The organism is Bradyrhizobium sp. LB8.2 (assembly GCF_040548035.1).
Lineage (GTDB): Bacteria > Pseudomonadota > Alphaproteobacteria > Rhizobiales > Xanthobacteraceae > Bradyrhizobium.
The window spans coordinates 1-56,225 of sequence record NZ_JBEPQV010000040.1; the positions used below are offsets into that span (position 1 = coordinate 1).

Annotated in this window: 52 protein-coding genes and 1 pseudogene (1 of these 53 running past the window's edge); 24 read left to right on the forward strand and 29 right to left on the reverse strand. The window is 63.7% G+C overall.

Annotation, left to right across the window (positions count from 1 at the left end):
• The first annotated feature begins 121 nt into the window (after positions 1-121).
• Positions 122-625 carry a GFA family protein gene (locus ABIB06_RS33940; protein WP_354052305.1) on the forward strand — a complete coding sequence of 168 codons (504 nt, stop codon included), beginning with the start codon at positions 122-124 and terminating at the stop codon, positions 623-625.
• A gap of 253 nt (positions 626-878) precedes the next feature.
• Complete coding sequence (locus tag ABIB06_RS33945) at positions 879-2,540, forward strand: thiamine pyrophosphate-binding protein (protein WP_354052303.1); 1,662 nt, start codon at positions 879-881, stop codon at positions 2,538-2,540.
• A 116-nt stretch (positions 2,541-2,656) separates the two neighbouring features.
• Here the strand turns inward: ABIB06_RS33945 and ABIB06_RS33950 are convergent, their stop codons facing one another.
• Positions 2,657-4,036 carry an LLM class flavin-dependent oxidoreductase gene (locus ABIB06_RS33950; RefSeq protein ID WP_354052301.1) on the reverse strand — a complete coding sequence of 460 codons (1,380 nt, stop codon included), beginning with the start codon at positions 4,034-4,036 and terminating at the stop codon, positions 2,657-2,659.
• Between the two features lie 241 nt (positions 4,037-4,277).
• Between ABIB06_RS33950 and ABIB06_RS33955 the strand changes: the two genes are divergently transcribed.
• The 6 genes from ABIB06_RS33955 (at position 4,278) to ABIB06_RS33980 (ending at position 9,946) form a co-directional block, all read left to right on the forward strand.
• The gene (locus ABIB06_RS33955; protein WP_354052299.1) at positions 4,278-5,687 is read left to right on the forward strand and encodes a M20 family metallopeptidase; all 1,410 of its coding nucleotides are present in this window, start codon (positions 4,278-4,280) and stop codon (positions 5,685-5,687) included.
• A gap of 98 nt (positions 5,688-5,785) precedes the next feature.
• Positions 5,786-6,697 carry an amino acid ABC transporter substrate-binding protein gene (locus ABIB06_RS33960; protein WP_247339742.1) on the forward strand — a complete coding sequence of 304 codons (912 nt, stop codon included), beginning with the start codon at positions 5,786-5,788 and terminating at the stop codon, positions 6,695-6,697.
• A gap of 129 nt (positions 6,698-6,826) precedes the next feature.
• Entirely contained in the window at positions 6,827-7,558 is a 732-nt protein-coding gene (locus ABIB06_RS33965) for an amino acid ABC transporter permease (protein WP_247339743.1), read from the forward strand.
• 4 nt (positions 7,559-7,562) lie between these two features.
• On the forward strand, positions 7,563-8,255 hold the full coding sequence (locus ABIB06_RS33970; protein ID WP_247339744.1) for an amino acid ABC transporter permease: 693 nt from the start codon (positions 7,563-7,565) through the stop codon (positions 8,253-8,255).
• A gap of 12 nt (positions 8,256-8,267) precedes the next feature.
• Entirely contained in the window at positions 8,268-8,999 is a 732-nt protein-coding gene (locus ABIB06_RS33975) for an amino acid ABC transporter ATP-binding protein (RefSeq protein ID WP_247339745.1), read from the forward strand.
• Positions 9,000-9,085: 86 nt separating this feature from the next.
• Complete coding sequence (locus tag ABIB06_RS33980; protein ID WP_354052296.1) at positions 9,086-9,946, forward strand: D-amino-acid transaminase; 861 nt, start codon at positions 9,086-9,088, stop codon at positions 9,944-9,946.
• Positions 9,947-10,080: 134 nt separating this feature from the next.
• On the opposite strand, the gene ABIB06_RS33985 is transcribed toward ABIB06_RS33980, so the two are convergent.
• The 3 genes from ABIB06_RS33985 to ABIB06_RS33995 all read right to left on the reverse strand — a co-directional run bounded on the left by ABIB06_RS33985 (position 10,081) and on the right by ABIB06_RS33995 (position 13,485).
• Complete coding sequence (locus ABIB06_RS33985; protein WP_354052295.1) at positions 10,081-10,542, reverse strand: carboxymuconolactone decarboxylase family protein; 462 nt, start codon at positions 10,540-10,542, stop codon at positions 10,081-10,083.
• A gap of 29 nt (positions 10,543-10,571) precedes the next feature.
• Positions 10,572-12,188: an MDR family MFS transporter gene (locus ABIB06_RS33990; RefSeq protein WP_354052294.1), complete on the reverse strand. Its 1,617-nt coding sequence runs from the start codon at positions 12,186-12,188 to the stop codon at positions 10,572-10,574.
• Between the two features lie 115 nt (positions 12,189-12,303).
• Complete coding sequence (locus tag ABIB06_RS33995) at positions 12,304-13,485, reverse strand: HlyD family secretion protein (protein WP_354052293.1); 1,182 nt, start codon at positions 13,483-13,485, stop codon at positions 12,304-12,306.
• A 270-nt stretch (positions 13,486-13,755) separates the two neighbouring features.
• On the opposite strand from ABIB06_RS33995, the gene ABIB06_RS34000 reads away from it, so the two are divergent.
• A complete protein-coding gene (locus tag ABIB06_RS34000; RefSeq protein ID WP_247339755.1) occupies positions 13,756-14,667 on the forward strand; it encodes a LysR family transcriptional regulator in 912 nt (303 codons plus the stop codon).
• On the opposite strand, the gene iaaH is transcribed toward ABIB06_RS34000, so the two are convergent.
• A complete protein-coding gene (gene iaaH, locus ABIB06_RS34005) occupies positions 14,662-16,083 on the reverse strand; it encodes an indoleacetamide hydrolase (protein WP_354069928.1) in 1,422 nt (473 codons plus the stop codon). The genes ABIB06_RS34000 and iaaH overlap by 6 nt on opposite strands.
• A gap of 75 nt (positions 16,084-16,158) precedes the next feature.
• Positions 16,159-19,608 (reverse strand): indolepyruvate ferredoxin oxidoreductase family protein, encoded by a 3,450-nt coding sequence (locus ABIB06_RS34010; protein ID WP_354069931.1) that lies wholly within the window; start codon positions 19,606-19,608, stop codon positions 16,159-16,161.
• 153 nt (positions 19,609-19,761) lie between these two features.
• On the opposite strand from ABIB06_RS34010, the gene ABIB06_RS34015 reads away from it, so the two are divergent.
• Positions 19,762-20,217, forward strand: a complete 456-nt coding sequence (locus ABIB06_RS34015; RefSeq protein WP_247339761.1) for an Lrp/AsnC family transcriptional regulator — start codon at positions 19,762-19,764, stop codon at positions 20,215-20,217.
• A gap of 7 nt (positions 20,218-20,224) precedes the next feature.
• Here ABIB06_RS34015 and ABIB06_RS34020 read toward each other — a convergent pair whose 3' ends face one another.
• The 3 genes from ABIB06_RS34020 to ABIB06_RS34030 form a co-directional block, all read right to left on the reverse strand.
• Positions 20,225-21,046, reverse strand: a complete 822-nt coding sequence (locus ABIB06_RS34020; RefSeq protein ID WP_354069933.1) for a DUF8737 domain-containing protein — start codon at positions 21,044-21,046, stop codon at positions 20,225-20,227.
• Complete coding sequence (locus tag ABIB06_RS34025) at positions 21,043-21,570, reverse strand: DUF8737 domain-containing protein (RefSeq protein ID WP_354052285.1); 528 nt, start codon at positions 21,568-21,570, stop codon at positions 21,043-21,045. Before ABIB06_RS34025 ends, ABIB06_RS34020 begins: the two co-directional genes overlap by 4 nt.
• Positions 21,571-21,646: 76 nt before the next feature.
• Positions 21,647-21,985 carry a hypothetical protein gene (locus ABIB06_RS34030; RefSeq protein ID WP_354052283.1) on the reverse strand — a complete coding sequence of 113 codons (339 nt, stop codon included), beginning with the start codon at positions 21,983-21,985 and terminating at the stop codon, positions 21,647-21,649.
• A gap of 189 nt (positions 21,986-22,174) precedes the next feature.
• Between ABIB06_RS34030 and ABIB06_RS34035 the strand changes: the two genes are divergently transcribed.
• Positions 22,175-23,095, forward strand: coding sequence for a LysR family transcriptional regulator (locus ABIB06_RS34035; RefSeq protein ID WP_247446234.1), 921 nt, complete (start codon positions 22,175-22,177; stop codon positions 23,093-23,095).
• A gap of 97 nt (positions 23,096-23,192) precedes the next feature.
• On the opposite strand, the gene ABIB06_RS34040 is transcribed toward ABIB06_RS34035, so the two are convergent.
• From ABIB06_RS34040 to ABIB06_RS34050, 3 genes are read right to left on the reverse strand one after another with little or no spacing between them, the layout of a single operon-like run.
• Complete coding sequence (locus tag ABIB06_RS34040) at positions 23,193-23,978, reverse strand: fumarylacetoacetate hydrolase family protein (RefSeq protein ID WP_354052281.1); 786 nt, start codon at positions 23,976-23,978, stop codon at positions 23,193-23,195.
• 15 nt (positions 23,979-23,993) lie between these two features.
• The gene (locus ABIB06_RS34045) at positions 23,994-25,361 is read right to left on the reverse strand and encodes an LLM class flavin-dependent oxidoreductase (RefSeq protein ID WP_354052279.1); all 1,368 of its coding nucleotides are present in this window, start codon (positions 25,359-25,361) and stop codon (positions 23,994-23,996) included.
• A gap of 22 nt (positions 25,362-25,383) precedes the next feature.
• Positions 25,384-26,436, reverse strand: a complete 1,053-nt coding sequence (locus tag ABIB06_RS34050) for an Ldh family oxidoreductase (protein ID WP_354052277.1) — start codon at positions 26,434-26,436, stop codon at positions 25,384-25,386.
• Between the two features lie 295 nt (positions 26,437-26,731).
• Between ABIB06_RS34050 and ABIB06_RS34055 the strand changes: the two genes are divergently transcribed.
• A complete protein-coding gene (locus ABIB06_RS34055) occupies positions 26,732-30,847 on the forward strand; it encodes a bifunctional diguanylate cyclase/phosphodiesterase (protein WP_354052275.1) in 4,116 nt (1,371 codons plus the stop codon).
• Here ABIB06_RS34055 and ABIB06_RS34060 read toward each other — a convergent pair.
• From ABIB06_RS34060 to ABIB06_RS34075, 4 genes are all read right to left on the reverse strand, one after another.
• On the reverse strand, positions 30,821-31,162 hold the full coding sequence (locus tag ABIB06_RS34060) for a hypothetical protein (RefSeq protein WP_247339773.1): 342 nt from the start codon (positions 31,160-31,162) through the stop codon (positions 30,821-30,823). The two genes, ABIB06_RS34055 and ABIB06_RS34060, sit on opposite strands and share 27 nt — an antisense overlap.
• A 75-nt stretch (positions 31,163-31,237) precedes the next feature.
• Positions 31,238-32,044 carry a WecB/TagA/CpsF family glycosyltransferase gene (locus ABIB06_RS34065; protein ID WP_354052273.1) on the reverse strand — a complete coding sequence of 269 codons (807 nt, stop codon included), beginning with the start codon at positions 32,042-32,044 and terminating at the stop codon, positions 31,238-31,240.
• Complete coding sequence (locus ABIB06_RS34070) at positions 32,037-34,412, reverse strand: exopolysaccharide transport family protein (protein ID WP_354069935.1); 2,376 nt, start codon at positions 34,410-34,412, stop codon at positions 32,037-32,039. The genes ABIB06_RS34065 and ABIB06_RS34070 overlap by 8 nt, the downstream gene beginning before the upstream one ends.
• A 291-nt stretch (positions 34,413-34,703) precedes the next feature.
• A complete protein-coding gene (locus tag ABIB06_RS34075; RefSeq protein ID WP_354052270.1) occupies positions 34,704-35,504 on the reverse strand; it encodes a class I SAM-dependent methyltransferase in 801 nt (266 codons plus the stop codon).
• Between the two features lie 397 nt (positions 35,505-35,901).
• On the opposite strand from ABIB06_RS34075, the gene ABIB06_RS34080 reads away from it, so the two are divergent.
• Positions 35,902-36,930, forward strand: a complete 1,029-nt coding sequence (locus tag ABIB06_RS34080; RefSeq protein WP_354052268.1) for a glycosyltransferase family 2 protein — start codon at positions 35,902-35,904, stop codon at positions 36,928-36,930.
• A 16-nt stretch (positions 36,931-36,946) separates the two neighbouring features.
• Here ABIB06_RS34080 and ABIB06_RS34085 read toward each other — a convergent pair whose 3' ends face one another.
• Positions 36,947-37,933, reverse strand: a complete 987-nt coding sequence (locus ABIB06_RS34085; protein WP_354052266.1) for a glycosyltransferase — start codon at positions 37,931-37,933, stop codon at positions 36,947-36,949.
• Between the two features lie 247 nt (positions 37,934-38,180).
• Here ABIB06_RS34085 and ABIB06_RS34090 point away from each other — a divergent pair, with 247 nt between their 5' ends.
• The 3 genes from ABIB06_RS34090 (at position 38,181) to ABIB06_RS34100 (ending at position 41,904) form a co-directional block, all read left to right on the forward strand.
• Positions 38,181-39,248 carry a glycosyltransferase gene (locus tag ABIB06_RS34090; protein WP_354052265.1) on the forward strand — a complete coding sequence of 356 codons (1,068 nt, stop codon included), beginning with the start codon at positions 38,181-38,183 and terminating at the stop codon, positions 39,246-39,248.
• A 39-nt stretch (positions 39,249-39,287) separates the two neighbouring features.
• Entirely contained in the window at positions 39,288-40,640 is a 1,353-nt protein-coding gene (locus ABIB06_RS34095; RefSeq protein WP_354052263.1) for an O-antigen ligase family protein, read from the forward strand.
• A gap of 118 nt (positions 40,641-40,758) precedes the next feature.
• Positions 40,759-41,904 (forward strand): GNAT family N-acetyltransferase, encoded by a 1,146-nt coding sequence (locus ABIB06_RS34100; protein ID WP_354052262.1) that lies wholly within the window; start codon positions 40,759-40,761, stop codon positions 41,902-41,904.
• 27 nt (positions 41,905-41,931) lie between these two features.
• Here ABIB06_RS34100 and wrbA read toward each other — a convergent pair whose 3' ends face one another.
• The 3 genes from wrbA to ABIB06_RS34115 are packed head-to-tail and all read right to left on the reverse strand — an operon-like array spanning position 41,932 to position 44,065.
• Complete coding sequence (gene wrbA / locus ABIB06_RS34105; protein WP_354052260.1) at positions 41,932-42,531, reverse strand: NAD(P)H:quinone oxidoreductase; 600 nt, start codon at positions 42,529-42,531, stop codon at positions 41,932-41,934.
• Positions 42,532-42,579: 48 nt separating this feature from the next.
• A complete protein-coding gene (locus ABIB06_RS34110) occupies positions 42,580-43,278 on the reverse strand; it encodes a pirin family protein (RefSeq protein WP_354052259.1) in 699 nt (232 codons plus the stop codon).
• A 34-nt stretch (positions 43,279-43,312) separates the two neighbouring features.
• Entirely contained in the window at positions 43,313-44,065 is a 753-nt protein-coding gene (locus ABIB06_RS34115; RefSeq protein WP_354052257.1) for an SDR family NAD(P)-dependent oxidoreductase, read from the reverse strand.
• Positions 44,066-44,181: 116 nt separating this feature from the next.
• Here ABIB06_RS34115 and ABIB06_RS34120 point away from each other — a divergent pair, with 116 nt between their 5' ends.
• Entirely contained in the window at positions 44,182-45,117 is a 936-nt protein-coding gene (locus ABIB06_RS34120; protein ID WP_354052255.1) for a LysR family transcriptional regulator, read from the forward strand.
• Positions 45,118-45,173: 56 nt separating this feature from the next.
• On the opposite strand, the gene ABIB06_RS34125 is transcribed toward ABIB06_RS34120, so the two are convergent.
• Positions 45,174-45,431 carry a hypothetical protein gene (locus tag ABIB06_RS34125; protein ID WP_354052253.1) on the reverse strand — a complete coding sequence of 86 codons (258 nt, stop codon included), beginning with the start codon at positions 45,429-45,431 and terminating at the stop codon, positions 45,174-45,176.
• 156 nt (positions 45,432-45,587) lie between these two features.
• On the opposite strand from ABIB06_RS34125, the gene ABIB06_RS34130 reads away from it, so the two are divergent.
• Together ABIB06_RS34130 and ABIB06_RS34135 are read left to right on the forward strand one after the other, a co-directional pair.
• On the forward strand, positions 45,588-46,571 hold the full coding sequence (locus ABIB06_RS34130; RefSeq protein WP_354052251.1) for a tripartite tricarboxylate transporter substrate binding protein: 984 nt from the start codon (positions 45,588-45,590) through the stop codon (positions 46,569-46,571).
• A gap of 95 nt (positions 46,572-46,666) precedes the next feature.
• Entirely contained in the window at positions 46,667-47,023 is a 357-nt protein-coding gene (locus ABIB06_RS34135) for a hypothetical protein (RefSeq protein WP_354052249.1), read from the forward strand.
• A gap of 57 nt (positions 47,024-47,080) precedes the next feature.
• Here ABIB06_RS34135 and ABIB06_RS34140 read toward each other — a convergent pair whose 3' ends face one another.
• The 4 genes from ABIB06_RS34140 to ABIB06_RS34155 form a co-directional block, all read right to left on the reverse strand.
• Positions 47,081-47,920, reverse strand: coding sequence for an adenylate/guanylate cyclase domain-containing protein (locus ABIB06_RS34140; RefSeq protein WP_354052247.1), 840 nt, complete (start codon positions 47,918-47,920; stop codon positions 47,081-47,083).
• A 55-nt stretch (positions 47,921-47,975) separates the two neighbouring features.
• Positions 47,976-48,443, reverse strand: coding sequence for a YbaK/EbsC family protein (locus ABIB06_RS34145; protein WP_247339806.1), 468 nt, complete (start codon positions 48,441-48,443; stop codon positions 47,976-47,978).
• The gene (locus tag ABIB06_RS34150; protein ID WP_354052245.1) at positions 48,440-49,213 is read right to left on the reverse strand and encodes a haloacid dehalogenase type II; all 774 of its coding nucleotides are present in this window, start codon (positions 49,211-49,213) and stop codon (positions 48,440-48,442) included. The genes ABIB06_RS34145 and ABIB06_RS34150 overlap by 4 nt, the downstream gene beginning before the upstream one ends.
• Positions 49,214-49,517: 304 nt before the next feature.
• Entirely contained in the window at positions 49,518-50,402 is an 885-nt protein-coding gene (locus ABIB06_RS34155; protein ID WP_354052243.1) for an amidohydrolase family protein, read from the reverse strand.
• Between the two features lie 310 nt (positions 50,403-50,712).
• On the opposite strand from ABIB06_RS34155, the gene ykgO reads away from it, so the two are divergent.
• From ykgO to ABIB06_RS34170, 3 genes are all read left to right on the forward strand, one after another.
• Positions 50,713-50,838 (forward strand): type B 50S ribosomal protein L36, encoded by a 126-nt coding sequence (gene ykgO, locus ABIB06_RS34160; protein ID WP_006611362.1) that lies wholly within the window; start codon positions 50,713-50,715, stop codon positions 50,836-50,838.
• 122 nt (positions 50,839-50,960) lie between these two features.
• On the forward strand, positions 50,961-51,602 hold the full coding sequence (locus ABIB06_RS34165) for a tetratricopeptide repeat protein (protein ID WP_354052241.1): 642 nt from the start codon (positions 50,961-50,963) through the stop codon (positions 51,600-51,602).
• Positions 51,603-51,726: 124 nt separating this feature from the next.
• The gene (locus ABIB06_RS34170; protein ID WP_247339810.1) at positions 51,727-51,987 is read left to right on the forward strand and encodes a hypothetical protein; all 261 of its coding nucleotides are present in this window, start codon (positions 51,727-51,729) and stop codon (positions 51,985-51,987) included.
• A gap of 12 nt (positions 51,988-51,999) precedes the next feature.
• Here ABIB06_RS34170 and ABIB06_RS34175 read toward each other — a convergent pair whose 3' ends face one another.
• Positions 52,000-52,182, reverse strand: coding sequence for a hypothetical protein (locus ABIB06_RS34175; RefSeq protein ID WP_247343677.1), 183 nt, complete (start codon positions 52,180-52,182; stop codon positions 52,000-52,002).
• Between the two features lie 326 nt (positions 52,183-52,508).
• Between ABIB06_RS34175 and ABIB06_RS34180 the strand changes: the two genes are divergently transcribed.
• The gene (locus ABIB06_RS34180) at positions 52,509-53,465 is read left to right on the forward strand and encodes an alpha/beta fold hydrolase (protein WP_354052239.1); all 957 of its coding nucleotides are present in this window, start codon (positions 52,509-52,511) and stop codon (positions 53,463-53,465) included.
• Here the strand turns inward: ABIB06_RS34180 and ABIB06_RS34185 are convergent.
• The 3 genes and pseudogenes from ABIB06_RS34185 to cycA form a co-directional block, all read right to left on the reverse strand.
• Positions 53,462-53,773, reverse strand: coding sequence for a HigA family addiction module antitoxin (locus ABIB06_RS34185; RefSeq protein ID WP_354052237.1), 312 nt, complete (start codon positions 53,771-53,773; stop codon positions 53,462-53,464). The two genes, ABIB06_RS34180 and ABIB06_RS34185, sit on opposite strands and share 4 nt — an antisense overlap.
• Before the next feature lie 9 nt (positions 53,774-53,782).
• Positions 53,783-54,078, reverse strand: a pseudogene (locus ABIB06_RS34190) (type II toxin-antitoxin system RelE/ParE family toxin).
• A gap of 124 nt (positions 54,079-54,202) precedes the next feature.
• The gene (gene cycA / locus ABIB06_RS34195; protein ID WP_279667333.1) at positions 54,203-54,598 is read right to left on the reverse strand and encodes a cytochrome c-550 CycA; all 396 of its coding nucleotides are present in this window, start codon (positions 54,596-54,598) and stop codon (positions 54,203-54,205) included.
• Positions 54,599-54,871: 273 nt separating this feature from the next.
• On the opposite strand from cycA, the gene ABIB06_RS34200 reads away from it, so the two are divergent.
• Positions 54,872-56,225: the 5' portion of an FAD-linked oxidase C-terminal domain-containing protein gene (locus ABIB06_RS34200; RefSeq protein ID WP_354052235.1), read on the forward strand. Its footprint extends 140 nt past the window's final position; the window shows 1,354 of its 1,494 coding nt (coding positions 1-1,354); its start codon is at positions 54,872-54,874; the stop codon falls past the right edge of the window.

A 56,225-nucleotide genomic window follows, 5' to 3' on the forward strand; every position in this document is an offset into this window, starting at 1 on the left:
CGAGCAACATCGTCGTCTCCAGGTTGGGTGGTATTGCAACCTCAGTCTGGCCTCAGACTTGGTCGCTATCCACTCCCCATGGAATCTTCGCTGCGCTCGCAAAGACGATGAGGGAAGCACCATGGCCAAAGCCGCAGTCGCCGCAGGTATTGCCACCGGCCAATGCCTCTGCGGCAAGATCACCTTCGAGATCGACGTCCCCGCACGCTGGGCCTGGCACGATCATTCCGCCGCCAGCCGTCGCGCCCACGGCGCTGCCTATGCGACCTATGTCGGCAGCTGGAAGAAGCGGTTTCGCATCATTTCGGGGAAAACGGCGCTCAGCCGCTACGAGGACAAGGCGACAAAGACCGCGCGCAGCTTCTGCACGCATTGCGGCACGCCGATCACGTACGAGCGCCCACGCGGCCCGCACATGGTCAACATTCCCCGCGCGCTGTTCAAGGAGCGCACCGGCCGCCAGCCGCTCTATCACATCGCAATCGAAGAGCTTCAGGAATGGGCCTATACCGGCGAGCCGCTGGTGCCGCTGACGGGTTTTCCGGGCGTGGTCTGGCAGCGCTCGAAAAAGAAAAAGCGAGCCAGCGGCGAAGATCCGTTCGATCTGGTGCGCGCGGAGATGTAGCGCACTCCACTCTCGTGCCCCGGACGCAGTGCGGTGCGAAGTGCCGCGCTGCTGAGCCGGGGCCCATGCCTCAGCGAACTCGGCGCAAATCTGGGTCCCGGCTCTGCGTCGCAACGTTGCACGTTGCGCCGCGTCCGGGACATGAGACCGTCCCGCGCAACGCAGCCATGACCGCTCTCCATTGCGCGCGTCCCGCGCTTTCGGCCATCATGCTTTCAGTCCTCGCGGCAGCGCCCGCGGGCCTGGAGGAAACATGAAGAACAAGATCACCGGCCGCTCCGCCTTTCTCGCGCTGCTCAAGGACGAGGGCATCACGCATCTGTTCGGCAATCCCGGCACCACCGAGCTGCCGATCATGCATGCGCTGAAGGACCATCCCGACCTCACCTATGTGATGGCGATGCAGGAGAGCCTGGTGGTGGCGATCGCGGATGGATATAGCCGCGCCTCCGGCAAGCTTGTCGCCTGCAACGTCCATGTCGCACCCGGCCTCGGCAACGCGATGGGCTCGCTCTACAACGCCCAGTTCACGGGCACGCCGATGATCCTCACCGCCGGCCAGCAGGAGCAAGGACACGGCTTGATGGAGCCGGTGCTGTATGGGCCGCTGGTGCGCATGGCCGAGCCGCTGGTGAAATGGGCCGTCGAGGTGACGCGGCTGGAGGATCTGCCGCGCATCGTTCGCCGCGCCGCCAAGGTTGCGACGACGCCGCCGACCGGGCCGGTGTTCATCTCGCTACCCGGCGACATCCTCAACAGCGAGGCCGGCATCGGTCTCGGCCGCTCCACCCGCATCGACGCGCGCACAAAGCCGTCGGACGAGGCGCTGAAGGCTTTTGCCGCGCGCCTGCTCAAGGCCGAGCGCCCCGTAATCGTTACCATGGATGAGGTGGTCAAGAGTGACGCGCTGAAGGAGGCCGCCGAACTCGCCGAGCTGCTGGGGGCGGCCGCCTATCAGTCCTCGACGCCCTACGGTTCGCACTTTCTCTCCGAGAGCCCGAGCTTCGTCGGCACGCTGGCGCGCGTGCAGAAGGTCGCGCGCGACATGCTCGCACCCTACGATCTTCTGATCGCGCTCGGCGGCGATCCCCTGCGGATGTCGGTCTATAGCGAGGTCGATGCGCTACCGGATGGTCTCGGCATCGTGCAGGTCGGCCTCGCCGATTGGGAGATTGCCAAGAACTACGGCGCCGAGATCGCGCTGAAGGCGGATCTGAAGGAGACGTTGCGCGCGTTGATTCCGGTGCTGAAGGAGATGGGCGGCGTTGCCCTGGCGAGCCGCGCGAAACAACGTCTCGCCGAGCTCGCACCGCAGAACTGGACCGCGCGGCGCGGCGCGCTGGTGGAGCAGATCGGCAAGGCCGCGGACCGTAGCCCCATCGATCCGGACTGGCTGGTGTTGCAAATGGTGGAGGCCATGCCCGAAAACGCCATCCTGGTCGACGAAGGCCTCACCTCCAGCCGCCAGATCACGGCGTTGCGTGCGCACCGCGACCGCTTCGGCTATCACGGTCTCGCCTCCGGCGGCATCGGCTGGGGCCTGCCGGCCTCGGTCGGCGCCAGCATTGCCAATCCGGATCGGCCGGTCGTCTGTTTCTCCGGCGACGGCAGCGCGATGTATTCGATCCAATCGCTGTGGACCGCGGCGCATCACAAGCTGCCGCTCAATGTCGTCATCGCCAACAATGGCGGCTACCGCATCATCAAGCAGCGCCTGCTCGCATTCCATGGCGACGACAATTACGTCGGCATGGATTTTGTCGATCCGCCAGTGGACTTCGCCGGGATCGCGAAGGCGCTGGGATGCGAGGCGATCAAGGTCAGCGATCCGCGGGAGCTAAAGGCGACGCTGGCGTCGGCGTTCAACCGTCCGGGGACGAAGCTGATCGAGGTGATGGTGGACGGGAAGGTGTAGGCACATCAACCGCCGTCATTGCGAGGAGCGAAGCGACGAAGCAATCCAGATTGTTTCCGCGGAGGGATCCTGGATTGCTTCGCTTCGCTCGCAATGACGAGGAGGCGGCAGCGGCACTACCCCGTCTTCCCCACCCTGAACCCCGCCGCCGGATGCGGCGCACCTAGCCGCGCGCGCCCCTCGCCAAACAGCTTCTCCCGCAGCGTGCCCTGCGCATACTCTTTCTTGTATCTTCCACGCCGCGTCAGCTCCGGCACCAGCATGTCGGCGATATCCTCGAAATCACCGGGCGAGATCGCGAAGGCGACATTGAGGCCGTCGACATCGGTCGCCTCGAACCACGCCTCGATCTTGTCTGCGACCATCTCCGGCGTGCCGACCACGACAGGACCGGCCCCGCCGACGCCGACATGCTCGATGACGTCGCGCACGGTCCAGACGCGGTCGGGATCGGCGCGGGTGACGTTATCGAGTGCGCTGCGGCCGGCATCGTTCTGGACATGGCGCACCTGCTGATCGAGCTCGTAGCCGGAGAAGTCGATGCCGGTCCATCCCGACATGAGGGCCAACGCGCCTTCCGGACTGATATGCGACCGGTAGTCGGCATATTTGGCCGCCGCTTCGGCTTCCGTGTTGCCGAGGATGATCGTCATCATCGAGAACATCAGGATCTCCGCGGGATTGCGGCCGAACGCGGCGGCCTCCTGACGGATCGCCGACACGCGCGGCGCGATCACCTTGGCCGACGGCCCGGACATGAACACGCATTCGGCATGCTTCGCCGCGAACTGCCGTCCGCGCGGCGAGGTGCCGGCCTGATACAGCACGGGCGTCCGCTGCGGCGACGGCTCGCTGAGGTGAATGGTGTTGTTGATGCGGTAGTTCGCGCCCTCGTGGTTGATGCGATGGATTTTTGTGGGATCGGTGAAGATGCCGCGCTTGCGGTCGCGCAGCACGGCGTCGTCCTCCCAGCTCCCTTCCCAGAGCTTGTAGACGACCTCCATATATTCGTCTGCGATCTCGTAGCGGTCGTCATGTCCGGTCTGCTTGTCCTTGCCGGCCCCGCGCGCGGCGCTGTCGAGATAACCGGTGACGACGTTCCAGCCGATCCGTCCCTCGGTGAGATGATCCAGCGTCGACATCCGCCGCGCGAACGGATAGGGCGGCTCGAAGGAAAGATTGCTGGTGACGCCGAAGCCGAGATTCTGCGTCACCGCCGCCATCGCCGACAGCAGCAGCAGCGGTTCGTTCGACGGCGTCTGCGCTGCATTGCGCAAGGCTGCGTCAGGGCTGTTGCCATAGACGTCGTAGACCCCGAGTACGTCAGCCAGGAACAGGCCATCGAAGCGGCCGCGCTCCAGCGTTTTGGCGAGATCGATCCAGTAGGGCAGGCGGTTATATTCGGCAGTGCGGTCCCGCGGATGGGTCCACAGGCCCGGTGACTGGTGCGCGACGCAATTCATCGCAAAAGCGTTGAGCCTGATCTGCTTGGCCATGATGGTCCCCCGGCGCCCTGTACCGGGCGCTCTTCGAATGATAGAGCTGCGCCCGAACTTGGCGAAGTTCTTGCATATAACTCGACCTTGGCAAGGCCAAAATCAGCGGTGCTGCTGCGCTTGGCAAGCCAATCTCAAGAGAGCAAGAACGAAATCCCAAGACTATCGAAGTCCCCGCCACTTTCGGAGGCCTGCCCGTCTCGGGTATGCTCCTTCGTCTCGCAACCTAAAAAAGAAAATAATGACCAGAGCCGATGCCATCGCCCGCGCCCGTGACGATTTCAAATCCGGCGTGTTCCTCGCCGAACTCGACCGTCGCGTCGCCTACCGGACCGAGAGCCAGAATCCGAACCGGAGCGTCGAGCTGCGCGCCTATCTGGAACAGGAGATGGTGCCCGCTTTCGCCGCGCTCGACTTCGAAAGCCGCATGGTCGAATCTCCCAACGGCAAGGCGCCGTTTCTGTTCGCCGAGCACCACGAGAGCGAGACGGCGCCGACCGTGCTGATCTACGGTCATGGCGACGTCGTCGACGGCATGGAGGGCGAGTGGCGCGACGGCCGCGATCCCTGGCGCACGACGGTTGCGGGTACGCGCCTCTATGGCCGCGGCACCGCCGACAACAAGGGCCAGCACAGCATCAACATGGCGGCACTCCGCGCGGTGCGCGACGCCCGCGGCGGCAAGCTCGGTTTCAACGCCAAGTTCGTCGTCGAGATGGGCGAGGAGATCGGCTCGCCCGATCTCGGCAAGGTCTGCGATCTCAATCGCGATGCGCTCAGGGCCGATCTGTTCATGGCCTCGGACGGGCCACGCCTGTCCGCCGACCGCCCCACACTGTTCCTCGGCTGCCGCGGCGGCATACGCATTCATCTCGATGTGAACCTTCGTGACGGCGGACATCATTCCGGTAATTGGGGCGGCGTGCTTGCCAACCCTGCGACCGTTCTGGTCAACGCGATCTCGACGCTGGTCGACGGCCACGGCCGCCTTCAGCTCGATGCGCTGAAGCCGCCCCGGCTCACCAACCAGATCCGCAGCTATCTTGCCGACGTGCAGGTGGTGCCGACCGAGGACGAGCCGGCGCTCGCTGAGAGCTGGGGCGAAGAAGGGCTGTCGGCGGCCGAGCGGCTCTATGCCTGGAACACGCTCGAAGTGCTGGCGATGTCATCCGGCAATATCGAGAAGCCGGCCAACGCCATTCCCGGCCACGCCAATGCCGTGCTGCAACTGCGTTTCGTGGTCGGCACCAAAATCGACGGCCTGATCGACGCCGTCCGCGCACATCTGGTCCAGAAGGGTTTTCCGATGGTCGAGGTGCGGGCGGCGCAGAGCTTTGCCGCCTCGCGCACCGATTTCGACAGCCCCTGGATCAAATGGGCGGCGGATTCGGTGCAGGAGACCACCGGCAAGGTGCCGGCGGTGCTGCCGAACTTCGGCGGCTCGCTGCCCAACGACGTGTTTTCCGAAATCCTGGGCCTGCCGACGATCTGGGTGCCGCACTCCTATCCCGGCTGCTCCCAGCATGCGCCCAATGAGCACATCCTGCTGCCATTGACCGAAGAGGCCTTGACGGTGATGGCCGGCCTGTTCTGGGATCTCGGGGAATTGCCAGGACCGCTCACACGTCCGCTAACACGCCCGCTAACCTGAGCGTTAACCTGAGCCGCCATCCAGTCGAAAGTCACATTCTATTCCGGCTTGTTTTGTGCTTGCATCCCGCCGGCATCATCCTGAAAGGGGACCAAAAAGTGAAACACTTCCGTAGCATCGGCCTCGCGCTCGCCGCGACCTTCGCCGTCAGCCAGGCTGGGGCCGAGGAGCTGACCGGTACGCTGAAGAACATCAAGGACACCGGCGCCATCACGCTGGGCTTCCGCGACTCCTCGATTCCGTTCTCCTATCTCGACGACAACCAGAAGCCCATCGGATTCGCGATGGACATCTGCTACAAGATCGTCGACGCCGTGAAGAAGGAGCTCAAGCTCGACAAGCTCGAGGTGAAGCTCAACCCGGTGACCTCGGCGACCCGCATTCCGCTGATGGCCAACGGCACCATCGACCTCGAATGCGGCTCGACCACCAACAATGTCGAACGCCAGAAGCAGGTCGCCTTCACCAATACCCACTTCCTGACCGCCAGCCGCTACGTCTTCAAAAAATCAAGCGGCCTGAAGTCGATCGACGACCTCAAGGGCAAGACGGTGGTCTCGACTGCCGGCACCACCAACATCAAGCAGCTCACCGAAGCCAATGTTGCGAAAAGCCTCGGCGCCAACATCATTCCGGCCAAGGATCACGCCGAATCCTTCCTGATGGTCGAGACCGACCGCGCGGTCGCCTTCGTGATGGACGACATCCTGCTCGCGAGCCTCGTTGCCGGCTCCAAGTCGCCGGACGACTACGTTATCTCCAAGGACGCGTTCTCCAAGCCTGAGCCCTACGCCATCATGCTGCGCAAGGACGACGCGCCGTTCAAGAAGGTGGTCGATGCGGCGACCGCTGCGGTCTACACCTCCGGCGAGGGCCAGAAAATCTACGACAAATGGTTCACGGCCAAGATCCCGCCGAAGGGTCTCAACCTCAACACCCCGATCTCGCCCGAGCTGAAGCACGAGTTCGCCAAGCCGAGCGACTCGCCGAATCCGGACGACTATAAGTAAGCTCCGATCCGTCCTGGAATCAGGACTTGGGGATCAAAATGATGTCCGGCCACTCTTGACACCAGGGTGGCCGGACATTTGCATAGGCGCCCGGGACATCTGTGATTGGCGCGTTCGCGCGGGGGACACGTGAACTACCACTGGAACTGGGGAATTTTCTTCGAGCCCAACCCGATGGGGACCGGCACCTATCTCGACATGCTGCTGTCGGGACTGGTGCTGACCCTCAAGACAGGCGTGCTCGCCTGGATCATCGCGCTGATTTTCGGCACGATCGTCGGCGTGCTGCGCACATTGCCGTCAAAGACCGCGTCCTGGATCGGCTTTTGCTGGGTCGAATTCTTCCGTAACATGCCGCTGCTGGTGCAGCTGTTTCTGTGGTTCTTCGTGCTGCCGGAATTGCTGCCGAAATCGGCCGGCACTTGGCTGAAGCAAATGCCGAACGCACCGTTCTGGACGGCGGCGATCGGCATCGGCTTCTTCATGTCGGCGCGCGTCGCAGTGCAATTGCAGGCCGGCGTCGGCTCATTACCGCGCGGGCAGAGGATGGCCGCGACTGCGCTGGGCCTGACCACTGTGCAGGGCTACCGCTACGTGCTGCTGCCGATGGCGTTCCGCATCATCCTGCCGCCGCTGACCTCCGAATTCCTCAACACCATCAAGAACACGGCCGTGGCCATCACCATCGGCCTGCTCGAGCTCACCGGACAGGCGCGCTCGATGCAGGAATTCTCGTTCCAGGTGTTCGAGGCCTTTACCGCCGCGACCCTGCTTTATCTCCTCGTCAACGTCGTCGTCGTGACCGCGATGCGCTTCCTCGAGCGCTGGGTCGCGATCCCCGGCTACATCACGGGGAAATAGCGCCATGTTCAGCAATCTCGATTTCGACGTCATCCGCCGCGCACTGCCCTATCTGTTCTACGAAGGCATGACGTTCACGCTGATGCTGACGGGGCTCGCGGCACTCGGCGGCCTGGTCTTCGGCACGGCGATCGCGCTGATGCGGTTGTCCGGCTACAAGACGCTCGGATACGTCGCCGGCGTCTATGTCGACTTCATGCGCTCGCTGCCGCTGGTGCTGGTGATCTTCTGGTTCTACTTCCTGGTGCCCTATATCGGGCAGTGGCTGACCGGCTCGTCGCGGCCCATCAGCGTCGGCGCGTTCGCGTCCTCGCTCATCACCTTCATCATGTTCGAGGCCGCGTACTTCTCCGAGATCATGCGTGCCGGCATCCAGTCGATCTCGCGCGGCCAGCCTGCCGCGGCCAACGCGCTGGGGCTGACCTACGCCCAGACCATGCGCTACATCGTGCTGCCGCAGGCGTTCCGCAACATGCTGCCGGTTCTGATCACGCAGACCATCGTGCTGTTCCAGGACACCTCGCTGGTCTACGTGCTGTCGATTACCGACTTTCTGGGAGCTGCGAGCAAGGTCGCGCAGCGCGACGGTCGTTTGGTCGAAATGTATCTGTTCGCCGCAATCGTCTACTTCACCATCTCCTGTGTCGCATCCTACGGCGTCCGCCGCCTCCAGGCGCGCATCGCCATCATCCGTTAGAGCGTATCGGTCATGATCGAAATCAGCCACGTCGACAAATGGTACAGCCCGACCTTCCAGGTGCTGACCGACTGCACCACCAGCGTCACCAAGGGCGAGGTCGTGGTGGTCTGCGGACCCTCGGGCTCGGGCAAGTCGACGCTGATCAAATGCGTCAACGCGCTCGAGCCATTCCAGAAAGGCGACATCAGCGTCGATGGGACCAAGGTCAACGATCCCAAGACCAATTTGCCGAAGCTGCGCTCGCGGGTCGGCATGGTGTTCCAGCACTTCGAGCTGTTTCCGCATCTGAAGATCATCGACAATCTCTGCCTCGCACAGCAGAAAGTGCTCGACCGGTCGCGCGACAAGGCGGTGGCGAAAGGCATGCAACTGCTGGAGCGCGTCGGCCTGAAGGAACAGGCGCAGAAGTTTCCCGCGCAACTGTCCGGCGGCCAGCAGCAGCGCGTGGCGATCGCCCGCGCGCTCGCGATGGATCCCATTGTCATGCTGTTCGACGAGCCGACCTCGGCGCTCGACCCCGAAATGGTGAGCGAGGTGCTCGACGTCATGGTGGACCTCGCCCATGAGGGCATGACCATGATGGTCGTCACCCACGAGATGGGCTTTGCCCGCAAGGTCGCCAATCGCGTGATCTTCATGGATCGCGGCGAGATCGTCGAGGACGCCCCGAAGGAGGATTTCTTCGGCAAGCCCCGCAGCGACCGCGCGCAGAAGTTCTTGTCGAAGATTTTGTCGCATTAGTCGTCTGACGCCAAATAGGGTTTATCGGCGCCTGCGAATTTCGTATAGCAGCGGAAGTTCCGTTTATTCCCGCCAGGAGACCTGCCTTGGACTCGATCGCCTACGTCAACGGCTCATTCGTCCCGCTCTCGGACGCTAAAATCTCGGTCCTCGATCGCGGTTTCCTGTTCGCCGACGGCATCTACGAGGTCTCGGCGGTGCTCGACGGCAAGCTGATCGACAACGTCTCGCATCTGACGCGGCTGGAGCGCTCGGTCGGCGAAATTAAGCTAAAGCTGCCCGAGACGGTCGAGCGCATCACCGAGATCCAGAAGGAGCTGATCGCGCGCAACAAGGTCGCGAATGGCCTCGTCTATCTCCAGGTCACGCGTGGCGCCGACAAGGGCCGCGACTTCGCCTTCCCCAAGGGCGACGTCAAGTCGAGCCTGGTGATGTTCACCTCGGAGAAGGACATCATCAACGCGGCGTCGGCCAAGACCGGCATCAACGTCATCACCGTGCCGGACATCCGCTGGGAGCGGCGCGACATCAAGAGCGTCGCGCTGCTGGCCCAGGTGCTTGCGAAACAGGCCGCGGCCGAAGCCGGTGCAGGCGAGGCCTGGATGCTGGAGGACGGCTACGTCACCGAGGGCGGCTCGTCGTCGGCGTTCATCCTGACCCAGGACGACGTCATCGTGACCCGCAAGAATTCCAACGCGATCCTGCCGGGTTGCACCCGCAAGGCGGTGGTGGCGCTTGCGGAAGAGCGCCAGCTCCGCGTCGAGGAGCGTTCCTTCACGGTCGCCGAAGCGCTCGCCGCCAAGGAAGCTTTTGCCACCTCGGCGTCGCTGTTCGTCCAGCCGGTGGTTGCGATCGACGGCAAGCAAGTCGGCGATGGCAAGCCTGGCCCGATGGCAACGCGGCTGCGCGAGATCTATGTGGAGTTCGCCAAGGCGACGGCGGTTTGAACCACTACTCAGCTATCGTAGGGTGGGCAAAGGCGCGCTTGCGCCGTGCCCACCTCTTCTCTCGCGGTTGCTGAAGCAAGGTGGGCACGCTTCGCTTTGCCCACCCTACGAGACTTATCTGCGAGCGGCGCAGCTCACGCCACCGACGCCTTCACCTTCACCGGGTGAACCGCACGGAACGCGATCGCCAGCCTGTTCCAGGCATTGATGGCTCCGATCAGCATCGTCAGGTTCACCGTCTCCGCCTCGGAGAATTGCGCGCGGACCTGCTCGTAGACGTCATCAGGCGCGTGCGTCTCGGCGATCAGCGTCACTGATTCGGTCCAGGCCAGCGCGGCGCGCTCGCGGTCGGTGTAGAGCGGGGATTCGCGCCAGGCGTTGAGCAGATAGATGCGCTGCTCGGTCTCGCCGCGCTTGCGGGCGTCCTCGGTGTGCATGTTGATGCAGAAGGCACAGCCGTTGATCTGCGACGCGCGGATCTTGACGAGCTCGATCAGCGATTTCTCCAGTCCCGTCGACTGGATCTGCTCTTCCAGCGCCATCAGCGCCTTCATCGTGTCGGGTGCGGCCTGGTAGAAATTCATGCGGGGTTTCATGGTCGTTCTCCTTGCTTGCTGGGTTGATGTCAGTGGGCGCTGCCGGCCGAGGCATGGCCGGCCTTCCTCAGGAAGAGGGTAGCGATCAACGCGACGATCAGTGCCACGCCGAGCAGATAGAAGGTGTCGCTGAAGGCGAGGATATAGGCCTGCTTCTGCACGATATGGCCGATCGCGACATAGGCGCGATGCGACGCGTCCGCACGGTCGAGGATGCCGTGATTGACGAAGTATTGGGTGAGCTGTTCCAGCCGCGTCCGCGTCGCCTGCTCGAACACCGAGACCGACTGCATCAGCACGTTGGAGTGATACTGCTCGCGCTTGGTCAGCAGGGTCTGCAACAGCGCGATGCCGACGGCGCCACCGAGATTGCGCATCATGTTGAACAGGCCGGAGGCCGAGCCCGCGTTCTCCGGTTCGATGCCTGACGTCGCCACCGCAGACAGCGGCGCCATCACCAGCGCCTGCCCGATCGCACGAACCACGTTGGGCCAGAGCAATTGATCGGCGGCATAGTTGCCGGTCATGTAGATGTTCATGAAGTTGGAGGCCGCGAACAGGACGAAGCCGACGCCGATGATGAGCCGCGCATCGAGCTTCTGCATCAGGCGTGGCACCAGCGGGATCAGCAGGAGCTGCGGCAGGCCGGTCCAGGCCAGCACCATGCCGATCTGCTCGGCATTGTAGCCCTGGATGCGGGCCAGATATTGCGGCAGGATGAACACCGAACCGTAGAGCGCGATTCCCAGCAGGAAGTTCGCGAGCATGCCGAAGCCGAAATTGCGGCGCACCAGCAGGCGCAGGTTCAACAGCGGCTTCTTGACCGTGAGCTCGATGATCAGGAAGGCGGTCAGCGCAACGGCCGCGATGACGGACAGCTTGACGATGAAGGGCGACCCGAACCAGTCGTCCTTGTTGCCTTCCTCCAGCACGGTCTGCAGCGCCGACAGTCCGATCGCCATGGTAATGATGCCGGCCCAGTCACCGTCGCGCAGCAACGACAGCTTCATCGGCTTTGCGTCCAGCGCGTACCAGAGCATGCCGACCATGATCGCGCCGGGGACGACATTGACGTAGAAGATGTACTGCCAGCCAAAATTCTCGGTGAGATAACCGCCGATGGTTGGGCCGATCGCGGGCGCGAACGTCGCCGACAGCGCAAACAGCGCAAGCCCGACCGGCTGTTTTCCGCGCGGCAGCAACGTGATGATCAGCGTGAACGCCATCGGGATCAGCACGCCGCCGGTGAAACCTTGCACCGCCCGCAGCACGATCATCTGCGGCAGGTCCTGCGCCAGCGCACAGGCGGCCGACAGGATCAGGAACAGGACCGCGTTGGTGAGGAGATAGATGCGGATCGAAAACACCTGCGCCAGCCAGCCGGACAGCGGGATCACCACGATCTCCGCGATCAGATAGGAGGTCGAGATCCAGCCGCCGTCGTCGATGCCGGCGCCGATCGCGCCCTGGATGTCGGCGAGCGAGGCGTTGACGATCTGGATGTTCAGCACCGCCATGAAGGCGCCGAGCGTCGCGCCGATCACGGCGATCCAGGTCTTGGTGGAAACCGCCGGCGTGGCGGGAGCGGCTCGAGCGGGAATGCCGGCGGCGGAAGCGGCGTTCAGGGCGGGTTGGAGAGTGCTCATGGAAGGCCTCGTCTCGGATACGGAGGCAGGATGCATCAGGCGAGTGTTTTCGATAATCGAGGAAGCGTTGGAAGGATCGTCCGGCAGGACTTGATAATGCTGCCGGAGTTGGCCTTTAGCCGCCGTTGGGTCGCGTCGCATTGTCGGCGAGGCGCTTGGCCGTCTCGCGCTCGGCCAGCACGGTCGCCTTGGTGTCGACTGTCGGCTGCGCCGACATACCGGGGCGCAGCAGCCCGGTCAGGCGGTGGTCGTCGAGCACGATCTTCACCGGTACGCGCTGCACGATCTTGGTGAAATTCCCGGTGGCGTTGTCGGGCGGCAGCAGTGCGAATTCGAGGCCGCTCGCCGGCGACAGGCTGTCGACATGGCCGCGCAGGATCTGGTTGCGGAAACTGTCGACATGCAGTTCGACCGGCTGGCCGGCGCGAACATGGGTGAGCTGGGTCTCCTTGAAATTGGCGACCACATAGACCGCATCGAGCGGCACCACCGCCATCAATTGCGTGCCCGCCTGCACGAACTGTCCCACGCGCAGTGAGCGGGCGCCGACCGTGCCGTCGACCGGCGCGGCAATCTCGGTGTAGGAGAGATTCAGCGTCGCCTGCTCCGCGACCGCGCGCGCGTGTTCGAGCTGGGCTGTGGCCTGCGCGCGCTGGGTGGTGAGTACGTCGATCTTGCGCTGTGCGGCCACGAGGCCCGACTTCGCGTGTTGCAGTTGCGCGTTGCTGGCGCGCAACGCAGCGTCAGTCTGCTGGGCGCGCTGGATCGTGCCGGAGCCCGACTTCATCAAATCGTCGTAGCGGGCGCGCTCCTCCTGCGCGAATTTCAGATTCGCGTCCGCGGCAGTCACATCAGCCGTGCTCTGCTCGATGATAGGCTGCTGAAGTTCGAGTTGGGCATCGAGGTTACGCACCGACGCTTCCGCCGCAGCCACATCGGCGCGGGCCTGGTCGAGCGCCGCCTTGAAGTCGCGGCCGTCGATCTTTGCCAGCACCTGGCCCGCTTTGACCTTTTCGTTGTCGCTGACCAGCACCTTGGCGATATAGCCCGAGACTTTTGGCGCGACGATCGTGGAGTCGGCCTTCACATAGGCGTCGTCGGTTGTCTCGAGGTAGCGCCCGGTGGTCCAGTAATCGTGTCCGTAATGGACAATCGCTGCCGTGCCGGCGAGAAGAGCGAGCACCAATGCCGCGCGCCGGACGATATTCCGCGCCGGCACCGGAAGCGGAACCTTGGGGTTATCATGAGTGATTTCAGTCGCTTGCTGGAAGTTTTCGGTGCGGGGCATCTCGGACATCGCGATCTCCTATCGGCTGCCTGAGAGTATCGGTCTTCCCGACTCGCGCGATAATCGGCAAAATGCCGGAAAGATTATCCATTTTGAGTGGATAGTTGGGGCCATCGCTTGGGTGTGGGGTGTACCGAGCCAGAGGGGCAACTGCCCCAGAGCGATTGCCGCGTCTGTCGCGCGATTGCTGCTAATGCATGCGCGAACCGTGGGACGATCGGACGGATAATCCGACTAAATTCCTTGCGATTATCGATCAAGAGCGGATAATCAGCCTGCATGGACCGATTGACCAGCCTTGAAGTCTTCAGCCGGGTGGTCGAGACCGGCGGCTTCTCTGCAGCGGCCCGTAAGCTCAACATGTCGACCACCATGGTGAGCAATCACGTTCAGGCGCTGGAAGACCGGCTCGGCGTGAGGCTGCTCCAGCGCACCACGCGCAAGGTCAACCTCACCGAGATCGGCAGGGCCTATTACGACCGCTGCATCCAGATCCTCGCCGATATCGAACAGGCCGACGATATCGCGAGCGAGTTGCAGTCGGTGCCTCGCGGCACGCTACGGATCCACGTTGCCACGCACATGGTGCCGTTCGTCGCGCCCGTGGTGGCGAAGCTCCTGTCGACCTATCCAGAGCTCAGGATTGATCTGCGCATGGGCGAAGCCGACATCGACCTCATCGAAGAAGGTTATGACGTTGCCCTGCGCATGACCTCACCGCCGGATTCGAGCCTGATCGTCCGCAGCCTCGCCACCTGGCGCCACGTGCTGTGCTGCTCGCACGACTATCTCGAAAGGCACGGTCGCGTGCAGAAGCTCGATGAGCTCACCGCGCACAATTGCGCCCGTCACTTGAACTATCCGTTCGGCGACGATTGGCGCTTCTTCGATCGCAAGGGCACGCCGGCATCGGTGCGAATTTCGGGCAGCTTCATCACCAACAGCGGTGAGGCCTTGCGAAAGGTGGCGCTGGAAAGCGCTGCCGTCTGCCTGATGGCGGGTTTTCTCGTCCAGGACGATCTCGAAGCCGGTCACCTCGTTCGCCTTCTGCCAGAATATCGTCCCGTCGAGATGTCGATGAACGCGGTCTATCCGCACCGGCATCATCTGTCGGCGAAGGTCAGGACCTTCATCGACATGCTCGTGCATCACAGCGCCGAGCAGCAGAAGCTGATCAATCCCTACTCATGACCGGGGCGGCGCCGGCAGCCGCCCGAACACTTTTTCGAGCGCCATGCCGACCGCAAGCAGGCAGCGATCGCTGCCTGCGGGACCATCCAGCTCGAGCCCGATCGGCAGTTTGCTGACCGCGCCGAGCGCAATCGGAATCTGGATTCCGGGAAGCCCGGCATTGCTGCCGGGATCGGTGTTCTGGATGAACAGGCCAAAATTTTCGGGGCTGCTGGCGTCGGGGTTGGAAGCGATCGCAACGCGCGGCGTGGTGGGGAAGGCGATGGCGTCGAGCCGGTTGTCCGCAAAGGTCCTGCCGTAGAGCGCCTGCAGGGCGGGACGCGCGGACTTGATGGCGGCCTCATAGATCGGGCCGGCATCGACCAGGGTATTGTCGGGACCAGGCAGTTTGCGCGGGATCACGAGGCCATCATAGGTATCCTTGACGTCGGGGCTCGCGATCTCCCGCGCCAGTGCGTCGATGGTGATGCCGGTGCCGGTGCCTGCGAGATAGGCCACCATGTCGTCATAGGCCTCGTACAGCGCGATGGGAAAGCCGACCTGGCCGTTGAGTTCGGCCAACTGCGGCATCTCGATCTCGAGGACCGTGACGCCCTGTGTCTTCACTTTCGCGATCGCCGCCTGGAAGGCGGCATCGGTGTCGGTATCAAGATTGATCAGCATCGACCTCACGATGCCGATTCGTATCTGCTTCAGATCAGCCGGTTGAACGGCGTCGCCGCCCGCAATGACGCGGTCGAGCAGTTCGACATCCGCCATGGTCGCGGCCATCGGGCCCGCGGTGTCGCGGGTGTGCGAGATCGGCGCGATGCCAGCTTGCGGATAGCGTCCGACCGTCGGGCGCAGCGAGGCACATCCATTCAGTGCGGCGGGCACGCGGACCGATCCGCCAGTGTCGGTTCCGAGCCCGCCCGCAACGATCCGCGCGCCGATCGCGGCACCCGTGCCAGACGAGGAGCCGCCCGCGATCAGGGCACGGTCATAGGCGTTGCGCACGCCGAACTCCGTGCCGGTCTTGAACGCAGTGTTGTAGCCGGAGATGCCGAAGGCGAGCTCGTGCATGTTGGTCTTGCCGATGATGATCGCGCCCGCCGCGCGCAACTTTGCGACAACAGGCGCGTCAGCCTTCGGAACGTATTGCTTCAGCGCCGGCGTTCCTGCGCTACAGGGAAGCTCCGCGACCTCGATATTGTCCTTGATCACGATGGGCACGCCGCCGAGAGGCTTGCCGTCGCCCGTCGCGTCGAATGCGGCCGAGGCCTTCAAGGCACCAGCCTCGTCCAGGGTGACGAAGGCATTCAGATCGGCATTGGCCTTGGCGCGGGCAAGAGCTTCCGTCGTGAGCGCGGTGCTCGTGATTTTTCCGGCGCGGAGGTCGGCCACGGCCTGGGTCAGGGTTAACCGGTCGAAATCCATGATGCGTCACCCGATTGCAGGAGCGCCATCAGGGCGCCCCTCAGCTTCAGAGGCTGAAGCCTCATCGGCGCCCCGTCAACCGTAGGCGCGCATCTTTGCAGGTGACGGCGCATCGAGCTCGGCGAAGAGCCGTTCGACCTCGGCCTTCACCTTTCCAATCGCGGCGTCCTTAACCGGCCCGTAGCCGCGGATATCCATCGGGGCTTTTGCAATGGCGATGAGGTCAGGCAGATGCGCTGCGTCGAGCCCGCTGAGAAGCCGGTTGATGACGCGATCGTACCAGGTGATCAGCTCCCGTTCGGCGCGCCGTTCCGCCGTGTAGCCGAACGGATCGAACGGCGTCCCGCGCAATCCCTTCATCCGCGCGAGCATGGCAAGTGGTGTCTGGATCCATTGCCCGAAGGCGCGTTTGCGCGGACGTCCGCGGGCGTCGCGCCTCGACGGCAGGAACGGCGGGGCGAGGTGATATTGGATGCTGAAGTTGCCTTCGAACTCGCCTTTCAACGCGTCGAGGAAACCACCCTGCATGTGCAGCCGCGCCACCTCGTACTCGTCCTTGTAGGCCATCAGCTTGAACAGGGCGCGCGCGACGGCCTCGGTCAACGCCTCGCTGTTCAAATTGGCTTCGGCATTGCGAACGTTTGCAACGAGTGTCCGATAACGCGTCGCGTAGACGCGGTCCTGATAAGCAGTGAGGAATTCGGCGCGGCGGTCGATCAATTGGTCGAGCGTCTCGGTCTTGGGCGACTCGTCCGTCTTCGGCAGAAAGTCCGGATCGGCAGTCGCGATCCGGCCCCAGGCAAAGGCCTGCTTGTTACGCTGGACCGCGACGCCGTTGAGCTCGATCGCGCGCAACAGCGCCGACAGCGAGACCGGCAGCAGCCCGCGCTGCCAGGCAAAGCCCAGCATGATGATGTTGGCATAGACGGCATCGCCGAGCAGGCGCTCGGCAAGCGCGTTGGCGTTGATGGTGTCGAGATTGCCGTCGCCGATCACCTGGCCGATCGCGCGCAGGCGAGCGGGTGAAGCGAGATCGGCGTCGCGGAAACGGACGACGTCACCGGTCGGCATTTCCGCGGTGTTGACCGCGGCGCGCGTGCCTTTCCGATAGGTGCCGGACGCCTTTGGCGACGAACTGACGACGAGGTCGCAGCCGATCAGCGCATCGGCCGCGCCCTGGTCGATACGCACCTGATGCAGCGCCTCGGGGGTTGGCGCAAGCCGGATATAGCTCAGCACCGGCCCGAATTTCTGTGCAAAGCCGGTAAAATCCAGCACCGAGACGCCGCTTCGTTCGAGATGCGCCGCCATGCCGATCAGCGCGCCGACCGTGATCACGCCAGTGCCGCCGACGCCCGTGATGAGCAGATCATAGGGACGGTCGAGCGTTGCGGGCGCGGGCAGGGGAAGCGTGGCCGCGTGGCCGACCGCGTCGATCTGGCTCGCGCTCTTCTTTCGGCGCGTCGCACCCTCAACGGTGACGAAGCTCGGGCAGAACCCGTTGAGGCAGGAGAAGTCCTTGTTGCAGGATGAGAGGTTGATCTGGCGCTTCCGGCCGAACGGCGTCTCCTTGGGCTCGACGCTGAGGCAGTTGGATTCGACCGAGCAGTCGCCGCAGCCTTCGCAGACGAGATCGTTGATATAAGCAAAGCGTTTGGGGTCGGCCATCTCACCACGCTTGCGCCTGCGCCGTTTCTCTGTGGCGCAGGTCTGCTGATAGATCAGCACTGAGACGCCGGAGATTTCGCGCAGCTCGCGCTGCACGCTGTCCATCTCGTTGCGCGGATGGATGGACACGCCGACAGGCAGGTCCCCTGGCGAAAATTGCGTGGGATCGTCCGACACCAAGGCGATGCGCGAAACGCCCTCGGCGCGGACGCTGTGCGCGATGGCGTGCACGCTGACCGGGCCGTCAACAGGTTGGCCGCCGGTCATCGCGACCGCATCGTTGAACAGGATCTTGTAGGTGATATTGGCTTGAGCCGCGATCGCCTGCCGGATCGCCATCGAGCCCGAATGATAATAGGTGCCTTCGCCGAGATTCTGGAAGACGTGCTTGTTGCCGGTGAAACGTGACGAGGCCGCCCAGTTCACCCCTTCGCCGCCCATCTGGATCAGCGACGATGTCTCGCGGTCCATCCAGCTCGCCATGAAATGGCAGCCGATGCCGGCCAGCGCCTTCGACCCCTCCGGCACTTTTGTTGAAATGTTGTGCGGGCATCCGGAGCAGAAATACGGCGTGCGCGTCGCACCAGAGACGTTGATCGTGCGGGCGGCTTCCGGCAACAGGGTCGCTGCCCGCGCGGCGAGATTCAGGCCTGGGAACATCGGATCGAGCCGGCGTGCGAGCACCCCGGCGAGCGCACGCGGTGACAATTCGCCGATCCAGGAGATCAGCCGCGCGCCGGTCTCGTCATGCTTTCCGACCATGCGCTCGGGCTTTGCGCCGGGATAGTCGTAAAAATATTCCTTGAACTGGCTCTCGATGATGCCGCGCTTCTCCTCGACCACGAGGATCTCGCGCTTGCCCTTCACGAACGCCATCGCGTCATGCAGCGCCAGCGGCCAGACCATGCCGACCTTGTAGATGTCGATGCCGATGCTGCGGCAGGCCGCTTCGTCCAGGCCCATCAGACGCAGCGCTTCCATCAAATCGAGATGCGCCTTGCCCGTGGTGACGATGCCGTAGGTGGCGCCCGGGATGTCGTAGATGTGACGGTCGATCGGATTGGCCTTTGCGAAGGCGTAGACCGCGTGCTTCTTCGCCTCCAGCCGCTCCTCGATCTGCGGCCCCGGCAGATCGGGCCAACGATAGTGCAGCCCGCCCGGCGGCGGCGCGAAGTCCGGCGTGTGGAAGGCGCGCGGCGGGCGCAGCGCAACGGACGCGCCGGATTCCACGATCTCCGAGATTGCCTTGAAGCCCACCCACATGCCGGAGAAGCGGCTCAGCGCATAGCCATATGCGCCGAACTCGAGATATTCGGCGACGCTGGCGGGGTGCAACGTCGGCATGAACCAGCTCATGAAGGCGACGTCGGACTGGTGCGGCATCGAGGATGAGACGCAGCCATGGTCGTCGCCGGCGACCACCAGAACGCCGCCATGCGGCGAGGAGCCGTAGGCGTTGCCGTGCTTGAGCGCATCGCCGGAGCGGTCGACGCCGGGACCCTTGCCATACCAGAGCCCGAACACGCCATCGACCTCGCGGTCGGCTTGCGTCTCGACCTGCTGCGAGCCCAGCACCGCGGTCGCGGCAAGATCTTCGTTCACTGCGGGGAGGAATTCGATGCGGTCGCGCTTCAGCCGCTCCTGGATGCGCCACAGTTCCAGATCGACGCCGCCGAGCGGCGAGCCGCGATAGCCTGAGATGAAGCCGGCCGTGTTCAGCCCCGCGGCACGGTCACGCCTGATCTGGTCCAGCGCAATGCGGACGATGCCCTGCGTGCCCGTGAGGAAGACGCGTCCCTCGTCGCGATCGTAGCGGTCGGAGAGCTCGTAGGCGTCGAGTGACGGAATGGCGTCCATGGCGGATCTCCCGCGGCATCTTTGCCGAATGGGAGAAGAGTAGGCTTGGGTGACTGGTAGGTCTTACCTGATTTTCCCGATGACTGGCCTGTTCTGGTAGAATTATCCGGTACGGTCTATAAGGTGGTTGGATAATCCATCTTAGTGGTTTGCATGATCGAAGACCAGGACGCGCGGATTCTCGCCTACCTTCAGAGGGACGGCCGCGCCACCAACCAGCAGCTCGCCGACGCGGTCGGCATGTCGACCTCGGCGTGCTGGCGCCGGGTGCGTGCGCTGGAGGAGAGCGGAGCCATCCAGGGCTATGCGGCCCTGGTCGCGCGCGAGCAGGCGGGCTTTGCGATGTCCGCGATCCTCCACGTCTCGCTGGAACGACACGACGCAAAATTCGTCGACGAGTTCGTCGCGCGGGTGACCACGCGGCGTGAGGTGCTGGAGTGCTTTGCGACCACGGGCGATGCCGATTATCATTTGCGTGTCGTGGTGCAGGACATGGCGGCCTACAACAGATTCCTCGACGAGTTCATGTTCCGCATCCCCGGCATTCGCTACGTCCGCAGCAACGTGGTGCTGAAGGAAATCAAGACCAGCGTCGCACTGCCGTTTTGAGGCAACTTCATCCGCGCCGCAGTTGGCGCAGCGACAGCATATGCAACAGGATCGAGCTCGGCACCACGAAGGCAGGGGTCAGCACATTCGGAAAGGTGTCTACAGCCATGGCCGGGCCCTCTGGAATGATGAGCTGGAACGGGCCGGGCGACATGATCATCCCCAAGGTGATCGCGACGGCCAAATCAGCGAGGCCGAAGATGTTCCAAAGCATCGCCGCTTTTCGACCCTCGGCCGTTCCGGTCGCCACGGCAATCGCCGCCGGTACCGCGAACAGGCCGGTCAGCACATCGCCAGTTCCTGCCGGCAGCGCCCATAGGCCCGGCATCACCCCCCACAGCCAGTAAACGAGCCATTGGCTGCCAAAGACGCGGTAAACCTGCAGGGCGATGAGCCACGTCATCGGCATTGCATCGAGCAACTGGCCCACCCGCTTCGACAACAGCAGTACCGGAGTCCCGACGATCACCGGCAGCAGGATCGCCGCTGGAAGCAGCGGCAAGGAGGAAGCGCCCGCGCGGAACGCGCCGTTGATGGCTGCCGTCCAGGCGACGGCGGCCCAAAGCGTGAAAGGGGCCATGACGGCTAGCCAGGTCGCCTGGCGTTGTCTTGGTGTCAACGCGGTGCCTTCGAGGCCGAGCCACAATCCAAGCGCGATGAACCCATGGACCATCAGCCGAACGCCAAGGGCCGGAAAGCCGCTCTCCGGAAGCGTGGGTAGCGCGTAGATCAACCAGGTCCACAGCGTCGTGAATGCAACGATCCACGTCAGGGTGAGCCAGGCGGGCCGCGGGGCCATCACGCCAGCGGAAACAGTATCGGCGTTCATCGGCGTTCCTCCCGCTGCGTCACGGTGGTTTCTTCCGCTGATCCGGCCCTCAAGAGAAGCATGAAGACGAGAATATGGCTGACGAGCAGCAGCGGCACGTAGAGGGCCGGGATATAAATTCCGGCGCCGAACAGGCCCGGATTCTGGATTTTGGTTACGCCCATGTAGTACGCGTTTAAAAGGTCCAGCGTGCCCCAGACGTTGAATATCCAGACCATCGGAACGGCGATCGACCATCGCCAGGACAGCGCTGCCATCGACATGAGCGCGAGCGTGGCGGCGATGAGATCTCCCCATCCGACCTCGCTGGCGAAATCCGGGCTCAACTCCGAAGACACGAATCCGGCAACCATGAAGTTCATCCCCAAGAACCTGAACGCATGGAACGCAGCGAGAAGTCTCAGGGCGTCATGGCGCGGCATGGCGCGGAGCGCCGGCCAAACATAGATGGCGGCCACCACCGAGCTTGTCAGGAAAGCCCCGGCGACGCTGAGAACGAACGGAAGGTTAAAGCTCGGTGGCACGTTCGGATGTCCTTGTGATTGTCCGTCCGGTCGAGTGAGTCGAAGCCGGTCGTTTCGATCCGGCGTCGACGCGCGCTCAGGGTTTGGTCATGAGCAGCCGGAGCGGCATCAGCGGACCGACTGCAATGTATTCGTGATCGATGAGATCCTGCTTGGCGAGCGGCAGGGCGTCCATGATGGCGCGCCCTTCGATGACATCCTTGACATCCAGCAGGAAGACGGCTCCGCGCCCGTCGGACCGCGAATACCATTCACGAACCTTTCCATTGAGATAGAGCTGTACGGTCTGCCTGATTTCATCGGGCATGACGGCCATGACCTGTTCGCGTGTGACGCCTGGCTTGACGGACAGGATGACCATCACCCCGGTTGTGGGCGATGCGGCTTGTGCTTGGGCAGGGGATGTATCGGCCATGGAAGTCGCACCTATCAATGTGAGGGTGAGTGCCAAGACGGCGTGACGGATTGCTTTCATCGGTCTCATTTCTCCGATCACGGCGGTCGCCGTGGTGTCGCGAGTGTCAGCGCATGCAGCGGTGCTGCTTGCAGGCCGGATGTAAGTCTGCTTTGCACCGGCGACTATTCGCGATAATGTTGATGGGGTATGAAGCAAAACTTCACAGTCAGGCACGGTGCACTCGACGGCGTGGAGGCGTTCCTGAGTGTCGCCCAGCACCGCAGTTTCCGCCGGGCGGCCGCTGAACTCGGGGTCACGCCATCGGCCATCAGTCAGGCGGTACGAGCGCTCGAGGCGCGCGTGGGCGCGGCGCTCTTCATCCGCACGACCCGCAGCGTCGGTCTGACCGAAGCCGGCGAAAGGTTCTTTGCTCGCGCAAGACCAGCCTTCGAAGAGCTCATCGCAGCAAGCGGGGCGGCGCGTGAGCTCGGACAGCGGCCGGCCGGTCTCCTGCGTCTCACCGTACCGCGCTCGGTCGTGCCGATCCTGCTGGAGCCGGTGGTCGCGTCGTTCTGCCGGGCGTTTCCCGAGATTGAGGTGGAGCTTGCTGCAAGCGAAGAGCTGGTCGACCTCGCTGCCGGAGGTTTTGACGCCGGCATCAGGATGGGCCAGTTCATCACCCCTGACATGATCGCGGTGCGGCTGACGAAGCCGCTGCCGCTCATCATCGTGGGCAGCCCGGCTTACCTCGACCGCCGCGGCTGGCCCGAGCGCCCGGACAATCTGCGTGAGCACGCGTGCCTGAGATTGCGACGATCGAACGGTGCGCTTGCATCATGGTCCCTCAACGACAACGGGCGTTCGATCGAGATCGCCGTTTCGGGACCTTTCATCGCCAACGATTTTCCCACGATGCTCGGCGCTGCTGTCGAGGGTGTAGGTCTTGCGCAAGTGCCCGCACCGCTCGCCGCCGGTGCCTTGACGACGGGAAAACTCGTCCACGTGCTGGAGCAATTCGCGCCGATGACGCCGGGGGTGTTCCTCTACTATCCCGGCCATCGACAAATCATGCCGAAGTTGCGAGCCTTTATCGATCATGTGAAGGGCCGCTCAGGAGCCACAAGCTGATCCGAGTCCGGATTTAACGAACTGACGCTGCCGTTTTGATCGAGCTGCGTAGGGTGCGCAAAAGTGTTCCTGCGCCGTGCCCCACCACGCAAGCAGCCTACCGCTCCTCCCGCACGAACCTGTTCCGCAGCGTCCCGACACCGGTGATGTCGATCTCCACGACATCGCCGTGCTTGATGTCCGGCGACGCACCGTCGGTACCCATCCAGATCACATCGCCGGGCCATAGCGTGAAGTATTTCGTCAGCTCCACCAGGAACGCCACCACGCCGAAGATCATGTCGTTGGTGTGGAAGCGGTTGGTCTCCTTGCCATTGACCCGGACGACGGTTTCCATTTTCGCGAGATCGGCCTCGGTTTCGATCCATGGGCCCATCGGCTTGAACGTGTCGGCGTTCTTCGACCGCCACAGGCTGCGGTCGGCCTTCTGCCAGCTCCGCTCGCTGACGTCGTTGCCGATGGTGTAGCCGAACACGCAATCCATCGCGTTCTGTTTGGTGAGATGCTTCACCTTCTTGCCGATGACGACGACGAGCTCGCCTTCATAGTGGATCTTGTCCGTCGCAAAAGACGGGATCACCACATCCTCGTCATGGGCGATCAGAGCATTCTGGGCGCGATAGCCGATCTCGGGCCTGTCAGGCACGGCCGGCACCTCGCCGCGCTTGTCGGCGGCCTCTTTCAGGTGTTTCAGGTAGTTCAGGCCGACGCAGTAAAACGTGCGCGGGATCAGCGGCAGCTCGATCTTGACCTGCGACAGCGGATGCGTGCGCGAGGTGCGCTGCCATTCGCCAAAGGGATCGCCGGTGACCGCGATCACCTGGTCGCCCTCGACGATTCCCCATGAAGCCTTGTCCGAGGCGGTGAATTTCAGCCAGCGCATGCCGTGTCTCCGTTGCTATTCTGCGGCATGGCGCGGCTGCATTTTCCACGCGCCGGCAGCCGGCCGCTTGAGCCCGAGATTTTCCCGCAGCGTCTTGCCGCGATACTCCTTCTGGAATAAGCCGCGCCGCTGCAATTCCGGTACGATATGTTGCACGAAGTCGGCATAGGACCCGGGCACATAGGTGGCAGCGATGACAAAACCGTCGCAGCCGCGCTCGACGAACATCTCTTCGAGCTTGTCCGCGATCTCCTTGGGGCCGCCGACCGTCGCATCCTGGACCTGACCGCGGCCGGAGAAGGTGACGAAGTCGTGCGCGCTCGGATTGCTCTTTCCAGAGTTCTTGAGCACACCGTCGCGAATGCCCAGAATGCCCTGCATGCTCTTCAGCTCTTCCGTCGTCAGCGGCTCGTCGAGATCCTTGGAGGCGAAATCGTAGTTGAGCGCTTCGGCCAGCAGCGACAGCGCGTCGATTTGCAGCGGGAGCTTGTTGATCAGCGCCATCTTGTCTTCGGCCTCGGCTTTGGTCGCGGCGCAGACCGGCGTCGTCAGGTTGCAGAGGAACATCGTTTCCGGATCGCGGCCGGCTTTCGCGGCCTCGTTACGCACCGCCGCATAGCCATCCTTGGCGGCGGCGAGGTTGCGCGCGGCGGTGAAGATCACCTCACCCCATCGTCCTGCAAAGCGCTGGCCGCGGCCGGACGCGCCGGCCTGGATGATCACGGGATGGCCCTGGTCCGAACGCGGCACGGTGAACGGACCGCGGGACTTGAACGCCGGTCCCCTGTGATCGAGCCGCTTCACCTTGGCCGGATCGGCAAAGCGGCCGCTCGCCTTGTCCATGATGAGCGCGCCGTCCTCCCAGGTGTCCCAGTGGCCTAGCACCACCTCCATGAACTCGTCGGCCTTGTCGTACCGCGAATCATGTTCGGGATGAGAGGCGCGCCCCATATTGTGTGCCTCGCCGTCGTTGAGCGAGGTGACGACGTTCCACCCGGCGCGTCCACCGGACATCAGATCGAGCGTTGCGAAGCGGCGGGCGATGTCGAAAGGTTCGAAATAAGTCGTCGAGCCGGTCGCCCCCAACCCGAGCTTCTCTGTAACCATACCCATCGTGGTCAGCACGATCAGCGGGTCCATCTTCACGCAGCGGATGCCGTATTCGACGGTGTGGGCGTGATCGTTGCCGTAGCGGTCCGGCATCGCCAGGCGATCGTCGAAGAACGCCATGTGGAACTTGCCGGCTTCGAGGACCCTGGCGATCTCTTGATAATAGTCCGCCGACATCGAATCGTCGCGCGAGTCCGGATGCCGCCACGAGCTCGGCAGATTCGTGCAGTTCTGCGCCTGGAGGAAGCCGACCAGTACCATCTGCCGCGTCATGCTGCTGTTCTCCAAAATACCGTCAGGCCAGATCGAGGACCGTATCGAGTCTGTATTCGCGCGCCAGCGCCCGCAGTTTTTCCCAGGTCGCATCCTCGATCTCGATGCCGTCGCGCAGGCGCTGCTGCTCGCGCACGCCCTCGATCTCACCGGGATAGTAGACGCCGTTGCTGCCCTCGGAGGGCGGAGTCGCTTTCAGGTATTGCGCGAAATCGGCGACCTCACGCTTGAACTCCTTCAGCGGGCGAAACGCAGCGACGTTGAACACCGCCATGAAGCAGCCGTCATTGTGCCGTCCCGTCGGCTCGACGCCGAAGCCGAGGCCGGTGAGCAGGCCGCAAAGGACCTCGACCATGGCGGCGAGGCCGCTGCCCTTGTAGCCCTCGGTGCCGCCGAGCGGCAGCAGGGCGCCGCCTTTGCGGTATTGGGTCGGATCGGTGGTATGTCGTCCTTCGACATCGATGATCCATCCCGTCGGTATCTCCTCGCCGCGGGCGACCGCGAGCTGGATCTTGCCGGCCGCCACCGCAGAGGTCGCCATGTCCAGGTAGAAGGGCGTATCGAGATCGGACGGCACCGCGATCGAGATCGGATTGGTGCCAAGCCGCGCCTCCTTGCCGCCGAACGGCGCCACGTGTTTCGGTGAGCGGCCGGAATCTGCCGTTGCGATCCCGATCATGCCTTCGCGCATCGCCATCAGCGGATAGGCGGCGAGGCGGCCGACATGGCTTTGCCGGAACACGGTGCAAGCGGCGACATTCACCGTCTTCGCCTTCTCGATCGTCAGCGCCATCGCCTTGGCGTTGACGTGGAAGCCGAAACCCCAATGGCCGTCGATCACGGTCGTCGTCGGCGATTCCCGGACGATGCTCCATTTGGCGCCAGGCACGATGTGGCCAGCCTTGATACGGTCGATGTAGGTGGGAACAGCGATCACGCCGTGGGAATCATGGCCGGCGAGATTGGCGTTGACGCAGCCGATCGCGACCGCGTCAGCCTCTTCCTCGGAAGCTCCGGCGGCACGAAGCAGCACGGCGCTGACGCGCGTGAGGCGGTCGGCCTTGACGATGGGCATCGCGTTTCCTCGGTCCTCGCCCTTGGTGGGCGGTTGCTGAGAGCCATCGTCTCAAAGCGCGCGAGCGATATCAATCTCCCGTAAACCAATACAGGGCTGCAAATTCGTAGAGAGCACGCGCCTTTGGTTGAAGACTCGTCCCGTGCGGCGGCATTTTCGACAGTTTTCCGCCGGTTGTTCGCAGCTCGTTCACTTTGATCGAGGGTTTGCGGCCTGCAATAACGACCACTTAGGCGATCGCCGGTCATAACGTCATCCGGGAAAAAAAGGCAGAAATGCCCGGGGAGTTGAGATCGTGACGACGACACTCGCGCGCACCTTTGCGGCGTTGAGCGCCATAAATGAAGCGATCCTCTACGCGAAATCGCCGGACGAGCTGCACCAGAAGGTCTGCGACGCCGGGTTTTCGAGCGGGGACTTCATGGCGGTCGCCGTGTTCCTCGTGGATTCGGACGGCCGTCTGCTGCGCTTTGCCGCCGGTCGCGGCGACGACGTCGCGCGGCTGAGCGCAATCGAGATCACCACGGAAGCCGGAAGTGCCGAGGGATCGGGCGTCAGCGGCGAGGCCTTCCGCAGCCGGAAGCTCTGCATCAGCAACGATTTTCTGAACGACCCGCGCTCGCTCGCGTGGCGCGAGGGCGCGTTTAAGGCGCATGTCGGCGCCGCGGCGGCGTTGCCGCTTCTGTGCAGCGGCAAGAGCGTCGGCGTGCTGCTCGTGACCCGCAGTGAGGCCGGTTCGCTAAGCGATCAAATGGTGTCGCTGTTCGAGCGCATGTCGGCCAACATTTCCTATGCTCTGGACAATTTCGCGCGCGAGACTGCACGGCAGACCGGCGTGCGGGCGATGCGCCGGCTCAACCGTATGTACGGCGCGATCAGCGCAACCAACGAGGCCATCCTGCGCGCCAAGAGCGAGCAGGAGCTGTATCAGCTCGTGTGCGACGCCTCCGTGCACAGCGGCGAATCGCTGGCGACTATCGTGTTGCTTCGCGAGTCGGATTCTCACTGGATGAAGCCGGTCGCCTCCACCGGGCAGAACCTCGAGCTGGTCACCCAGGCACGCTATTCGATCGACCCGGAAAATCTCTATGGCAAGGGCATATCCGGCGAGGTGTTCCGGACGCAAAAGCCGATCGTCGAGGACGATCTCGCTCGCCGCACCAGGGGCACTCCGTGGGAGCGCGCCAACGTCAACACCGGCGTTGCCGCCTGCGTGGTCGCGCCGCTGATCAGGCACGGTGAAAGTGTCGGCGTGCTCTTGTTCTTCATCAGCCGATCCTGGGCCAAGGACGAGGAGATCGTCGCGCTCCTCTTGCGGATGGCTGAGAACGTCTCGTTCGCGCTCGAGAATTTCGGGCGCGAGGCTGAAAAAGCCAAGATCGCCAGAGAAGAAGAGCGCTTGGCACGCATGTATGCGGCGCTCAGCGCCACCAACGAGGCGATCTTGCGCGCGCGGTCGCGCTCCGAGCTGTTCGACCTTGTCTGCGAGGCGACGGCGAAGGGAGCCAAGTTCACTTCGGTCACCATTGCGCTCGCCGATCATCACGCCGAACTGCTGCGTGTCGTCTCCTGCTACGGACCGAACGCGGATCAGGTTCGCAACTTCAAATTCTCGACCTGCGACGATGTGCCCGAAGGCCGCGGGCTGACCGGCACCTCATTCCGCACGCGCCAGCCCGCCGTCAGCAACGACGTGCTCGCCGACGATCGCATTGCGCCGTGGCAGGCCAGCGCCCGCCGCAACGGGATCGCGTCCTCCGCGGCGTTGCCGCTCTTCAACGGCGACCAGGTCGAAGGCGTGTTCCTGTTCAACTCTCCCGAGCGCGACACCTTCACGGGCGAATTCATCGAGCTGCTGCGCAAGCTCCAGGCCAATGTCGCCTTCGCGCTGGAGAATTTCGACCGGGCCGACGAGAAGGCCAAGGCCGATATGCAGCGCAACCGTCTGCGCGGCATGCTCGAGGCGCTGACCGCGACCAACGAAGCGATCATGCGGGTGAAGACCCGCGCCGAACTGTTCGAGGTGATCTGCGAGGCGGCGGTGCTCGGCGACACCTTCTCCTCCGCGACCATCGCACTCGTGGACGACACCGGGCACTACCTCGACATTGCCATGACCAAGGGCGAGAGCTGCTATCAGGTCAAACAATGGCGGTTCTCGACGTCGGCTGGCGATCCGGAAGGCCGGGGGCTGGCCGGCACGACGTTTCGCACGCGCGCCCCTTGCGTCGCCAACGAGCTTCTTACCGACATCCGCACGGCCCATTGGCATCAGATCGCTCGCATCCAGGGCACGAAATCGGGCGCCTGCTTCCCGTTGCTCAGCAATGGCTGTGAGGCGATCGGCGTGCTGCTGTTCCTCTCGCCGGACGAGGGCACGTTCACGCCGGATCTCATCCAGCTGCTGGGACGGCTTGCCGAGAACGTGTCGTTCGCGCTCGACAATTTCGAGCGCGCCGAGGAAAAGGCCCGCACCGAGGCGCAGAAGGAGCGCCTGACGCGCATGTTCGCGGCGCTGAGCGCGACTAACGAAGCGATCATGCGGGCGAAGTCGCGGGCTGAGCTGTTCGACCTCGTTTGCTTGGCAGCGTCGAACGGCGCCAAGTTCACCTCGACCACGATTGCGCTGGCCAGGGCAGGCAGCGACCAGCTCGAGATCGTGTCGGCGGCCGGGCCGTCCGCCGACACCACGCGCAACGTCCGTCTCTCCGTCGACCCCGAGCGACCCGAGGGGCGCGGAATGAGCGGCACGGCGTTCCGCACCCGCCAGCCCTGCATCAGCAACGACTATCTCAACGACGACCGCGTCCGCGTCTTCCACGCTATCGTCCGCAACGACGGCGCGCGGTCTGGCGCGGCGTTTCCGCTCGTCGCGCACGATCAGGCCCTCGGTGTCATGATCTACATGTCGACCGAACCGGGTACCTTCACGGTCGAGTTCGTGGAGCTGTTGCAGCGCCTCGCCGACAACGTCTCCTTCGCGATGGAGAATTTCGATCGCGCGGACGAGAAGGACGAGGCGGACGAGCGGATCGAGTACCTCGCCTCTCACGACAGCCTGACCGACCTGCCGAACCGCGAGACGTTCAACGGGCTGCTGCGGGAGGCAATCGACGCGGCGCAGCGCCACGATCACCGCTTCGCGGTGCTTTTCATCGACCTCGACCGCTTCAAGGTCATCAACGATTCACTGGGACACGAGGCCGGCGACCTGCTCCTGCTCGAAGTGGCGAACCGGCTGCGCGGTGCGCTGCGGGCAAGCGACGTCGTGGCGCGGCTCGGCGGCGACGAGTTCGTGGTGATTCTCGACCAGTGCGGTGAGATCGACGACGTCCAGCGCATCGCGACCGGGCTGCTGAAGGCGCTCGCCGAGCCCATGGAGCTGGCCGGGCACGAGTGCCACACCACGGCCTCGATCGGCATCGCGATGTATCCGGCCAACGGCGCCGACGTGCAGACGCTGACCAAGAACGCCGATATGGCGATGTATCTCGCCAAGGAAGACGGCAAGAACGGCCACCGCTTCTTCTCCAAGGAAGTGAAGACCCAGTCGATAGAACGGCTGTCGCTGGAGAGCGCGTTGCGCCGGGCGCTGGAGCGCGAACAGTTTTCGCTGAACTACCAGCCCAAGGTGGACATGGAGACCGGCCAGATCACCGGCGTGGAAGCGCTGCTGCGCTGGACACATCCTGATCTCGGCAGCATCTCGCCGGCGCAGTTCATTCCGCTTGCGGAAGAGACCGGGCTGATCGTGCCGATCGGCCGCTGGGTGGTAAGGGAGGCCTGCGCGCAGGCCATGGCTTGGCAGCGCCGCGGCTTGTTGCCGGTGTCTATGGCAGTCAACCTGTCGCCGCGTCAGTTTGTCGACGAACATCTGTTGCAGGACGTCGACGAGGCGCTGGCCGCCAGCGGCATGTCGCCGGTGCTGCTCCAGTTGGAAGTCACCGAGAGCATGATGATGCGTAATGTCGGGCGCGCGCTGAAGGTGCTCGACGCCATCCAGAGTCGCGGCATTCGCCTCGCCATCGACGATTTCGGCACTGGCTATTCGTCGATGTCGCTGATGAAGCATTTTCCGATCGACACCATCAAGATCGACCGCTCCTTCGTGCGGGACCTGCCGCAGGATTCGGAAGACCAGGCGATCGCACAGGCGATCATCAGCATGGGCAAGGCGCTCGGCATGACCGTCGTCGCGGAAGGCGTCGAGAACGTCGAACAGGAAGCTTTCTTGCGCGCCCATGGCTGCGACGAAATGCAGGGCTTCCTGATCGCCAAGCCGTTGCCGGCGCGCCAGATGGCGGAGTTGCTGCGACCGATTGAGCTGGCTGTCGCACCGCCGCTCCAGCCGGAGCCGGACCAGGCCGCCACCGAAGCCGCTGCGCTACGGTTGAAACGAGCTGTCGTCTAACGGCTGCGGGTGCAGCTCGCGGACGTCGTCTTTCTTGATTTCCGCCTTGCGCGGAAAATCATCCGGCCAGGTCAGCGAGGTCTGTTTGGCGAACAGGGCGAGCAGGGCATGGGCGCCTTCGGCAAAGCTCGAGTTGTGGCTCAGACCGAGTTCAGAACACCACGCGTGTGGCATTGGCTCGTGCGCGTCGAACAACGCCATTGCCGGACCCCACCACCAGGCCGGCGCCGGCGATCGTTCGTCCTCCGGCACGGCATGCCAGAGGACGAGTTCATCCATCACGCGCTCGAATTGCAGGCTTGCGGCCTGATGCATTCGTTCCGTGCTCCCTCGGGTCGCGCCTGAAAGCAGGCCGACGGACAGTCCGTCGCTCGGCCATCTCGACGTTTCTCAGCGATTGAAGGGCCGTTTGCGGCTGAAGAGAAGATAGATCGCGCGGGGATTGGTGGTCAAATAGCGCCAGAACAGGCGTCGTGGCTCCAGCAAGGTGCGCCAGACCCATTCGAGTCCGATCTTCTGCATCCATTGCGGGGCGCGCGACCGGCTGCCCGACAAGAAGTTGAACAAGCCGCCGGATGTCTTGATGACGCCGACATTGGTGAGATGCGGGGTGAATTCCTCAACGAATGCCTGCTCGTTGGGTACGCCGAACGCGACCCACAGATAGTCCGGCGCGAGCGCGTTGATCTCCTCGACCTTCGCGCGCAGCGCCTCGCCCCGGAGATAGCCGTGGCTGTGTCCGACGATCTTGAGGTCCGGATACAGGCGACGAACATTCTCGACCGCTGCGGCGTTCTCGGCCTCGCTGGCACCGAACATGTAGAAGGTGCGGCCCAACACTTCCGCCTTGCGCGCGACGACGTGGAACAGATCGGTGGTCGCGACGCGCTCGGGCAGTGGAAACCAGGATTGCAGTTTTGAGGCCGCCACCAGCGGCTGGCCGTCGGCGTTGATCAGGTCGGCGGCACGGAACAGCCGCTCGGTCTGCGGTTCTGTCGAACACCGCGCCAGCACCTCGCCATTGGCCGAAGTCAGGAACAGCGGGCGGCCGATGCGATGACGCGGATCGGTTGCCTCGATCATGAAATCGGCGGTCGCTTCCAGGTCGAGTGCGGCCATGCGAAGGCCGCCGACCGTGATCCGCGGCACGTCAGCGGTTGCGGCCCGGCCCTCCAGATTGATGCGACGCTCAAGCATATTGTCTGCCTCGCTGGCGCGCTTGGGTTGCGGGGGTGAGCTCGTCGAGCACGACGCCGACGAGCTTGCGCTCCGCGCGGCCGAGCGTGTTCAAGATCTCTTCGAGGCCATCGTTGATGTCGAGGCTGGTCGGCAGCACCGCCACCAGCGCGTCCGCATCATCGAGCAGTTTGCGGCTGGCGGCCGTGAGTGGCGCCGCGGGGCCGTCGAGGATCACGAGGTCATAGCCGCCGGCGGAGCGCGCCTGCTCGATGGCCTTGCGGATGGCGTCAGTGGCCTTGCCGGCGTCGCTTTCGGCGGCCGGCAATACCGAGATGCCGTTGAGTGTCTTGATCTCGCGGGCGGCCTTGCTGCCGATCGAAAGCCAGCCGAGCTTGCTCGGCTCGCTCTTGCCGGCACGGTTGACCTTGTTCGAGAGCGAGTGTGCCTGATGGTCGGCATCGATCATCAGCACGCGAGCGCCGTCGCGCGCCGCCGCGAGCGCGAAATTCAGCGCGGTTACGCTGCGCCCGGTGGTCTCACTGGCACCGACGAGCGCGATGACCGGCATCGCCTTGCCGTCCGTACGGCGCGCCACCGCGGCGCGCATGTCGCGCCAGGCGTTGAGCAGCGTCGTCAGCGGAAAACCCGGGCGCAGCGTCGGCCAGCCCAGACGGGTGAGGTCGACGCCGCTGCCGGTGGCCAGAATGGCGCCGAGCGTGTGGATGACGTCGGCCTCCTGGAGGCGGGCGATCAGCGGCTTTTCGATCAAGGGCTTTTCAGCCATCGATGGTTGCAGCGGTGGTGCGGCAAGCTCCGGGAGAGCCTGCGCGACTTCCGGGGTCCGCGAAACCTGCTGAGGTCGTGCAGTCTCCTGAGCCCGCAAAGGCTCTGGAACTCGGGGAGCTTGCGGCACCGGAGCACGATGGGGACGGGCCGGCGCGGGTGCCGGCACGGACGCACCGGCGAGCAACAGTTCGGCCGCGACGAACCAGCTCGATGCAGCGATCGCGCCGAAGACGAAGCCGATCATGGCGAACAGGCTCATCGCCGGTGGGAACGAACGCCGCTGCGGCACCGTCGCTTCGCCGATGACGCGGGCCGCCGAAGTGTTCAGCGTCTCCTGCTCCTCGGTCTCGCGCGAGCGCTTGAGGAAGGATTGATAGACGTCGCGGCTGGCATCGACTTCGCGCTCGAGCTCGCGCAGACGCACGGCGGCCTGGCTGAGCTGGACGCTCTGCCGCTTCTGCGCCTCCAGCGCCCGGTTGAGCGAGGCTTCAAAGTCGCGGGCGCGCGTCAAATCGTTCTTGGCGGACTGGGCGAAGCGGTCGATCTCTTCGTTGATGGTGCGCTTGAGATCCTCGACCTGCTTCTCGGTCTGGCGCAGCGCCGGATGACGGGGGCCGAGCTCGCCGGTCTGCTCCGCATATTTCTTGCGCGCGTCGGCGTATTGTGCGCGCAGGTTCGCGATGGTCGGCGATTGCAGCGCCTCGGAATTCGCCCCCGCATCCGCTGTCGTGCGCCGGCTCGCCTCGATTTGGTCGAGACGCGCCTGCGCATCCATCGTCGCCGCGCGGGCGGCGGAAAGCCGCTGGTTGCTGGCGGAGAGCTGCTGGTCGCTGATCAGGGCGTCCTGGGTGCCGACGAAATTGTTCTGGGCCTTGTAAGTCGCAAGCCCGGTCTCGGCGTTGCGCAGCCGCTCGCGCAACTCCTTCAGGCGGCCGGAGAGATCGTTGGTGGCGCGCCGCGCTGCCGAAGCCTGCGAGTTGCGGGATTCCGCCAGGTAGGTGCTGGTCAGCGCGTTGGCGAGCATCGCTGCTTTCGCCGGATCGGTCGACCAGACCTCGATGTCGACAATGAAACTCTTCTCAGTCTTGCGGATCGTGATGTGCCGGTTCAGCGCCTCGAGGGCCGCGAGCTGCACTTCCTTCTTCTCCGCGGTCGAGGGCGCGCGGGGCTGAAGGCCGATCAGGCCGAGCAGTGACGAGATCAGGCTCTTGCCGTCACCGCCGCCACCGAATTCGGGGTCCTTGTCCAGATCGGTCTGCTGGATGACTTTGAGCAGCACGCTGTTGGAGGTGATCAGGCGCGCCTGGCTCTCGATCACCATCGCCATGCCGGAGACGTCCTGCGCGCGGGGCGTGAGCTCACGATCGACGAGCTGGAGCTCGCGCGGGTCGACATAGAGCTGCGCGGTGGCGGTGTAGCGTGGGGTCAGGCTCTTGCCCACGGTGACGGCAAGGGTCGCGCCGAGCAGCGCTGCAGCAGCAATCGCGATCTTCCGCCGCCAGAGTAAATTGACAAGCTCCAGCACGTTGAAGCCGGCCTGAGGCCGCTGTTGCGGGGCCCCTGGTCCGGCCGGGTCTATCGGCTGGTTATAGTCAAGCATGATCCCCAGCTTTCATTCCAACTGTCGCGTGCTGAGGGGTTACTCTTCGCTCTACGCAACGCACCTGAGATATAGGTGCCCAATCAACGCAACAGGGAAAATTAACCATACTCATTGAGGGACTATTCACCGAAATGGCAAACAAAGCGTTTAAACGCATGTCACTCTTCGACGCGCCGCCGTGACGCGTGCGACGGCGCGGTCCTTCAGAGATTAACGGTTCGTTACCGCGTGCGGCGTGGCCACGAGGCTTCGCTCGTCGTGCGATCGGCCGCGCGCCCACCATGGCCGTCAATTTTTCCGCAGGATGACGTGATAGTCGCCGCGGCGGATGTCGGTCCCGCGCGGGAGCACGGCGTTCAGCACGGCGGCGCCGGCGTCCACCAGGGTTGCGAACAGCGGCTTGCTCCGGCGCATCTCGGGATAGCGCGGGCTCTCGACCTCACGGCGGTAGACCATCTCAAGGCCATTGGCGACCGCGAACGCTTCGAGCCTCGGCAGCGTCACCAGGGGATGGAAGAAAGTCGGGAACGGCGGCTCCCCCGGCAGGCCGGCATCCTTGATTCCGCGGATGTGCCGGTAGAACCAGACGTGGAACCAGTGCGGCGAGTATTTGGTGACGACGCCGGACAGCGAGCGCGGATTGGGCGCGCCGATCAGGATCATCCCACCGCGCTTGAGCGCATCGCGGAAATTAAGGAGCGCGGCGTCGACATGGGGCAGATGCTCGATCACATTGTAGCAGATCACCAGATCGAAGGTTTCGCGCCCGAAGCGGTAGGTCTGGACGTCGCCGAGGATCGCTTCGTCCGCGTAGCTGTTGTTGCGGACCTGGTCCTCGTCAATGTCGACGACGGTGACTTTGCTACGGCTCAGCAATTCCGGCGGCAGAACGCTGCACGAGCCGCCGCCGGCTTCGTAGGTGGCGAGCTGGCCCTGCGGCAATATGCGGCGCAGTACGTCGTGGACGGCGAGCAGGCTGTCGCGCGCTTCCCCGGGGACGAGATCGTGCAGCGCCTGAGGGGGTGCAATGGCCGCGGGAATTTGGACCGCCGTGGCTGTCGCGAAATCGATCGTGGCTGGCTTGTTCATATTTTCTGACCGCGCTTGTTCGACTAAAATTACAGGAAAAATCTCGCATGCCCGAAGAGCAAATCTGATGCCGCGCAGCTTCACCGGTCTTGGTGCTTACGGTCGAGTTAACGCGCACGGGCGTTAACTACGGCATCATCCATGTCGGGCCGCCGCGCGCGCGATGGACCGCGAATTGCACTATCACGTGCGCAAGGTTTTGCAGCAGAAACACGCGATGGCGGTTAAGCGAATGGTATTGCACCGTGACGGCCGGAGATTTGCGCCGTCGCGAGCCCCACGCCAGCCGTTCATTCTGGGGCGGATCTGTGCCGCGGCGCTGTGCCGTTGCGAAACGGCGCCGATCCGCGGGATCGAAGCAGGGCTTTTTCAATCTATATCGGACATCTAGAACGTCATGACATTGATCCCGACAGACTTGTCCGCCGCGCGTATCTCGGATGCCGTGCGCGATCCCAACCGGGAGATCGCGGCGAGCTCCCGAATTATCGACCTGTCGGTCGGCATCGTCGTCTGCATCCCCTGCTTCCGCCGTCCGCAGCATCTGCGGCTGACGCTGGACTCGCTCGTCAGCCAGCGTACCCCGCGCTCCTTCGCCGTCGTCATGGTCGAGAACGACGCAGTACGGCGCGAAAGCGCACCGGTGGCCGCGGAGTATCTCGCCGGCGGAAGGCTCCAGGGCGTCTGCCTGGTCGAAAAACGGCAAGGCAACGTCCAGGCGATCAACGCCGCGTTCGAGACGGCGCAGGCGTTGTTTCCCGCCGCGACCCGCTTCCTGATGATCGACGACGACGAGATCGCTTCGCCCGACTGGCTCGAACTGATGGTTCGCACCGCGGATGCGACCGGCGCCGATGTTGTCGGCGGGCCGGTGCTGCCGGTCTTCGAAGACGACAGCAAGCCCTGGCTTTCGCGCCATCCCGCCTTCTGCCCCGCCTATGATTACAGCGGCGCGGTGCCGCTGATCTATGGCTGCGGCAATTGCCTGATTACGCGCGCGGCGTTCAAGCGGTTCGACCGTCCCGCCTTCGACCTGCGCTTCAACTTCCTCGGCGGTGGCGATTGCGATTTCTTCGTGCGATGCCGCGATGCCGGCATGACGTTTCACTGGACTGCGGAGGCAGTCATCTCCGAGACGGTGCCGCAAAACCGCACCAGCCCCGGCTGGATCGCCAAGCGTGGTCTGCGTATCGGTGCAATCAATTATCGTGTGCAGTCGAAGGCCGCGCAGGGCGCGGGAGCGCGGGCGCGGGTGTTTGCGCAGATGCTCGGGAGGTTGCCGCTGTCGCTGGTCCGATCCGTTCGCCTGCTCGTGACGTCAAAGCCCGTCGTCGCGATGCATCCCGCGCTGGTCGCGCTCGGCTCCATGCTTGCGGCGTTCGGCATCGAGCCGAAGCCCTATGAAGCCTCGAAGATCGTATCCTGACGCCCGGAGTGAGGGATTAGATGCCGAAGCAGGCGAGGGCGACCCTGACCGCGGCGCGTGGCAGCGATTTGAGCGAGCGGCGGCCGACCATCCCGAGATAGGCGAAGGCCTGGCGATATCTGCCGAAGCGGACCGCTTGCATCGCCGAATATGTGACGAGATGAACCTCGGCGGCCTGGCGCAGCCCGGCTGCCATGCCCGCGGGCAGTCGCGCCATGATCAGCCCGTCGTCGAACACCCGCGCGATCGCCGGAAAGAAATCCTGCGGCGTCCGCGCCGCCGCATTCATGGTGTTGGCCGTGTGCAGGCGGTAGTCGAGCAGAAGGTTTGGCGCAAACTCGAATTCACCGATCGCGGCAAGACGGCACCAGCAGTGCCAGTCCTCGCAATATCTGAGTGAGACGTCGAAGCCGCCGATTGCGCGAAACGCCTCCGCACGCGCGAGCGCGATGCCGCCATTGACGATGAAGTTGCCGGCCGCGAGCCGCGCCAGCACATCACCGGACGGTTTGCGGCGTCCTTTCAGCAGATCCCGTCGACCGATCTGCCGTCCGTCGCTGTCGATCGTGTTGTAGTCACCGTAAACGAGAACCGCGCGCGGAGCACCACGCGCGGCCGCCAGCAGCGCGGCGACCGCGCCGGGCCGCAGGCGATCGTCGGCATCGAGGAAGAGCAGCCATTGGCCGCTCGCATGCCGCGCGCCGAGATTGCGCGCTGCCGATACGCCGGCGGCGTCGTTGGTCAACAGGCGCAGCCGCGGGTCACGGATGGCACGGACGATGGCCGTGGTGTCGTCGGTCGAACCGTCGTCCACGACGATCACTTCGGTGATTTCGGCTTGCGCCAGTGCGCTGGCGAGGGTTTCGCCGACATAGGCCGCGACGTTCTTGGCCGGAATGACGACGGACACCGATGTAGTGGAGCTGATTTGCAGCGGCAAGCGCGCCGCCGGAGCGACGCGTGATGTGGCCGGTAGTTCGAGAATTTCTTCGGCGGTAATCAAGCTACGGCTCGCCTTTAAGGGTCTGTTAACCAGGGTGCGTCTGCGCATTGGCAATGCGATTGATCGCAACCTTGGGCGCCGCAAATGATACTCGCATTCCGGTGAAATCGTTGCCGCGAAGGCCGGCGCGGCGCTGGTTTTGTAGAATAGCGTTAAGCCGGCGGCATTAAGCCTGTGGCAAATTTGGAAGAGTGCGACAGCCGGTCCCATGCGAGAATGCGCACCGAACTTCCCGCGGATGGACCCAGTGCCCGCAAAGACATTCGACTACGATCCCGACGACATGGTTCTCAACCTCTTCTACGAGGACAAGGACGATCGCTGGTTTTCCGGCGACCGGCATCTGCGGCGCATGGCGCGCCGCATGCTGCTCGGCGAGCCGCGTATGAGCGGGCAGCTCCGCGTGTTCCTCAATCTCCGTGCGGGGCTCGATCGGCTCGGCATCCGCTATCGCGTCAACGATTATGGCTACATCGCGCAGCATCCGGACGAACTCGCCTGCATCATCGGTCGCACCTTCCTGCTCGACAAGTTTGCGTGGAAGAATCCGATCCTGCTCGGCGTCGCCGCCCATAATCATCCGCTCGACGATCCCGACCTGTTCAAGCGCCTGCCGGTCAAGAAGGTGGTGGTGCCCGGCCCGTGGTACGCCGACATGTACCGGCCGCATTGGCCCGAAACGGAGGCCTGGCCGGTCGGTATCGACACGGATCTCTGGGCGCCGTCGCTGACGTCGCAAAAGACCGTCGACGTCCTGATCTACGACAAGGTCAACTGGGACCGCGAGCGCTATGCTTCGGAGCTGATCGAGCCGGTTCGCGCCCGGCTCACCAGAGAGGGCCGCTCGTTCACGGAACTGCGTTACGGCAGTTACAAGGAGGACGACTATCAGGCCGCGCTCGCGCGCTCGCGTGCGATGATCTTCCTGTGCCAGAACGAGAGCCAGGGCATCGCTTATCAGCAGGCGTTGTCCTGCGGCGTGCCGGTGCTCGCCTGGGATCCCCGTGGCCCCTGGCGGGACGCCGATTATTATCCGCATCGTGTCCAGTTCGCGCCTGTGTCGTCGGTGCCGTATTGGGACGATCGTTGCGGCGCCAAGTTCGTCGACGTCGCGGGGTTCGAGGCGGGTTGGGACGATTTCTGGGCCGGGTGCGCCGCTGATACGTTCGATCCGCGCGGCTTCGTGCTCGACAATCTCACGTTGGAACAGCGCGCGCTGCAATATTACGAGATCGCGCGGAGCATCGTGCGGCAGCAGGCTGTGCCGCAGAGCTCCGGTGTACTGGTTGACGGATGCTTAACAGGGATCGGCTAAGACTTGGAGCTTCCCCAGTTTCCCGAGCAGCCTTGAGCCATGGATCGCAGCGTCGCTGACATGACTGACGTCGAGGCCCGATCGTTCGGCTACGTCCTGCGCGATGGGCTTGCGGGGGTCAACGCCGTGCGGGCGGGGCGTTGCCTCGTCGCAGTCGCGGCGCTGCTCCTTGTGCTGGTAACGCTCGATCCGTTTCCGGATCTGCGCAGCGAGGATGTCATCACCGTCGTCGGCGGACGGATGGCGCTCACCTATGTCTCCTGGGGCCTGTTGGCTGCGGTCGCGGTGCTGTTCGTCGCCACAACGGATGCGCCCGCGCTGAAGACCCTGGTGACACCGCTGCATCTCTGCCTGGTAGGCTGGCTGTTGATCAACATCGTCTTTTCCGAGAGCCGCGGCGTTTCGATTCAGCGCCTCGTGCTTGCGGCCAGCGTGATGTCGCTTGCCGCGCTGTTGCCGTTGCTGCCGCCGACGCAGCGCAGCTTCAACCTGTGTCTTGGTGGCGCCGCGCTCGTCCTGCTCGCACTCTGCTATCTCGGCGTCTTCCTCGCGCCGCAATATTCGATCCACACCGCACTCGACGTCACGGAGCCGCAGCTGGCCGGCGACTGGCGCGGCAGCTTTGGCCACAAGAACATCGCCTCGCCGGTGATGACCATCCTGGTTTATGTCGGCATTTACCTGTCCGCCGTCGGATCGTTCGTGATGGGCCCGGCGATCGCCGCGCTGGCCGGAATCTTCCTGATCTTCACCGGCGGCAAGACGTCCTCGGTGCTATGCCTAGCGATCTACGCGCTCGCGTCGCTGGTCTGCGTCACGCCAAGCTTGTGGCTGAAGCGGATCATCTGTTTCGTGCCGCTGATCGTGATGAATTTGCTGACGGTCGGCAGTGTCTTGAGCCCGACGCTCGGGGCGATGACGCGGCTGCTTCCGCTCGACCCCACCTTCACCGGCCGCTCCGCCATCTGGGAGTTCGCGCTCGCAGCCGTCGCCGAAAAGCCGATCACCGGCCACGGCTATGCGGCCTTCTGGGACGACGTCACCGCACGGCAGACCGCCCAGGGCGCCGAATGGGCGACGACCGCGGCGCACAGTCACAACAGCTATCTCGACCTCGCGGTCACCATCGGCCTGCCGGGTCTTGTGCTCGTGATCCTCGTCTTCGTGCTCGCGCCGCTCGGCAATTTCCAGTCGGCCCGGACACACAATCGCAGTCGCGCGCTGGCAAAGCTGTTCCTGACCGTGTGGCTGTTCGGCCTGTACTACGGAGCGACCGAGACCTTCCTGCTCGAACGGCAGAATCCGATCTGGTTCATGTTCGCTGTTGCTGCGGCCGGCCTGCACTTCCTGGCCAGGTTCCAATGTGTGACGCAAAAGGAACCTGAAGCCTGACAGCTTGTCGCAACCGGTGCGGCAGTGGCATTGGCTTAACGATAAGCAGTGACGTCGCTTGTGGTCTGCGACAAAACACAATCTATCTGGAAACATTCAGTAATCGTAAGCACCGCGGATGACGTTCCTCAGCGTCGAGCAACCAAATGGTCTTGTGTCCAGCACGTCGGGAATCGCGGTCGATTTCGTGCGTGACTGGCGGCACGCCGCATCGCGCCTGAACGCCGGTCATCGCACTGCGTTTCAGCATGGTTATTGGCTCGGCGCCTGGTACAAAGCGTTCCACGACCTCGCACCGCTGATTGCATTGATCTCCGATGCCGCGACCGGCAGGGACATTGCGGTGGTGCCGATGATCAGCCACCTCAGGCGCGGCATCCGCATCGTCGAATTCGCGGATTTCGGCGTCTCCGACAACAACGCGCCGATCCTGGCGCTCGATGCCGCGTTGGACGCGGCGGCAACGGATGCGATCGGCAAGGCGCTGATCGACGCATTGCGCGCATTGCCCGATCGATTCGATCTGCTGCGCCTGAAGAAGATGCCAGCCCATGTCGGCGGCAACCCGAATCCGCTGGCGTCGCTCGGCCGGATCGGGTCCTGCTCGCTCAACGGCAACCTCGTGCTGACCGGCGACGATTATGAAGACTACCAGGCTTCGATCAAGCGCATGCAGATGCCGCGCTGCTGGCGCGTCTTCAGCCGTCATGGCGGCGCGCGATTCGAGGTCGCCACCGATGTCGCGCGTGCGCGCGAGCTACTGGACGTGATGGATGTCCAGCAGCAGGCGCGCATGCAAAAGCTCGGCTCGCGCTTCGTCCTCAACGACGAAACCCATGCGCAGTTCTATCGCGAAATCGCCCGCCAGGGTGTCGCGGACGGTTACGCCGTCATCTCGGCGCTGGTGTGCGACGAGGCCATCGTCGCCACCACGCTCGGCGTCAGGTTTGGTGCGACCTATTTTCTCCTGCGCATCAGCCACGCCAGCAATTCATGGTCGAGCTGCTCGCCGGGGCTGCTGGTAACCGAGTGCACCATGGCAGCGCTGCATGCAGAAGGCGTGCGCCGTTTCGACCTCAGCATCGGCAACCAGGACTACAAGCGCCGCTTCGGCGCCGAGCCGGTGCCGCTGACCGATGTCAGCGTCGCGCTGTCCTGGCGCGGCATGCCCTTCGCATTGCGCGATCATGCCGCGCAGGGCCTGCGCCGTCACCCCAGGCTCGCCGTCCTCGCGGCGCGGGCCATGGGCAAGGGGAGGCGCTGACGCCCCCCCTCGCATCAGCCGTGAAGCCTAGCCATGTAGCTTCTTGGCGGTCTCCGCGATCTGGCGTCCCTGATAGCGTGCGCCGGCGAGTTCGTTGGCGCTGGGCTGGCGGCTGCCGTCGCCGCCGGTGATCGTGGTGGCGCCGTAGGGCGCGCCGCCGGTGACCTCGTCGAGCCTCATCTGGCCGGCGAAGCCGTAGTTCATGCCGACCACGACCATGCCGAAATGGAGGAGGTTGGTGATGATCGAGAACAGCGTCGTCTCCTGACCGCCGTGCTGGGTCGCGCTCGACGTGAAGGCGCCGCCGACCTTGCCGTGCAACGCGCCCTTGGCCCAGAGCCCGCCGGCCTGGTCGAGGAAGTTCGCCATCTGCGAGGCCATGCGACCGAAGCGGGTGCCGGTGCCGACGATGATCGCATCGTAATTGGCGAGGTCTTCGATTTTGGCGACGGGTGCAGCCTGGTCGACCTTGTAATAGGACGCTTTGGCGACCTCGGCCGGCACGAGTTCGGGCACGCGCTTGATGTCGACAGTGACGCCGGCTTCGCGCGCGCCTTCGGCAACGGCGTTGGCCATTGTTTCGATGTGACCATAGGCGGAGTAATAGAGGACGAGAACTTTGGTCATGATGGTCTCCGTTGAATGGTGATTTGAGGTGTTCCGTATGAGTGGCGCTTACGCCGCGTCGACCAGCACGAGCTCGGTGTCTTCCAGAGCCGTGATCTTCAATCTGTCCTCGTCGCGGATCGCGGCGCCGTCGCGAGCATTGACGCGGACGCCGTTGACCTCGATTGAACCCGCCGCGGGCACAAGATAGAGGTGCCGCGACTTTTGCGGTTCGTATTCCGCGCTCTCGCCGGCTTTCAGCGTGGTGGCAAGCACCCGCGCATCGGCGCGGATCGGCAGCGCGTCCGTGTCACCCTCGAAGCCGCTCGCGATGGTGACGAGCTTGCCCGAGCGGTCTCCTTTCGGAAACGGCTTCGAGCCCCAGGTCGGTTGTCCGCCGCGCGCGGTCGGCTCGATCCAGATCTGGAAGATCCGTGTCTTGGTCGGCTCGAGATTGTACTCGGAGTGTCGGATGCCGCTGCCGGCGCTCATCACCTGCACGTCGCCCGCTTCAGTGCGGCCCTCGTTGCCGAGGCTGTCCTGATGGGTGATCGCGCCCTCGCGCACATAGGTGATGATTTCCATGTTGGCGTGGGGATGGGCGGGAAAGCCCGTGTTCGGCGCGATCTCGTCGTCGTTCCACACCCGCAAGGCGCCGTGACCCATGTTGTTGGGGTCGTAGTGACTCGCGAAGGAGAAATGGTGCTTGGCGTTGAGCCAGCCGTGATCGGCGCCGCCGAGCTTTGCGAAGGGTCTGAGTTCGATCATCTGCGTAATTCCTTATATTGGGATATTGGGGCGCCTAGGCGCCGAAACCGCCGTCGACGTTGAGGACGGTGCCGGTGACGAAGGAGGCTTCCGGGCTTGCGAGGAAGACGACGCCGGCCGCCACCTCCTCGGGGCGGCCGAAGCGCTGCAGCGCGTGCTGCTTGCGCTGGGTCTCGGCGAACTCGCCGCCGTCCTTCGGATTCATATCGGTGTCGATCGAGCCGGGCTGCACCACATTCACGGTGATGCCGCGCGGGCCGAGGTCGCGCGCCGCGCCCTTGGTGTAGCCGACGACGGCCGCCTTGGTGGCGACGTAGTCGGCAAGGCCCGGGAACGAGGCGCGGTCGGCAAGCATCGAACCAACAGTGACGATGCGGCCGCCTTCACCCATCAACTGCGAGGCGGCGCGGATCGCCGCGATCACGCCATGCACGTTGATCGCATCCTGGCGGGCCAGCGCCTCGGTGTCGGCATTCGCATCGTCGATCGCACCGCCGCTCGCAACGCCAGCATTGTTGACGAGAATGTCGAGATGGCCAAACTCCTTCGCCACGTCGTTGACGAGCTGCGTCACGTCCTTGGCCGAGGCCTGGTCCGCCCTGAAGGCGCGGGCCCTGACGCCCTTTGCCTTCAGTTCAGTGACGACCGCTTCAGCCTTTTCGGGTGACGCGACATAGCTGATGGCGACGTCCGCACCTTGATCGGCGAGTGCGCGGGCAGAGGCCGCGCCGATACCGCGCGAGCCGCCGGTGACGAGGGCAACCTTGCCTGAGAGCTTCTTGGTCATTGGATTTCTCCATTCCTGAATTTCTGATGACCCTTGGATAAGCCTCCGCTTGTGGTATAGAAATAGAAACTGTTGAAACGCATTGTTTCCGTTAATCACCCAATTGGACCGGTTCCATGGCAAAACTCCCCGACTTCGAGGCGCTCGCGATTTTTGCAAAAGTCGTGGAATTACGGTCGTTTGCGGGTGCTGCGGGCGAGCTCGCGATGTCCAAGGCGACGGTGTCCAAGGCGGTCACGCGCCTCGAAGAGCGGCTCGGCGCGCGACTGTTCAACCGCACCTCGCGCCGGCTCGCGCTGACCGATGCCGGGCATAAGCTCGCCGAGCGTGCGACGCGCCTTTTGTCCGACGGTGAGGCGGCGGAGAACGAGGCGCTGGCGCAATCGGTAGCGCCTCGCGGGCTGGTGCGGCTCGCCGTGCCCATGACGTTCGGGATCAAGGCGGTGGCGCCGTTGCTACCGGAGTTCTTCGAAGCCTATCCGGAAGTCTCCGTCGATCTGCATCTGAGTGATGCGACCGTCGATTTGATCGGCGAAGGCTTCGACATGGCAGTGCGGATCGCGCGGTTGCCGGATTCCTCGCTGATCGCGCGACGGCTGTTCACCATGCCGCGCTTCACGGTGGCGGCGCCGTCCTATCTCAAACGCCAGGGACGGCCGACGCATCCCATGCATCTCGCCGAGCACAAGTGCTTCAGCTACGCCTACCTCTCGACGCCGAATGTCTGGCACTACTCCAATTCGGCCGGCGAACAGGCCAGTGTACGTCCGGGCGGACAGCTTCGCGTCAACAATGGCGAAGCCGTGATGCCGGCGCTGATCGCGGGTCTCGGCATCGCCGAACTGCCGGAGTTCATCGTCGGCGAGGCCATCGCCTCCGGCGAGGTCGAAGTCATCCTGAAAGACTGGAAGCAGGCCGAAGGCGCCGTTCATCTGGTGACGCCACCCGGCGGCCCGCGCCCCGCACGTGTCGAAGCGCTCGGCGATTTTCTCGCGGCGAAGCTGCCGGGGACGTGCAAGCGGCAGGCGCGCGGAAAGGCAAAGCCGTCGTAGCAAAGTCGTCGTAGCAAAGTCGTCGTAGAGCGAGCGGCTTCAACGACGGAGTTTGACTACGACACCTTCACGCCATCCTTCGCGATAATTCGCAAGCTCGGCTTCAACGTTTGTTCCAGCCGCGACTTCAATTCATGAACACGCGGATCGCTCGAGCGCTTCGCGCAGACCGCGTATTGATGCACCGATTGCGCCAATGCGCGCCGTGCCTGCGGCGTTCGCGTCATTTCGGGCTTTGAAAGCCGCAACACGATAGCGGCGAGATTCACCAGCATCTCGTCCAACGCCACGTCGATGGTTCGAAGTCTGTTCATCGCTCGACTCCCTGGGAGGCAACGGTGGGTCCAGGGGGGCGTTCCTGACCGGGCGAAACATGGATAATGCTTCGTAAATCCCGCCGCACGGCTTGTTCTTGCGGGCGGTCGCGCTAGGCTGGCAGCGAAACAAGAAAAACAGGGGGGAAATCTGCCATGGATCGACGCGATGTCCTGCGCGCCGCTGCCGCATTGCCGTTGTTGCCTGCGTTGTCGGGCCCGGCTTTCGCGCAAGCCTATCCCGCTCGCAACGTCACCATGATCGTGCCGTTTCCGGCCGGAGGCCAGGCGGATCTCGCGGCGCGCCCTGTCGCACAGGCGCTGGAGCGAATCCTCGGCAAGGCGGTCATCGTCGACAACCGCGCCGGCGGTGGCGGCGGATCGGTCGGCAATGCCGCGGCCGCGCGCGCTGAGCCCGACGGCTACACGCTGCTGATGACGCTGTCCTCGCTCGCGGTGCTCCCTGAGGCCGACCGGCTGTTCGACCGTCCCGTCGCCTACGAGGTCTCGCAGTTCATGCCGATCGCGCGGGTGCTGGCCGATCCCACGCTGCTGGCAGTGCCGGCCTCGGCACCCTGGAAGACGGCGCAGGATTTTGTCGAGGACGCCAGGAAGCGGCCGGGCCAGATCACCTACGGCTCGTCCGGGCCCTATGGCACGCTGCACGTGGCGATGGAGATGTTCGCAAACAGCGCCGGCATCAAGCTGCTGCATGTGCCGTTCCGCGGCGCAGGTCCCGCGCTGACCGCGCTGCTCAGCGGCACCGTGCAGGCGATTGCGGCCGCGCCCGGCACGCTGAAGCCGCAGGTTGACGATGGCAAGCTGCGCGTGCTCGGCAATTGCGGCGCGCAGCGCATCGCGAGCTTCCCCGCCGTTCCGACGTTCCAGGAGCTCGGCTACAAGGACGTCGAGATGTACATCTGGGCCGGGCTCTTTGCACAGAATGCTCTTCCTGCGCCGGTCGCGAGCCGTCTGCGCGAAGCGATGGCGCAGGTGATGACGAGCCCCGACGTGCTCAAGTCGTTCGAGGTCTCGGGCAGTCTTGTCGCCTATCAGGACGCACCGGCGTTTGCCGAGTTCGTCGCCACCGACAGCATGCGGCTGATCGCGGCGGTGAAGAAGATCGGCAAGGTGGAGTAAGTTCCAATCGCGCTTTCACGTTTTTTTGTTGGTCCAGAACCTCCCCGCGTCTCATTGATTGAAGACAATTCAAGAAACTCAAGAAGGATCGGGACATGCGGACAGAGCGGATTGTGCTGGGTGTAGCGATCGCGATCGGCGGCATCGTGGCACATAGTGCTGCGTCTGCCGAAGAATATCGCGGAACCATGGAACAGCAGATGGCCTGTACGCCGGATGTGTGGCGGCTGTGCAGCGACCAGATCCCGGACGTGAGTCGCATCACGGCCTGCTTGCGGCAGAACACACCACAGCTTTCCAGCGGCTGCCGTGCGGTGTTCCAGTCCAACAACCAGATGCAGCCGCAGCAGCAGGTCCCGAGCAATCGAGCTGCAGCGCCGCCGCGCTATAACAATGCGCCGCCACCACCTCCGCAAGCGCAGCCGCGGCCTTATGATGATGACAATGATTAGCGCACGATCGGAGCGCGGTTGGCGGTAGGCGCAAAGATGCTGCCGGTGCCGCCTCGTTCAGCGCTCCCCCTTGCTGTCCGACTCAGGTCGATGTCGGAGCGCCGTCCGCAGGATGGCGCCGAAGAGCAAAGCCGCGACCGGCCAATGGAACCAGATCTTGTGCATGCCGGTGAAAATATTGATCAGAATCAGAAAGGCCGACACCGTGAGGGCCGCTGCAACCGGGCGGGGAAGCTTCGCTAGCCCATCTGAAACGAAGCCCATCCACGTGGATGACTCGTATCGGTCGCGGTGTACGGCGTCAGTTTGCGGGCCAGCAATTGCGCCCTGAGAAGTCAGGCGTTCGCCAGGCGGAAGGCTCCGTGCTTGAGCGGTTTGGCCGCTCATGGTCACACGATAACTGGTCACAGGAGCAATGTTTTTCATTGGACGCTGGCCGAGGCAGTCGAAGCCAACAGACAATTTGTTGTGCACCTGATCATAGGTGGAGCTGGAGATCACGATGCCCCCGGGTTCGGCAAGCTCTTGCAGACGCGCCGCGATATTGACCCCGTCTCCATAAAGATCGGAACCATCCACCATCACATCGCCGAGATTGATGCCGATGCGAAAACGCATCGGGGGAGGTGGGTCCGAATCCTGGTTGGAAATTTCCTGCTGAATCTCGACCGCACATTGCACGGCCTCGACGACGCTGGCGAATTCGGCGATGACAGCATCACCCCAGGTATTCACGATCCGCCCGTCATGGCGCTCCACCAATCCCGCAATGGCCGTGCGGTAGCGGCGGAGTGTCTCCAGCGTTCCCGCCTCGTCGGCTTCCATGAGGCGAGAATAGCCGTGCACATCAGCGCACAGCACGGTGGTCAGCCGTCGTTTTACCTTATCGTCGGGCATGGTTCATACATTAGCCTCCTTGACTGGCAAATGCATCAGGCATCCCGCAGCTGCCTTACGGCCTGACCTCGCAGACATCGACCCATTCGGCCGCCGTCAGCTCGGCCATGCGGTCCGGCGTGATGCGCACCGCGCTATGGGTCGAGCCTGCGGCCGGCACCACCATGTCGAACGCCTTTAAGGACACATCGCAGTAAATCGGCAGCGGCGACTTCAGCCCGAACGGACAGACGCCGCCGACCTCGTGGCCGGTGATCTCGGCGACCTCTTCCAGACCGAGCATCTTCGGCTTGCCGCCGAACGCCGCCTTCACCTTCTTGTTGTCCATCCGTGAGGTGCCGGCCGCGACGATCAGGAGCACGCGCTCGCCGATCCGCAACGACAGCGTCTTGGCGATCATTCCGGGCTCGACGCCATAGGCTTCGGCGGCCAGCGGTACGGTCGCCGAGCTGATCGGGGATTCGATGACGGTGATGTCGGGGGCTTTCTCAGCGAAGAAATCGCGAACGGATTGAAGGCTCATTCAGGTCTCACGGGCGGGCGGCGATCCTTGGGCGATCCTTCGGCGATCCTTGGCAGCTCGGAGAGCGAACGGACGCGGTGGTCCGGCGCGAAGCCGAGCTCATCCATCTGGGTGCGGATCGCCTTGAACATCGTCAGCGGTGCCACGAGTTCATTCTCGACGCAAGCCAGCGCCATCGCCTCGGGTGTCACCCGTTCGATCCAGGCGACGTTCAGCCCGAACGCCTTCGCGCCCGCGACGTCCCAGGGGTTGGAGGAGACGAACAGCACCTCGTCAGGCGCGGTGCCGAGTACCTCGCCGATCAGCATGTAAGCTTCCGGGCTCGGCTTGAAGATCTTCTTCGCATCGACGCTGATCGTGGCATCAAGCAGAGCGTCGAGCCCGGAATTGCGCACGAGCGCACTCAGCATGTTCGGACTGCCATTGGATAGGATCGCGAGTTTTCGCGGTTTCAGCGCCGCGAGCGTGGCTGCCGCATCCGGATAGAGATCGAGATGCAGGTATTTCTCGATCACCCGCTCGAACGCATCGCTTTCATAGGCGAGCCCGAGCACGCGCAGCGTATAGGCAAGCGAGTCGCGCGTGACGGCGTTAAAATCCTGGTAGCGCCGCATCAGCGAGCGCAACCAGGTGTATTCGAGCTGCTTGATGCGCCAGATCTGCGTGATGATCTCGCCGTAGCCCGGAAACGCATCCTCGGTTGTCTCCGCGACCGACTGGATGTCGTAAAGCGTTCCGTAGGCGTCGAAGATAACGGCTTTCAGGCTCAATTGACCGATCCTCCGGATCGCTGCGGGCGCATGGACTATACTCGGCGCAGCTGTATCGATCCAAGGGGGAAACGCGAATTTGGGGCCTCGGCTTCTAAAGCTTTACAACGATCTTGCCGAAGTGTGAGCCGGTCCGGAGGTGAGCATATGCTTCGGGGACCTCGTCGCGTGAATTGATCGCACGCAACGCGGCCATCGGATTCACCGCGCCAAGGCCGCCATCCGCCGTCTGAGGCCTTGAGGGCCTGAGCGTGAGGGCTTCGATAGCAGCGTCGAAGCCATCAATGCGCTGACGAATACGCGCCTAGATCCCTAGCAGCTTGCGGGCGTTGGCCTTCAACACCTTCGGCCGGATGTCGTCGCGGATGTCGATCTTGGCGAAGTCCGACAGCCAGCGGTCCGGCGTGATCACCGGCCAGTCCGAGCCGAACAGCATCTTGTCCTGCAGGATCGAGTTGATGTAGCGGACCAGGATCGGCGGGAAATATTTCGGCGACCAGCCGGACAGGTCGATATAGACGTTCGGCTTGTGGGTCGCGACCGACAGCGCCTCTTCCTGCCACGGGAAGGATGGGTGGGCGAGGATGATCTTGAGGTTCGGGAAGTCAGCCGCGACGTCGTCCATGTACATCGGGTTGGAAAATTTCAGCCGCATGCCCATGCCGCCGGGCATGCCCGATCCGACGCCGGTCTGGCCGGTGTGGAACAGCGCGATCGCGCCGCCATTGTTGATCTCTTCGTAGAGCGGATAGGCCATGCGGTCGTTGGCGTAGAAGCCCTGCATGGTCGGGTGGAATTTGAAGCCGCGCACCCCGTATTCCTCGATCAGCTTGCGCGCCTCGCGGACGCCGAGCTTGCCCTTGTGCGGGTCGATGGAGACGAAGGGGATCAGGACGTCGAGATGGTCGGAGGCGATCTCCAGCATCTCCTCATTCTTGTAGCGGCGGAAGCCGGTCTCGCGCTCGGCGTCGACCGGGAAGATTACGGCGGCGATATTCTTGGAGCGATAGTAGGCCGCGGTCTCCGGCACGGTTGGCGGATGCTTGTGCGGTGACTTGAAGTAATCCGCCATCTGGGCCTGAAAATCGTCATAGCCGTCGTCGGGATGGGTGCCGCAGGGCTCCTCGGCATGGGTGTGGATGTCGATGGCGACGACGTCGTCGATGTTCGGCAGCTTCAGCTTTGGCATTGGTTTCCTCCCGACGGGTTGCCGAATTGATTATATGATATAACGAAATTGGCAAGGCATCGTGGCAAGCGAGGCCGGCAAGCGACTAGATTGAGGCCGATCCGGCCGTTTCTACTTTGCACGGGGTTGTTTTCCAGAATTTGCTGGTTCGCAACATGGCAGTTAACATTGACATCCAGTCCCGCGATGCCTTAGAAACCGCCCCGTCCCGGGCGGTCGTCCGCCAGCGGGAAAGATCTCATTTTGCCACATTCGCGCGTGCCGAAACGGTAGTGCCGAACACGGCCTTTCGAACGTTCAGGATTCTGCCATGAAGGTCCGTAACTCGCTGAAATCACTGCGCGGTCGCCATCGCGCCAACCGCCTGGTCCGCCGCAAGGGCCGGGTTTATGTGATCAACAAGGTGCAGCGCCGCTTCAAGGCTCGCCAAGGCTGATCTGGGCGGCTGATATTGCCCTGCCGGACGCCCGAGCGCGCGCCCCGCAAGACCACGGCCTCACATGAGTTTGACGCCGCCCCTGCTATGCAAGGGCGGCTTTGCGCGTTTACACTTCGATCATGGCAGTGAGATTCCTCTTCGCGCGCACCCTTTGTCTGGCTCTTGTACTGGGAGCCGCCGGCCTCGCTCCGGCGCTGGCACAGCAGATTGATCCGCCGGCCCCGCCCGGCAAGCAGAAAAAGCTTCCGGAAGCGCCGGCCAAGCTGCCCAAGGTCGACCGCACCAAGAATCTCGATTTCCTGTTCGGCGCGCTGAAAGCTGCGCCCGACGATGCCAGCGCCAAGCATGTCGAGGCACGGATCTGGGCGATCTGGATCCAGACCCCGAGCGACACCGCGGCGCTGCTGATGGCGCGGGCCAAGACCGCGGTCGACGCAAAGAAGATCGAGGTCGCGATCAAGCTGCTGGATTCGGTCGTCAAGCTCAGGCCCGACTACATCGAGGCCTGGAACCGGCGCGCGACGCTCTATTACATGCAGAACGACTATGGCCGCTCGCTCGCCGACATCCGCGAGGTGCTGATCCGCGAGCCCCGCCATTTCGGCGCGCTCGCAGGCCTCGGCATGATCATGCAGGAGGTCGGCGACGAGAAGCGCGCGCTCGAGGCCTACCGCAAGGCGCTCGCCGTCAATCCGCATCTCGAGAAGATCCCCGATCAGGTCAAGGCGCTAACCGAGAAGGTCGAAGGCCGCGATATTTAGCGGACAAGTCGATCATTGCTCGAGCGAATTCGGCGCAGGCGGATTAACCACGATGACACGCGCCGCGTTACGAGGGGTATGGGTGACACCGCCGCAGGCCTACCTTCACGGCGGGAGCACAGCCATGAAGCGTTTGATCTTTGCAGGTATATTGCTGCTGGCGTCGGGGACGATGAGCCTCGCCGACGGGCTGTTCTGGGTGGTCGGCAACAACGCCACCGGAAAATGCAGCATCGTCACCAGTAATCCAGTGATCATCGGCGACGTCTGGTTCGGTGACGGCCCCTACAAGTCCAAGGCCGATGCCAAGCTTGCCCGTTCGACGATCCGCGCTTGTCCCGCGCTCACATTAGACGAGCAAAAGGACGAGGACAGCACGAACTAGGTCGACAGCGACCTAGTGCAAAACGCTGCCTTCGCGCTCGGCGAGGCCGTGATCGACCGCTGCGGCGTAGGCCTTTGCAAGCTCCGTCTCGAGGTGCTCGTTGATCAGCAGCAGCGCGCGCACGGCACCGCGCAGGTCGCCGTTGCAGCTTGCCACGATCTCGTCGATCGGAGTGTCTTTGGATCTCAAACTCATCGAAATTCTCCGGTTCAAATCAGGACAAATCCTGCCGGTCTTTCCCGCATCCCCTGGGGTTGCGAGCAGGATCGGCGCCCACCCGCGTCTAGATGGCGGAACCGACCGTGGCGATTATATGGAAGCCGCGGTGACGAGTGCATGAAGCTGTTTCGAAGCTTGCGCGCTGGGGGGAGTAGCATTGATTTCGTTGCGTTTTTCCCGCTGGAATTATGCACATATCCACAGCCCCGGCATTTCAAGTGGAGCGCGGGGTCTCCCTGGGCGAAACTGCCGCCCCCAAGCCCCGTAACTGCCCTGTGCCCTCGATCGCCCGGATTCTCTCCATGATCGTGATGTCAGTCGTGACCGCGCTGGTTCTGCTGGCGCTGGTCACGCAGGCCGGCGTCCTCGTCCTGCAACGCGCCTTCCCACCGCAAGGCCGGATGATCGAGGTCGATGGCGCTGTGCTTCACGTCGTCGATATCGGCCCGCGCGATTTCAACCTGCCGATCGTGATGCTGCACGGCGCGAGCTCCAACCTGGAAGCGATGCGGCGGCCGCTCGGCGATCTCCTCGCCAAGAACCATCACGTCATCCTGATCGACCGTCCCGGCCATGGCTGGAGCACCCGCGCGCGGCGGCAGGATTCGACGCCGGAGGTCCAGGCGCGGATGATCGATGAGGCGCTCGGCAAGCTCGGGATCGATCGCGCGGTTTTCGTGGTGCATTCCTGGAGCGGCGCGCTCGGCGCGCGGTTGGCTCTCGATCATCCCGCCCGCGTTGCGGGCCTCCTGATGCTCGCGCCCGTCACCCATCCCTGGCGCGGCGGCGTCGGGCGTTACAACGAGATCATCGCAACGCCCGTGATCGGCCCGCTGCTCGCCTACACCATAACCCTGCCGCTGGGCTATTTCCTGAGCGAGCCCGGCGCGCGCAGCGTCTTCCTGCCACAGACGATGCCGGATGGTTTCGTGCATGACTCCGCGACGCCACTGCTGCTGCGCCCGCGCGAGTTCATCGCCAATGCCTATGATCTGGTGACGCTGAAGGAAGCGGTCGCCGCGCAAGTCGCCCGCTACGGCGAGATATCGGCGCCGGTCACGATCATCGCCGGCGAACCCGACAAGACGGTGAAGACCAACATCCACGCGCGCCCGTTCGCCGCGACTGTCCAGAATGCGAAGCTGATCGTGCTGCCTGATCTTGGCCACATGGTGCAGAACGCGGTGCCGGATCTCGTGAAGACCGAGATCGAGACGATGATCGGGAAAATAGCTTCCGTAAACGCGGTAAGCGGCTAGACAGCCTTCTCCGCGAGAGGCTTGGCACGCTCGATCCGCTTGCGCTCACTCGGCGAATTCATTGCTTCCCAAAGATCTGTGCGGCGCTGAACGTTCAGCCAGAAATCGGGACTATTCCCAAAGACGCGCGCGAGAATGAGGGCCGTTGCCGCGGTCACGTTCCGGCGATCGTTGCAAAGCTCGTTGACGTGCTTGCGCTGCACGCCCATGGCCTCAGCGAGTGCTCCCTGAGTCAGGCCAAAGGGATCCATGAACTCTTCGGTTAGAATTTGCCCGACCGTTGCAGGCTTGCGCTTGGTCATCAGCATGCGGTCTGCCTATCTGTAGCTGTGATCGTCCAAATAGACTTCTTCGGCCTCGCCCCGGCTGCTGGACCATCGAAAGACCAGCCGCCATTGCCTGTTGATGCGGATCGAATGCAGTCCCGCCAGATTGCCGCGCAGCTTCTCGAAATGATTGCTTGGGGGCACCCGAAGGTCCTGATCCGACGTCGCGTCGTCGAGCATCTGAAGCTTGCGAAAAGGTCTGTCCTCGATATCGGCGGGATCCGTCTCGATCTGACGTCGTCAACGAAGAAGGCGCGCAGCCATTCGTCACGGAAACTCGAGATCATCAACAAGCCCCGCCGATTGAGGCATTGTACCACATAGTGGTACAATGGCAATGCTCATAGCCGGCGGGGCTTCTTTCAGGAAAATGCCCTGGATTTGGCGGCGAGGACGCCGTCGTTCGCGCGCTTACTGCTTGATCTTCCCGTCCTTGTCGAACTGCGACACATAGGTCCAGAGATTGTTGATCTCGGTCTCATTCTTGATGCCGGCGAACGCCATCTTGGTGCCGGGGATCTTGGCCTTCGGGTCCTTGATGTATTCCTTGAACAGCGCCTCGTTCCAGGTGATGCCGGAATTCTTGTTCGCGTCGGAGTAATTGTAGTCCGGCGCCGTGCCGGACTTGCGGCCGTCGAGGCCGTTGAGCTCGGGGCCGACCTTGTTCTTGGCGCCTTCGCCGATCGCGTGGCAGGCCAGGCATTTGTTGAACGACGACTTGCCGGCCGCGGCATCCTGCGCCATCGCGGCAGGTGCGGTGGCAATCGCGGTGAGAATGGTCAGTGCGCCAAAAATCAGTTTTGTCATCGGGTGCTCTTCGTCTCTTCCCTGGGGTCTGGTCAGTTACTTGCCTGATCGGCAATCGTCGGACCTGCCGGTTTTGGCAGGCCTGCCCGGCTTGGACAAGCCGCCAAACCATGACAGGTTTCACGATTTCCTACTTGTCCCAGAGCGAACTCGCGCAAGATCGTCGATCCGACTTTCGGATGGCCTACCCAAACCACCGCGGACGTGGTTGATTTGTCGCGACAAATCGATCATGCGGCGTCAGCCGGAAGGATACGCCATGAAGGATGTGATATGGCCATCATGATGCCTGCGAGCGACCAGGCCGTGCTCGCGCGCCGCGCTGAGATCGTGGCTGCATTGCGCGCAATCGTCCCAGGCGAAGGCGTGATCGACAGCGCCGCCGAGATGCGGGCCTATGAATCCGACGGGCTGACGGCCTATCGGCAGCCGCCGATGGTCGTGGTGCTGCCCGACACGACCGAGCAGGTTTCGCTCGTCCTGAAATATTGTGCAGGGCAGGGCATCAAGGTGGTGCCGCGCGGTTCCGGCACCTCACTGTCCGGCGGCGCGCTGCCGCTGGAAGACGGTGTGCTCCTGGGCCTCGGTAAATTCAAGCGCATCCGCGAGATCGATTTCGACAACCGCGCAGTCGTCACCGAACCCGGCGTCACCAACCTCGCGATCAGCCAGGCCGTCGCCCATGCCGGGTTCTACTACGCGCCGGATCCGTCCTCGCAGATCGCCTGCTCGATCGGCGGCAATGTCGCGGAGAATTCCGGCGGCGTGCACTGCCTGAAATACGGCATGACCACCAACAACGTGCTCGGCTGCGAGATCGTGCTGATGAGCGGCGAGATCCTGCGCATCGGCGGCAAGTCGGCGGAGAACACCGGCTACGATCTGATGGGCGTCATCACCGGCTCGGAAGGGCTGCTGGGCGTCATCACCGAGATCACGGTGCGCATCCTGCAAAAACCGGAGACGGCGCGCGCGCTGATGGTCGGGTTCGCGCAAGTCGAGGCGGCCGGCGAATGCGTGGCGCGCATCATCGGCGCGGGCATCATTCCCGGCGGCATGGAGATGATGGACAAGCCTGCGATCCACGCCGCGGAGGCCTTCGTCCACGCCGGCTATCCGCTCGATGTCGAGGCGCTCCTCATCATCGAGCTCGACGGTCCCAGGATCGAGGTCGACGAACTGATCACGCGCGTCGAGACGATTGCGAATGCTTGCGGCTCGACCACCTGCCAGATCTCGACGTCGGAGGCCGAGCGCAATCTATTCTGGGCCGGCCGGAAAGCTGCGTTCCCCGCCGTCGGCCGCATCTCCCCCGACTATCTCTGCATGGATGGCACCATCCCGCGCGGTGCGCTGCCGAAGGCGCTGGCGCGCATCCGCGAGCTATCGGAAAAATATCAGCTCGGTTGCGCCAATGTGTTCCATGCCGGCGACGGCAATCTGCATCCGCTAATCCTCTATGACGCCAACAAGCCCGGCGAGATCGAGCGCGCCGAAGCCTTCGGCGCCGACATCCTGCGCGCCTGCGTCGAGTTCGGCGGCGTGCTCACCGGCGAGCACGGCGTCGGCATCGAGAAGCGCGATCTGATGCCGGAGATGTTCAGCGAGATCGACCTCAACCAGCAGC

Bases quoted from the DNA above. Each gene is read 5' to 3' on its own strand.
- ABIB06_RS34185 (WP_354052237.1), bottom strand. From the start codon at position 53,773: ATGCTGATGACCAAGCGCAAGCCTGCAACGGTCGGGCAAATTCTAACC.
- ABIB06_RS34120 (WP_354052255.1), top strand. From the start codon at position 44,182: ATGGCAAAACTCCCCGACTTCGAGGCGCTCGCGATTTTTGCAAAAGTC.
- ABIB06_RS34140 (WP_354052247.1), bottom strand. From the start codon at position 47,920: ATGCCCGACGATAAGGTAAAACGACGGCTGACCACCGTGCTGTGCGCT.
- ABIB06_RS34040 (WP_354052281.1), bottom strand. From the start codon at position 23,978: ATGCGCTGGCTGAAATTCACCGCCTCGGACAAGGCTTCATGGGGAATC.
- ABIB06_RS34035 (WP_247446234.1), top strand. From the start codon at position 22,175: ATGAAGCAAAACTTCACAGTCAGGCACGGTGCACTCGACGGCGTGGAG.
- wrbA (WP_354052260.1), bottom strand. From the start codon at position 42,531: ATGACCAAAGTTCTCGTCCTCTATTACTCCGCCTATGGTCACATCGAA.
- cycA (WP_279667333.1), bottom strand. From the start codon at position 54,598: ATGACAAAACTGATTTTTGGCGCACTGACCATTCTCACCGCGATTGCC.
- ABIB06_RS34030 (WP_354052283.1), bottom strand. From the start codon at position 21,985: ATGGCCGATACATCCCCTGCCCAAGCACAAGCCGCATCGCCCACAACC.
- ABIB06_RS33970 (WP_247339744.1), top strand. From the start codon at position 7,563: ATGTTCAGCAATCTCGATTTCGACGTCATCCGCCGCGCACTGCCCTAT.
- ABIB06_RS34155 (WP_354052243.1), bottom strand. From the start codon at position 50,402: ATGCCAAAGCTGAAGCTGCCGAACATCGACGACGTCGTCGCCATCGAC.
- ABIB06_RS34015 (WP_247339761.1), top strand. From the start codon at position 19,762: ATGATCGAAGACCAGGACGCGCGGATTCTCGCCTACCTTCAGAGGGAC.
- ABIB06_RS34125 (WP_354052253.1), bottom strand. From the start codon at position 45,431: ATGAACAGACTTCGAACCATCGACGTGGCGTTGGACGAGATGCTGGTG.
- ABIB06_RS34020 (WP_354069933.1), bottom strand. From the start codon at position 21,046: ATGAACGCCGATACTGTTTCCGCTGGCGTGATGGCCCCGCGGCCCGCC.
- ABIB06_RS34060 (WP_247339773.1), bottom strand. From the start codon at position 31,162: ATGCATCAGGCCGCAAGCCTGCAATTCGAGCGCGTGATGGATGAACTC.
- ABIB06_RS33985 (WP_354052295.1), bottom strand. From the start codon at position 10,542: ATGAAACCCCGCATGAATTTCTACCAGGCCGCACCCGACACGATGAAG.
- ABIB06_RS34145 (WP_247339806.1), bottom strand. From the start codon at position 48,443: ATGAGCCTTCAATCCGTTCGCGATTTCTTCGCTGAGAAAGCCCCCGAC.
- ABIB06_RS33945 (WP_354052303.1), top strand. From the start codon at position 879: ATGAAGAACAAGATCACCGGCCGCTCCGCCTTTCTCGCGCTGCTCAAG.
- ABIB06_RS34000 (WP_247339755.1), top strand. From the start codon at position 13,756: ATGGACCGATTGACCAGCCTTGAAGTCTTCAGCCGGGTGGTCGAGACC.
- ABIB06_RS34130 (WP_354052251.1), top strand. From the start codon at position 45,588: ATGGATCGACGCGATGTCCTGCGCGCCGCTGCCGCATTGCCGTTGTTG.
- ABIB06_RS34045 (WP_354052279.1), bottom strand. From the start codon at position 25,361: ATGACGCGGCAGATGGTACTGGTCGGCTTCCTCCAGGCGCAGAACTGC.
- ABIB06_RS34135 (WP_354052249.1), top strand. From the start codon at position 46,667: ATGCGGACAGAGCGGATTGTGCTGGGTGTAGCGATCGCGATCGGCGGC.
- ABIB06_RS34080 (WP_354052268.1), top strand. From the start codon at position 35,902: ATGACATTGATCCCGACAGACTTGTCCGCCGCGCGTATCTCGGATGCC.
- ABIB06_RS34070 (WP_354069935.1), bottom strand. From the start codon at position 34,412: ATGCTTGACTATAACCAGCCGATAGACCCGGCCGGACCAGGGGCCCCG.
- ykgO (WP_006611362.1), top strand. From the start codon at position 50,713: ATGAAGGTCCGTAACTCGCTGAAATCACTGCGCGGTCGCCATCGCGCC.
- ABIB06_RS33995 (WP_354052293.1), bottom strand. From the start codon at position 13,485: ATGTCCGAGATGCCCCGCACCGAAAACTTCCAGCAAGCGACTGAAATC.
- ABIB06_RS34115 (WP_354052257.1), bottom strand. From the start codon at position 44,065: ATGACCAAGAAGCTCTCAGGCAAGGTTGCCCTCGTCACCGGCGGCTCG.
- ABIB06_RS34065 (WP_354052273.1), bottom strand. From the start codon at position 32,044: ATGCTTGAGCGTCGCATCAATCTGGAGGGCCGGGCCGCAACCGCTGAC.
- ABIB06_RS34100 (WP_354052262.1), top strand. From the start codon at position 40,759: ATGACGTTCCTCAGCGTCGAGCAACCAAATGGTCTTGTGTCCAGCACG.
- ABIB06_RS33940 (WP_354052305.1), top strand. From the start codon at position 122: ATGGCCAAAGCCGCAGTCGCCGCAGGTATTGCCACCGGCCAATGCCTC.
- ABIB06_RS34165 (WP_354052241.1), top strand. From the start codon at position 50,961: ATGGCAGTGAGATTCCTCTTCGCGCGCACCCTTTGTCTGGCTCTTGTA.
- ABIB06_RS34095 (WP_354052263.1), top strand. From the start codon at position 39,288: ATGGATCGCAGCGTCGCTGACATGACTGACGTCGAGGCCCGATCGTTC.
- ABIB06_RS34110 (WP_354052259.1), bottom strand. From the start codon at position 43,278: ATGATCGAACTCAGACCCTTCGCAAAGCTCGGCGGCGCCGATCACGGC.
- ABIB06_RS33990 (WP_354052294.1), bottom strand. From the start codon at position 12,188: ATGAGCACTCTCCAACCCGCCCTGAACGCCGCTTCCGCCGCCGGCATT.
- ABIB06_RS34170 (WP_247339810.1), top strand. From the start codon at position 51,727: ATGAAGCGTTTGATCTTTGCAGGTATATTGCTGCTGGCGTCGGGGACG.
- ABIB06_RS34050 (WP_354052277.1), bottom strand. From the start codon at position 26,436: ATGCCCATCGTCAAGGCCGACCGCCTCACGCGCGTCAGCGCCGTGCTG.
- iaaH (WP_354069928.1), bottom strand. From the start codon at position 16,083: ATGGATTTCGACCGGTTAACCCTGACCCAGGCCGTGGCCGACCTCCGC.
- ABIB06_RS34010 (WP_354069931.1), bottom strand. From the start codon at position 19,608: ATGGACGCCATTCCGTCACTCGACGCCTACGAGCTCTCCGACCGCTAC.
- ABIB06_RS34075 (WP_354052270.1), bottom strand. From the start codon at position 35,504: ATGAACAAGCCAGCCACGATCGATTTCGCGACAGCCACGGCGGTCCAA.
- ABIB06_RS34175 (WP_247343677.1), bottom strand. From the start codon at position 52,182: ATGAGTTTGAGATCCAAAGACACTCCGATCGACGAGATCGTGGCAAGC.
- ABIB06_RS33950 (WP_354052301.1), bottom strand. From the start codon at position 4,036: ATGGCCAAGCAGATCAGGCTCAACGCTTTTGCGATGAATTGCGTCGCG.
- ABIB06_RS33955 (WP_354052299.1), top strand. From the start codon at position 4,278: ATGACCAGAGCCGATGCCATCGCCCGCGCCCGTGACGATTTCAAATCC.
- ABIB06_RS33975 (WP_247339745.1), top strand. From the start codon at position 8,268: ATGATCGAAATCAGCCACGTCGACAAATGGTACAGCCCGACCTTCCAG.
- ABIB06_RS34180 (WP_354052239.1), top strand. From the start codon at position 52,509: ATGATCGTGATGTCAGTCGTGACCGCGCTGGTTCTGCTGGCGCTGGTC.